This is a genomic window from Cytophaga sp. FL35 (genome assembly GCF_014349235.1).
Taxonomy (GTDB): Bacteria; Bacteroidota; Bacteroidia; order Flavobacteriales; family Flavobacteriaceae; genus Euzebyella.
Map to the genome: position 1 here is coordinate 115,344 of NZ_JACSOH010000010.1, position 51,083 is coordinate 166,426.

At 40.3% G+C, this 51,083-nt stretch carries 35 protein-coding genes (1 of these 35 only partly in view); 15 read left to right on the top strand and 20 right to left on the bottom strand.

The genetic code is table 11. The features are described from left to right. From BIZ36_RS10385 to BIZ36_RS10395, 3 genes are all read right to left on the bottom strand, one after another. Positions 1-1,897, bottom strand: partial view of a glycosyl hydrolase 2 galactose-binding domain-containing protein gene (locus BIZ36_RS10385; RefSeq protein WP_187457832.1) — the 5' portion only. The gene continues 704 nt to the left of window position 1, outside the view; 1,897 of the gene's 2,601 nt are visible here — the first part of the coding sequence; its start codon is at positions 1,895-1,897; the stop codon falls past the left edge of the window. A 1-nt stretch (position 1,898) separates the two neighbouring features. Continuing rightward, a complete protein-coding gene (locus tag BIZ36_RS10390) occupies positions 1,899-2,135 on the bottom strand; it encodes a hypothetical protein (protein ID WP_187457833.1) in 237 nt (78 codons plus the stop codon). 228 nt (positions 2,136-2,363) lie between these two features. Then, the gene (locus BIZ36_RS10395) at positions 2,364-3,872 is read right to left on the bottom strand and encodes a sodium:solute symporter family protein (RefSeq protein WP_187457834.1); all 1,509 of its coding nucleotides are present in this window, start codon (positions 3,870-3,872) and stop codon (positions 2,364-2,366) included. Between the two features lie 498 nt (positions 3,873-4,370). On the opposite strand from BIZ36_RS10395, the gene BIZ36_RS10400 reads away from it, so the two are divergent. From BIZ36_RS10400 to BIZ36_RS10410, 3 genes are all read left to right on the top strand, one after another. Further along, the gene (locus BIZ36_RS10400; protein WP_187457835.1) at positions 4,371-7,784 is read left to right on the top strand and encodes a SusC/RagA family TonB-linked outer membrane protein; all 3,414 of its coding nucleotides are present in this window, start codon (positions 4,371-4,373) and stop codon (positions 7,782-7,784) included. Positions 7,785-7,817: 33 nt separating this feature from the next. Beyond that, positions 7,818-9,524, top strand: a complete 1,707-nt coding sequence (locus tag BIZ36_RS10405) for a SusD/RagB family nutrient-binding outer membrane lipoprotein (protein ID WP_187457836.1) — start codon at positions 7,818-7,820, stop codon at positions 9,522-9,524. A gap of 143 nt (positions 9,525-9,667) precedes the next feature. Then, entirely contained in the window at positions 9,668-11,998 is a 2,331-nt protein-coding gene (locus BIZ36_RS10410; protein ID WP_286174688.1) for a hypothetical protein, read from the top strand. Between the two features lie 2 nt (positions 11,999-12,000). On the opposite strand, the gene BIZ36_RS10415 is transcribed toward BIZ36_RS10410, so the two are convergent. Further along, positions 12,001-13,299, bottom strand: coding sequence for a DUF3748 domain-containing protein (locus tag BIZ36_RS10415; RefSeq protein ID WP_286174689.1), 1,299 nt, complete (start codon positions 13,297-13,299; stop codon positions 12,001-12,003). Between the two features lie 123 nt (positions 13,300-13,422). Then, on the bottom strand, positions 13,423-15,777 hold the full coding sequence (locus BIZ36_RS10420) for a GH92 family glycosyl hydrolase (protein WP_187457838.1): 2,355 nt from the start codon (positions 15,775-15,777) through the stop codon (positions 13,423-13,425). A 175-nt stretch (positions 15,778-15,952) separates the two neighbouring features. Between BIZ36_RS10420 and BIZ36_RS10425 the strand changes: the two genes are divergently transcribed. Continuing rightward, positions 15,953-16,909: a metallophosphoesterase family protein gene (locus BIZ36_RS10425; protein WP_187457839.1), complete on the top strand. Its 957-nt coding sequence runs from the start codon at positions 15,953-15,955 to the stop codon at positions 16,907-16,909. Positions 16,910-16,915: 6 nt separating this feature from the next. Here BIZ36_RS10425 and BIZ36_RS10430 read toward each other — a convergent pair whose 3' ends face one another. Both BIZ36_RS10430 and BIZ36_RS10435 read right to left on the bottom strand, forming a co-directional pair. Further along, positions 16,916-18,088, bottom strand: a complete 1,173-nt coding sequence (locus BIZ36_RS10430) for a dipeptidase (RefSeq protein ID WP_187457840.1) — start codon at positions 18,086-18,088, stop codon at positions 16,916-16,918. An 11-nt stretch (positions 18,089-18,099) separates the two neighbouring features. Beyond that, a complete protein-coding gene (locus BIZ36_RS10435) occupies positions 18,100-19,680 on the bottom strand; it encodes an FG-GAP repeat domain-containing protein (RefSeq protein ID WP_187457841.1) in 1,581 nt (526 codons plus the stop codon). 125 nt (positions 19,681-19,805) lie between these two features. Between BIZ36_RS10435 and BIZ36_RS10440 the strand changes: the two genes are divergently transcribed. After that, on the top strand, positions 19,806-20,474 hold the full coding sequence (locus BIZ36_RS10440) for an HAD family hydrolase (RefSeq protein WP_187457842.1): 669 nt from the start codon (positions 19,806-19,808) through the stop codon (positions 20,472-20,474). Between the two features lie 12 nt (positions 20,475-20,486). Here the strand turns inward: BIZ36_RS10440 and BIZ36_RS10445 are convergent, their stop codons facing one another. Genes BIZ36_RS10445 through BIZ36_RS10455 form a run of 3 tightly spaced genes read right to left on the bottom strand, consistent with a single transcriptional unit; the run spans position 20,487 to position 24,218 of the window. Beyond that, a complete protein-coding gene (locus BIZ36_RS10445; protein WP_187457843.1) occupies positions 20,487-21,506 on the bottom strand; it encodes a polysaccharide deacetylase family protein in 1,020 nt (339 codons plus the stop codon). Positions 21,507-21,516: 10 nt separating this feature from the next. Beyond that, positions 21,517-22,914, bottom strand: coding sequence for a PhoPQ-activated pathogenicity-related family protein (locus BIZ36_RS10450; protein WP_187457844.1), 1,398 nt, complete (start codon positions 22,912-22,914; stop codon positions 21,517-21,519). A gap of 14 nt (positions 22,915-22,928) precedes the next feature. Then, complete coding sequence (locus tag BIZ36_RS10455; protein ID WP_222937346.1) at positions 22,929-24,218, bottom strand: hypothetical protein; 1,290 nt, start codon at positions 24,216-24,218, stop codon at positions 22,929-22,931. A gap of 257 nt (positions 24,219-24,475) precedes the next feature. Here BIZ36_RS10455 and BIZ36_RS10460 point away from each other — a divergent pair, with 257 nt between their 5' ends. From BIZ36_RS10460 to BIZ36_RS10480, 5 genes are all read left to right on the top strand, one after another. After that, positions 24,476-25,423 (top strand): PKD domain-containing protein, encoded by a 948-nt coding sequence (locus tag BIZ36_RS10460; protein WP_187457845.1) that lies wholly within the window; start codon positions 24,476-24,478, stop codon positions 25,421-25,423. A gap of 48 nt (positions 25,424-25,471) precedes the next feature. Further along, positions 25,472-28,879 (top strand): SusC/RagA family TonB-linked outer membrane protein, encoded by a 3,408-nt coding sequence (locus tag BIZ36_RS10465; protein ID WP_187457846.1) that lies wholly within the window; start codon positions 25,472-25,474, stop codon positions 28,877-28,879. Between the two features lie 16 nt (positions 28,880-28,895). Further along, entirely contained in the window at positions 28,896-30,554 is a 1,659-nt protein-coding gene (locus BIZ36_RS10470) for a SusD/RagB family nutrient-binding outer membrane lipoprotein (protein WP_286174690.1), read from the top strand. Positions 30,555-30,695: 141 nt separating this feature from the next. Then, positions 30,696-31,622: a dihydrodipicolinate synthase family protein gene (locus tag BIZ36_RS10475; RefSeq protein WP_187457847.1), complete on the top strand. Its 927-nt coding sequence runs from the start codon at positions 30,696-30,698 to the stop codon at positions 31,620-31,622. Beyond that, positions 31,609-32,868 carry a hypothetical protein gene (locus BIZ36_RS10480; RefSeq protein WP_187457848.1) on the top strand — a complete coding sequence of 420 codons (1,260 nt, stop codon included), beginning with the start codon at positions 31,609-31,611 and terminating at the stop codon, positions 32,866-32,868. The genes BIZ36_RS10475 and BIZ36_RS10480 overlap by 14 nt, the downstream gene beginning before the upstream one ends. A 3-nt stretch (positions 32,869-32,871) precedes the next feature. On the opposite strand, the gene BIZ36_RS10485 is transcribed toward BIZ36_RS10480, so the two are convergent. Next, the gene (locus BIZ36_RS10485; RefSeq protein ID WP_187457849.1) at positions 32,872-33,720 is read right to left on the bottom strand and encodes an AraC family transcriptional regulator; all 849 of its coding nucleotides are present in this window, start codon (positions 33,718-33,720) and stop codon (positions 32,872-32,874) included. A 139-nt stretch (positions 33,721-33,859) separates the two neighbouring features. Between BIZ36_RS10485 and BIZ36_RS10490 the strand changes: the two genes are divergently transcribed. Genes BIZ36_RS10490 through BIZ36_RS10500 form a run of 3 tightly spaced genes read left to right on the top strand, consistent with a single transcriptional unit; the run spans position 33,860 to position 37,280 of the window. Next, complete coding sequence (locus BIZ36_RS10490; protein WP_187457850.1) at positions 33,860-34,771, top strand: dihydrodipicolinate synthase family protein; 912 nt, start codon at positions 33,860-33,862, stop codon at positions 34,769-34,771. Positions 34,772-34,783: 12 nt separating this feature from the next. After that, on the top strand, positions 34,784-36,286 hold the full coding sequence (locus BIZ36_RS10495; protein ID WP_187457851.1) for a sodium:solute symporter family transporter: 1,503 nt from the start codon (positions 34,784-34,786) through the stop codon (positions 36,284-36,286). Position 36,287: 1 nt separating this feature from the next. Then, positions 36,288-37,280, top strand: coding sequence for a Gfo/Idh/MocA family protein (locus BIZ36_RS10500; protein WP_187457852.1), 993 nt, complete (start codon positions 36,288-36,290; stop codon positions 37,278-37,280). Positions 37,281-37,291: 11 nt separating this feature from the next. Here the strand turns inward: BIZ36_RS10500 and BIZ36_RS10505 are convergent, their stop codons facing one another. Continuing rightward, on the bottom strand, positions 37,292-39,262 hold the full coding sequence (locus BIZ36_RS10505; RefSeq protein ID WP_187457853.1) for an FG-GAP repeat domain-containing protein: 1,971 nt from the start codon (positions 39,260-39,262) through the stop codon (positions 37,292-37,294). Positions 39,263-39,570: 308 nt separating this feature from the next. On the opposite strand from BIZ36_RS10505, the gene BIZ36_RS10510 reads away from it, so the two are divergent. After that, positions 39,571-41,778, top strand: a complete 2,208-nt coding sequence (locus tag BIZ36_RS10510; RefSeq protein ID WP_187457854.1) for a hypothetical protein — start codon at positions 39,571-39,573, stop codon at positions 41,776-41,778. Between the two features lie 24 nt (positions 41,779-41,802). After that, positions 41,803-42,558 (top strand): glycerophosphodiester phosphodiesterase family protein, encoded by a 756-nt coding sequence (locus BIZ36_RS10515; protein WP_187457855.1) that lies wholly within the window; start codon positions 41,803-41,805, stop codon positions 42,556-42,558. Positions 42,559-42,901: 343 nt separating this feature from the next. On the opposite strand, the gene BIZ36_RS10520 is transcribed toward BIZ36_RS10515, so the two are convergent. From BIZ36_RS10520 to BIZ36_RS10555, 8 genes are all read right to left on the bottom strand, one after another. Continuing rightward, positions 42,902-43,096, bottom strand: a complete 195-nt coding sequence (locus BIZ36_RS10520; RefSeq protein WP_187457856.1) for a hypothetical protein — start codon at positions 43,094-43,096, stop codon at positions 42,902-42,904. 494 nt (positions 43,097-43,590) lie between these two features. Then, a complete protein-coding gene (locus BIZ36_RS10525) occupies positions 43,591-44,295 on the bottom strand; it encodes a DUF8737 domain-containing protein (protein ID WP_187457857.1) in 705 nt (234 codons plus the stop codon). A gap of 73 nt (positions 44,296-44,368) precedes the next feature. Then, positions 44,369-44,944, bottom strand: coding sequence for a Crp/Fnr family transcriptional regulator (locus BIZ36_RS10530; RefSeq protein ID WP_187457858.1), 576 nt, complete (start codon positions 44,942-44,944; stop codon positions 44,369-44,371). Positions 44,945-45,087: 143 nt separating this feature from the next. Next, positions 45,088-46,263, bottom strand: coding sequence for a DmpA family aminopeptidase (locus BIZ36_RS10535; protein WP_187457859.1), 1,176 nt, complete (start codon positions 46,261-46,263; stop codon positions 45,088-45,090). 167 nt (positions 46,264-46,430) lie between these two features. Then, positions 46,431-47,618 (bottom strand): serine hydrolase domain-containing protein, encoded by a 1,188-nt coding sequence (locus BIZ36_RS10540; protein WP_187457860.1) that lies wholly within the window; start codon positions 47,616-47,618, stop codon positions 46,431-46,433. Between the two features lie 156 nt (positions 47,619-47,774). Continuing rightward, a complete protein-coding gene (locus BIZ36_RS10545; RefSeq protein WP_187457861.1) occupies positions 47,775-48,383 on the bottom strand; it encodes a hypothetical protein in 609 nt (202 codons plus the stop codon). A gap of 224 nt (positions 48,384-48,607) precedes the next feature. Then, complete coding sequence (locus tag BIZ36_RS10550; RefSeq protein WP_187457862.1) at positions 48,608-50,020, bottom strand: KAP family P-loop NTPase fold protein; 1,413 nt, start codon at positions 50,018-50,020, stop codon at positions 48,608-48,610. A gap of 177 nt (positions 50,021-50,197) precedes the next feature. Further along, the gene (locus tag BIZ36_RS10555) at positions 50,198-50,713 is read right to left on the bottom strand and encodes a hypothetical protein (protein ID WP_187457863.1); all 516 of its coding nucleotides are present in this window, start codon (positions 50,711-50,713) and stop codon (positions 50,198-50,200) included. Between the last annotated feature and the right edge of the window lie 370 nt (positions 50,714-51,083).

The window sequence follows — 51,083 nt, forward strand, 5'->3', positions numbered from 1 at the left end:
CCGTTGGCATCAGGTAATAGTCGTATAATTGCCAATACATTTTGGGCCATGCCGCGTTCAGCATCCATTGGATCACACCTGTACTTTTAGTTTTGTTCACCCTAAACGCCTCAAACATGGGGCGCATCAGCTCATAGTTTAATGCTTGGGCTTTTCTATTAAAATCGTCAATATTTTTTGTTTCGCCGTACTTGGCCAACAGGGCCTCTCTAAACCTGTCGAGGTGTGCAAATTCATAAAGTCCGCAATGGTAATTCCACACCTCGTTAATGGGCCAGAGTTTGTCCTCTGGAATAAACTTTTGAATGCTGTTCAGTTCAGGAATTTGAGCACCCGGACCCGTTTCGGTATTAAAACCATAGGCACCGCCAAAATCAGTGTCCGTATACCAGTAGACCGGTGCCGTATAATCATAAGGGCCGAGCATTTTTACACCCGAAGAGCCGCTAATTTCGCTAATGACATCTTCACTGCCAATCACATGCTGGTCACTGCCAACGCCTCCTGTAGAATTCAGGTAAGGTCGCGTATTATCGTACTGATCAAAGATCTTGATATATTGCTCTTCGAGTGCGGTAATAGGTACTTTGTCACTAGCTACCGTCCAAACAAAAATACTGGGGTGATTTCTTAACCAAGTAATTTGGTCTTGCCAAGCCTTGGCTACATGCTCGATGTGTTCAGGCTTATAAACACCTCCAAATCGTTCGTCGACAGGAACTCCCATATGAATTTCATGCTCCCAATGGCAACTCCAACCCGCCATAATCAAAATGCCGTAAGTATCGCAGAGATCGTATAATTTTTGATCTGTTCCCCAAAAACCTTCGAGTCGAACACAATTTAGGTTCATATGGCGCACATATTTAATTTGCGCTTCCAGTTTTTCAGGGGTATCCATGAGCAGCAAATCATCCGTCCAACCGGCACCCTTGATCAATAGTTTTTTACCATTGATCTTAAATCCGCGGTGTTTGCCATCAAGCCAATAATCGGCGACACTTCGTATTCCGAAGTTGGTTTTAACGGTACTATGTATAGAATTCTTAATAGAAAACTGCATGTGAAGTTCATACAAATGAGGTTCTCCCATGTCTGCAGGCCACCAAAGATTCGGGTTTTTAATGTTCAGTTGGTGGAATTCGGTTGGTTTCAGATGAATTATCGTACTGCTATGGGCCTCTAAATGTAGTTTTTTTTCGATTCTAATATCACCAAATGCTGCACTCAGGTTTCCAGCTATTGAAGTGTTTGATTTATTCTCAACTTCCACAGAAATATGAACCACGGCGGAAGAGTCTACAAAATCATTTAAATAGGTCTTAACAAATGTTTTACTGAGAAAGACGCCGCCGTGCAAAAGTAGTTTTACAGGCCTAAAAATTCCCATATTTCCGTCAGGAGGCTTTGGATTCCAGTCAACGAATCCGGTACTAAAATCTCCGGGCTCAGGAGGAATTACTTCTACAGCTAATAGGTTCTCACCTTCTTTTAAGTGTTCGCTGGCTTCTATAGTCGTAATGCGATAGGCTCCATCAATTAAATTGGAATCGGCAATTTTTGTTCCGTTTAACCAGATATTCGCTTTGTAATTAATTCCTTCAAAAACAAGTTCACCAAAAAGGGCAGCCTGCTCTTTGCTGAGTTCAAAAGTTTTGACATACCACCAGGGAACAGTAAAAATTTCTTTAGGAACAGTTTTTAAGTTTTCACCAAAATAGAGGTTCTTGAAGACCTTGTTTTTGACCAATGCCGCTAAAACAGTAGACGGAACATTAACACGCATCCAATCATTTGAGCATTCACCCTGTGACGATAATTCTTTACCGTCATACTTTATGTGTGAAGAGGATTCTAACCTCCAATTATCCGTAAGTTCCCAATTATAAAAGGCCATATTACAGCGTTTTATTCTTAGTACTTAGCTGAACCAAGTTCATTTGTGATTTCCAAAACATACCTCCGCCAATAAGGATCAATACCATGCCAGCTACCAAATCGGTCATTTGTTGCACAAAGGTTTCGGTAAAGGTTATGGCAACTAACACAATAAGGCCAAAAATTAATATAAAGACTCCAAGGGCACGATTTATCTTGGCCGTTTTAATTTTGTTCAATAGCTCTATTTCGGTCATGGTTGAAGTTTTAAAATAAGTAGTAAACGGTAGCCAAAATTCCTAAAACGGTCCATGACCAAATTTTTAGATTATGGTACCAAAATCTTTTTTCTTTTGGAATGCCTTGATAAATATATTCTGTAGGCAAAAGCAATACCAAGGCCCCAATTATTAGATAGAGACCGAAAAATATCATTTTTGCAGTTTCTTGCGATATTCCAGAAGCCCAATCAAAATTCAACATAATTATATAGAGGTATTTTCGGTGACTATTTTCGTATTAAAAACTAAGCCTTGTAAATCTTTTTCCTCATGTTTTTTGGTACAAAGGCTTACGATAACATTGATGATAAAGCCTACTAGAAACGACCACCATGAAATATAGAGAAAAGGATCTTCTATATGAAAAAAGTGTTCTTTAAAAACATTTAAGAAAACGGCAAAGGCAATTCCGATTATCAATGCCGAAAGTCCGCCCCATTGAGTAGTTCTTTTCCAGAAAATACCCAATAGGAGAATGGCGAAGAGGGGCCCTTGAAAATAGGACATAAAGGTCTGTATGGCCACATATATTCCCGGGAAATCACTGCTGATAGGTGAGGTCGCCACCCCGAATATGAGTAGAACCAAGGTGGTTATTTGTCCAACTTTTAAATAATGCTTGTCACTTGCACCTTTTTTAATAAAAGGCTCATAAATATCTTTGGTAAACAGGGTGGCAGTAGAGTTCAAAAGGGAATCGACACTCGACATAAGTCCGGCAAAAAAAGCAGCGAACATAAGACCTACCAATCCTGGAGGCAGAATACTTTTTATCATCATGGGCAATGCCTGGTCACCATCTGACAAATCTGGGTGTACCACCACGGCCATCAACCCCGGAAATAGCACCAAAATAGGAATGAACATTTTTAAGGCCGATCCAAATATCATACTAGCTTTGGCATGCCATTCATTTTTAGCTGTAAGACATCGTTGAACAATAGACTGATTACCGATCATGTAGGCATTTGCCATTACAAAGGTCAAACCGAACAGAATGCCTGTCCACGGAAATGGAGAAGTGGTGTCAGAAGGTTGAATGATATCAAAATGACTTTGGTATTCTGGTCCCATGGTAATTATTTTCTCTACCATGTTTTCCCATCCACCAACGGCGTGCAATCCTAAGAAAACGAGGGCAAATCCACCTACGAACATGATTATCATTTGAACTACATCGGTCATGATAACCGCTGTAATTCCACCGAAATAGGTATAAAGGCCAACCACTCCGGCGGTGGAAAGAATTGAGATCCAAATGGGCCAACCCATGAGCACGTTGAGCAATACGGCACTTGCCCAAAAGAGTACACCAAGATCGAGAGCAAAAAATAGTATCCAAGTAGCGGAAGCAATCGTTCTGACCGATTTGTTGTACCTGCGTCCCAAATATTCGGGAATGGTGTACATGCCACCACGCCAGAAATAGGGTATAAAAATAAAGGCGGCCAATAGCATGGCCGGTACGGAACCAACCCAATCAAAGTTACCTACTGATACACCATATCTATAAGCCTGGCCGGAAACGCCTACAAAATCGAGTGCCCCAATATCAGATACGACTATCGACATACCGATGGCCCAAAAAGGCAAGCTTTTGCCACCTAGAAAATAGTCTTCTGAGGTATTTACAAATTTCTTAAAGTAAAGTCCTAATAGCAGCATTCCTACGATATAGGCGATGACAATAAAATAGTCGATTCCGGCAAGCATAGATGGTATAGTTTGATTGCTTACAAAGTACGCTCAATAGACTTCAATTCATTTCTTATATTTTATACACTTTACGTGAAATTTTAACATAATCGATGATTTATTCTTTTAAATGTGTCGGGATAGGTTAAAATATCTTATAAGGAATTAAGTAGTCTTTAGAGCATTGGACAATTTTCTTTCCGTAGTTTATTCAAAAAGAACTCAAACCATCGATTTCGGTAAAAATGTTGGATTATTATAACTGAATTTGTGTCTTACAATTGGTGGAAATAGCCCCAAATAGTCATGTCACAAATTCATTTTCCTATGATTTTTGACTAAAAATTAATGATATATTAACCATAATTTTTTCTTGTGGTAAAACAGCGAAAATATTGGTCAATATTACATATGTAATTAATAATATACCATATGTTTTGAAAGGCAGAATCGGATAGTTTTGTTAGGAATTAAACATCATTTCATTCAATTTCCTAATTAACTAATTCTACCAAGATGAAAAAACCAATGATTCGTTCGTTACTTTTTCTTTTGTTCGTTCTCTCCGTAACAGGGGTAATGGCACAAAGGGAAATTACCGGAACTGTCAGCAGTACAGATGGAGAACTCTTACCCGGAGTATCCGTGGTTCTTAAAGGAACCACTACAGGGGTAAGCACCGATTTTGACGGTAACTACAGTATTAATGTGCCCGGCAATGATGCCGTACTTTTATTTTCGTATATAGGAATGTCTTCCAAAGAAGTGCCTGTTGGAAGTCAAAATACCTTAAATGTCTCACTTGAACCCAGTTCTGAAGCCTTAGACGAGGTGGTGGTCACTGCACTGGGTATTTCCCGAGAGAAAAAATCCTTGGGGTATTCGGTAAGTGAGGTCGATGGAGATGCACTGGACAATGTACCACAAGAAAATGCTTTGAATGCTCTTTCGGGAAAAGTTTCCGGGGTAGCGATCAATAGTACAGGAGCACCGGGCTCTTCCGTGAGCATGGTTATTAGGGGAGCAACTTCCCTTTCAAGCGATAACCAACCGCTTTTTGTAATTGATGGAGTTCCGGTTTATAACTCCTTGAACAACGTGGGTGGCGTTGGTCGCGATAACCGAGTCGATTATGGTAATGCTATTTCGGATATTAATGCGGACGACATAGAAACCATGACGGTCTTGAAAGGGGCCAGTGCAGCCGCTTTGTACGGTTCTCGTGCCGGTAATGGAGTGGTATTGATTACTACCAAATCAGGAAAGGCCAAAAAGGGGATGGGCGTTACCATTAATTCCAGTACGGTATTTGACATCCCGTACAGATACCTTGATACGCACACAAGATTTGCTGCGGGCTCAAGACCATATACTGAAGATAATTTTCCCTCAAATGAATATGGGGCCATACTCATAGGTGAGACTTCATCGGCTTGGGCCGGTCCTGCTTTGGATCAAGGAATTAATGCCATTCATTGGCCCTACACGGCCGAAGAAATTGCAAGTGGAGTTCCAGTACCTCGAGAATTGAAATCGTACGACAATGCCGCCAACTTTTTTAACACGGCAATTACATCAACCAACAACATTTCCATTCAAGATAATACCGAAAGGCTTAATTATAGGCTTTCTTATACCAATCTGGAGAACAAAGGTTTTATACCTAATTCCGATTTGAGCAAGAACAGTATCAATTTGAACTCTTCTCTCAAATTGGTAGATAACTTTACCGTAAGCTCAAGTCTTAATTATACCAAAACGGCCAGTGACAACAGACCGGCCGGAAATAGGGGAGCCAACCCCATTCAGGCGATGTACGAGCTGGCACCGCACATTGATGTAAGGGACCTTGAAGATTATTGGTTGACAGATTATGAAGGACTTCGTCAAAATTCTCCCTACGCCTTTGGAGATGACCCAACGGAGACAGAATGGAACAATCCTTATTATTTGGCCAACGAGGTCAATAACAGTTTTGAAAGAAACCGATTTTATGGGAATGTAAAGGCAGACTGGCAGATAAATAGTGAATTGTCAGGAATGATCCGTTACAACTTTGATGAGGTTAATGAAGTTCGTGAAACTAAAATCTCGAACGGATATACCAACGAAATGAACGGGGCCTACGGTATCACCGATATTTTTAGAAATGAGACCAATATCGATTTTCTTTTGACCTACGCTAAAAAATTCAATAATTGGGATTTTTCGGCCTCCTTCGGAGGTAACAGAAGGGTAAATAGAACGTCTCAGGTAACCAATTCTACCAAGGATAGGGGGCAAGGGCTACTGACGCCTAATTTGTTTACTTTAAGTAATATCGCTCCTGAAAACTTGAACTATAATTCCTATAATACAGAAAGACAGGTAAACAGTTTATACGGCCTGGCAAGTATCGGTTTTATGGATACTTTCTTTGTGGATGTCACCGGTCGTAATGATTGGTCGAGTACCTTGCCCGAGACTAACAATTCTTATTTCTATCCGTCAGTATCGGCAAGTTTATTATTGAACAACGCCCTCAATTTGGGAAACAAGGTTTCATTGGTAAAATTAAGAGCAGGTTATGCTGAAGTCGGAAATGATACAGACCCCTACAACCTAGTTCCTATTTTGAATAGTGGCGATTCGTGGGATGGTGGTTCTATGTTATCGGTTCCTGGAAACCTTTTAAATCCTGAGTTAAAACCAGAGTCACAAAATTCATGGGAAGCAGGTTTAGACCTAGCTTTTTTCAGTAACAGGTTGCGATTTGATTTTACGTATTATGAAAGCGATAATAAAGACCAGATTTTTCCGGTTAATACGCCCATTTCGTCAGGGTATAACTCTAAGTTCATTAATGCCGGTCTGATTACCAGTGAAGGTATCGAAGCAGGTTTGAACGCGACTATAGTATCCAAAAACGATTGGAACTGGGATATGGGCTTTATTTTTAGCCGTAACCGTACCAAGGTAATGGAGTTGGCGGATGGGATGACTTCCGTTACTCTTTGGACCGATGCTCGTGGTGGCGCCATCACCTGGATCGGTGAAGAAATCGGTAATATTTTTGATGCCGCTATGGTTCGGGTAGAAGACCCTAATTCACCTTATTTTGGATGGCCTATAATCGATGAGGAAGGATTTGAAAGTAGTGACCGTACTAGAGAAGATGAAGATGGAAATAGGGTAGCACCCATCATAGGAAATTTCAATCCAGATTTCAACTTGGGTATGACCACTTCGGCATCCTATAAAAATTGGACGCTCTCTATGAACTTTGACTGGAGAAAAGGTGGTCAGTTTGTTTCCCAAACCCACCGTTATGGTGAGTCTGATATGCACACCCAAAGGTGGTTAGATAAGTTGCACAACTTTAGTGATGTAGGTGATTTGCCCTCATATTTAAAAGAAAATGCGGATCAATATCTTTCCCCTGATGGTGAATTCTATGTACTGGTAGGAGGACCTACTGCTGCTGATGGGGGCTTTCCCATAGAAGAAGGAGGAGTAACTCTTAGTGACGGTGTATTTATGCCTGGTGTACAAGGGGAGTATGACGAAAATGGGAACTTCGTGGCGACCGCCGAAAATTTAGGTGGGCCCGGAACGGTATATACCCGTTACCAAGATCACTATGGATGGGATTTTACAAGAAATGCCACATTTGATGCCGATTATGTAAAGCTTCGGGAAATCTCATTGACCTACAACGTGCCTTCTAAATCTATCAAACAAATCGGATTGCAAAACTTGGCTATTTCCCTGTACAGTAGAAACGTGATTCTCTGGACGAAAGCCGATATTGGTATTGATCCAGAAATGGCATTTCAACCGGAATCTAGCGAGCAGGGAAGAAGTGGCATCCAATTCAAACAAGGTATTGAAAGGTTTAATGTAAATCCGTGGGCAATTCCTGTCGGATTTAAATTAAGTGTAGGATTTTAATCAGGTCAATTCAATAAAAAATTAGATATAGTTATGAAGACTTTAAATAAAATAATGAACCTGGCTCTTTTAGCTGTGCTAGTAGTGCTCGGTTCGTGTGACGATGATATTACGGAGCGTAATATCAATCCGAATGGGGTCAATCTAGAAGAAGGGAATCCTAGCTTTTTGTTGACCGATGTTATGGTAAATACGGCTATGGATGTAGGCAATAAGGGTTATAGCAATCCTTTGGCCGCCTACGTTCAATATATTCAGAAAGATTCTTGGGGCACCAATGATTATGATTGGGAAGGTGACGGTTGGGAAACTTATTATAACAATTTAAGAACCGTAAACCTGGCCTTGGAGCGCTCTCAAGAATCCGGACTGGTTTTTCATGAGGCCATTGCGATGATTTTAAGGGCACACAATTTTGCTCTCTTAACCGACTTTTATGGGGATGTGCCCTATACGGAAGCCTTGCAAGGGGCAGATGCTGATGGGGTCGATTTACCTAAATACGACTCTCAAGAATCGGTTTACAAGGGCTCAATAGCCAATTTTGAAGCTGCATCCCAAATGATTTCATCTAACATGTCCAGTTTGGAAACCATAAGTCCTTCTCAGGATATTTTCTTTGGCGGAGATGCCGAAAAATGGGAGAAATACGCCAACTCTTTGGCTTTGAGATATTACATGCGATTGTCTGAAAAAGACCCTGCATTTGCTAGTACCGGCGTCCAAAATACTTTGGCTAAACCACTTATGGAAAGTGTAGATGATGAGCTTGCTGTTTCCTATTTAGGCATTAGTCCCGGAGATTCGCAGCCTAGTAACGGTTTGTCAGGTACACCTTCTAATTTTACTCGGGTAAAGCCATGTACAACATTGATTTACGCTTTAGAGGAACTAGATGACCCTAGAAGTGATATCTGGTTCGATGCTGTTGAGGTACCTACCCAAGTGGTAGCTCCTGCCGAAATGCCTTCAGGGCCATCCACTTTTCTAGAAATTTCCAACGGATTGCGATATATTAACAACGATTCTCTAGCGAGTAAAAACTTGGCCATTTATGACCCAGCAACTTGGTATGCGGATCGTGAGGCAGGGCTTACTATGATTGATACCAATAGCGTATTTGTGGGCTTACCGGTGTCTAACCAAGGTACAGAACCTTATACCTATAACTTGAATCCGAGTCCGGTACAGGGTGGTGGTAATATTCATGTTTCCCTAATGAACCCTATGTTCAATGAACTTGAAGGTCCTAATCTAAAAGCGCGGGTATTTTCCTATGCTGAATTGTGCTTCTTAAAGGCCGAGGCCGCCTTAAAAGGATGGGGTACCGATGCCGAGGGTAATTATAACAAAGGTGTGGAGGCCTCTTTAGAAACTTGGGGCTTGGCCGATGCCTATGATGATTATATCGACAATGAAGGGGTTGCCTATGATGGAACCTTGGAACAATTGATGGAGCAAAAATGGATAGCCAATTTTAGTTCGGCATCCGAAGCTTATTTGGACTGGAGGAGAACAGGACTTCCAGATTTAAGACCGGGTCCCTTTGCGAAGTCCGATGTGATTCCCGTAAGATTTGTTTATCCGACCGAAAACAGTACCCTCAACCGCGAAAACTATTACAGCGCGTTGAATAGCTTAGAAGAAACAGAACATACGGATGATGTACCTGGTTATATTCAAAATGATACCCCTTGGTCAAAACCTTGGGTATTACAGGGGGTTGACCAACCTTGGTAGTCTCCTAAGCGACGTTTGAGAATTATTAATTGTTGAGTTAGTTTATTGTTTTAATTACCTGGGGTTTCGGCCCTAGGTAATTTTGTAGTATACAAACGATAGACAGTTCTATTATCCTGTTTTAACCATTTTATCAAACTGCATTGAAAATTAGAATTTTTCTTATTGGAATAGTTGTTCTTCTGCTAGGTTGTAAGTCGGAGGTCGAGAATGACCATTTAGATTTATCGAAAGCCGGAGTAATAATATCTAGTGGGGTGGACAAAATAATGCAGGAAACCCTTTTTGATGTTTTGACCGAGGAAATTGCCAAGAGAACCGCTTTGAATTTATACAAAGAAGATGCTACAGATGCAAAAACGGTCATCAAATTGGCATTACAAAGAGAAATGGACCACTTGGAAGCCCCTAAGGTAAACAGTTTCCTCTCGGAGACTAGCCTAAAAAAAGAGGGTTTTCATATTTACCATGAAGTCCTCGAAGACCAAGATGTCCTTTGGATTGTTGGCGCCGATGAACGAGGTCTTTTGTACGGAATTGGCAAATTTCTGCGAATCGCTCAGTTGGAGAAGAATAAATTCACAATAAAAAACGGTATAGACCTGGTTTCTGAACCTGAGTACGCGCTTCGGGGCCACCAGTTCGGATATCGGAATACGGCCAATTCTTGGGATGCATGGACAGTGAAGCAATTTGACCAACATTTTCGGGAACAAATACTATTTGGTGCCAACAGTTTTGAAAATATCCCTTTTCAAGAAGCAGGTTCGAGTCCACATTTTAAGGTGCATCCTCAAGAGATGGAGGTAGCAATGAGTGAAATATGTCAGAAATACGGGGTGGATTATTGGGTGTGGACGCCCGCTCCCAAAGATTTAACGGAAGCTAATGCACACGAAGAAGGGTTAAAACAACAAGAGGCTTTTTATGCTCGAACCCCCAAATTGAACGGCGTTTTTGTTCCTGGTGGTGATCCTGGTGAAAACCATCCGTCGATGTTGATTCCTTATTTAAAGGACTTGGCCACTATCTTACATAAATACCATCCAGAGGCCGGTATCTGGGTTTCTTTGCAGGGCTTTAATGAAGAGAAGACTTCTTATTTTTTTGAATACCTCCAAAAAGAAAAACCGGATTGGTTGGCCGGTTTGGTTAACGGACCTAGTAGTCCACCGCTTGATTTTGAAAGGGAGCAATTACCAGAGAAATACGCTTATCGCTTTTATCCTGATATCACCCATACGGTGAGATGCCATTACCCGGCCGTACGCTGGGATCAGGCCTATGCGCTTACTTTGGGTAGGGAGCCTATCAATCCACAACCGAATTTATATACTAAATATTTTAAAAGAGATGTTTCTAAAACCGATGGATTTATTACCTATTCTGACGGTTCCCATGACGATGTGAACAAAGTGTTATGGAGTCAATTAGGATGGAATTCTAAGGTAAATTCGGAGGATGTTGTTAAAGAATATTGTCAATTTTTCTTTGGATCGGAATTGGCCGATAAGGCTGCGGAGGGCATTTTTGCTCTGGAAGAAAATTGGAAAGGGCCCATTTTAGAAAATCAAGGGATTGATAGTACGCTAGAAAAATGGAAAAGCTTAGAGAAAAATCATCCTGAACTTTCAGAAAACTGGAGGTGGCAGCAGCTGATTTTACGAGCTTATTATGATGCTTATGTAAAAGCAAAACTTGTTTTTGAATCAGGTTTAGAGCAAGAGTCCTATAAAGTGCTGTCAGAAGCGGCGGAAATGGGTGCTGAAGCGGCCATGGAAAAAGCCCTTATTATTTTAAAATCCACCGATTCGGCGCAAACTGGCCGAGACCTTCGAAAGAAAATCGAGTGGTATGCTGAAGAGCTGTTTCAGTCCGTTGGAGCTCAGACAAGTGTAGAAAAATATCAAGCGAGGGGTGCCGAACGGGGCGCTATTTTAGATTTTCTTGACATTCCCTTAAATAACAGGTGGTGGTTAGAAGATGAGTTTGAAAAGATGAAAAAACTATTAACGGAAGAAGAAAAAATAGCGCGATTAGATTTTATAAGAACCTATGAAAGTCCGGGTGAAGGCAGTTTTTATGACAACATTTCAAGTGCGGCGGCAAAGCATGTAACTTCAGAAACGGACGATGCCATTGACTACTTATGGGAGCATGATGGAAAAAGCCGAAAAAGGTTGTCGACCCAACTGTTTCAATTTTCCCCAGTTTTGGAGTATGAGGGCTTAAATTCCGAAACGGACTACCTCATAAGGGTGGCAGGTTACGGCGAGGCGCTCTTACGTGCGAATGGGGAACGATTAGAGCCCTCCAAATATGAAAAAGGATTTGAAGAGTTCAAAGAATTTCCCTTGCCGAAAGAATTGATAGCTGACGGTAATTTGAAAATTACGTTCGACAAGCCTGACGAAGAACAGCTTAATTGGCGAAAGCAGTCACGGGTCACCGATGTTTGGCTAATCAAACAATAGGTCTATACATTGATTAAAAATATCTGTTTGGTTTTTTCTCCCTCGGCATTTTTAACCATTCTATTGTACGCAATGGTTTTGCCATCATGTGACCATACCAAATTGGTGGGGGCGTCATTGGTAGGCTGGGTGAGTACTTCTGACTCTTGCGCATCGATTTTTTTTCGGTGGATGGAGTTATTCTGCACATAGATAATCTCTTGCCTATTAGGATGCCATCGCACCCCACTTAGAACATCGTTTTTATGAAATGTAAGCTGTTGGGGTTCTCCGCCGAGAGGTGATATGGCATAAACCTGTTTTACGTGATTCTTATCATAAGCTAAAAAGGCTAATAGCGAACCATCGTTTGAGGAACGAACAATACCTTCACAGCCTGGTCGTTCACTCTCGGAGGTAAAGGTCAATCTCCGTTGGTTTGCACCCTTTGGTGGTGCTGGTAAATTTGTTGCCGTTCCTTCTAAAAAACTATTTTCATTTGGTTGAGTGATATCTTCCGGAATATCTACAAGAAATACCTCATCTACACTTTCCCCTGTTGAATTTTTAACGGTTCCGATAAAAGCCCGCGCTCTTTGCCTTTTTCCATTTTTTTTCAGGTATCCGTTATGACCGACCCAACTATCTCTTGCCGCCCGGCTTATTTCATCACTTCCGGGGGTGGGTTCTGGTACGACGTTAACAACCAGAACACTGAACCACTCTCCCGAAAAATTTTCAGCATTCTCATTTTCCACAACCACGGGAGAATTGCGTTTAGAGACACCGATAGTTCTGAGATTATGAATGCTTCCGGTAGAATCTTCCAATTGTTTCATGATGGCATCGTTATAGGTAAAGCCGATAAATTTCCCATCACCACTCCATTCGTGTCGGTGCGTACCTCCTCTAAGGGCACCAACGGTAAAAGGAGCTTCCACATCGCGAGCATCCATAAAAATAGGGACTTCGGGACGGTTTTCATCAATGATTACACCACTACGCCGCCATTGTTGGTATGGGCTGGTCTCAGAACAATTCAAAAGTCCGTGGATAAAGGCCACTTGATTTTCAGTGTGAGAGTAACTAACAGCTCCTACACCAGGGCCGTACACCTTGTTTTCGGGAATATGGTAAAGCACCTTTTTTTCACCCGTTACCACATGCACTTTTTCGATGGTCCCATTACCGCCAATACCGCCCAATTCGGTTCTTGTATCATAGACAAGCCACTGGTCATCAGGAGAAAAATTATCGTTGTTGTCCAAATCGTGATTGTAAGTGAGGTCACGTGTCAGTTGAATTTCTTTTTTAAATTCCATTTGATTACAGGAATGGATGCTTGCGCATCCGATGAATATTAAAAACCAAAACTTTTGATAATTCATAAATACACTTCTATTCAGGCTCTCGTAATTTGTTACGTAAAAGCTTTCTCATTTTTTTCAATTGCTCATGGAAGGCGGTGCTTTTTTACTGCCCCAAGACTTATTGGGTTTAGCTCCCATCACGAACTCTAAAGTTCCTCCTTTCGTAATTACGGAATGGTCTATAAAAGTTTGATTAAAAGGCTTTCCGTTGAGTTTCGCCGATTGTATGTATTGATTTTCTAGCGAGTTGTTGATTGTTTTGATGTTGAATGACTTCCCCTCTGGCAGGTTTAGTTCTACTTCTTCAAAAATAGGACTCCCAATGGTGTAGACGGTACTTCCGGGGGTCATGGGATAAATTCCCATGGCACTGAGGACATACCAAGAAGATAACGAACCCATATCTTCATTTCCGCAGAGTCCTCCAGGCCCGGTACGGTAAAATTCGTTCATTACCTGACGTGCTTTTTGTTGTGTTTTCCAGGGTTGTCCTGCATAATTGTAGAGATAGGCCACATGATGTGAGGGCTGGTTTCCATGTACGTATTGTCCTATGGTACCCACCACACCCACGTATTTGGGAGGCGTAATAACGGGCGACATCTCAAAAAAGGTGTCGAGTTTATTTGTAAAGGCTTTCGGTCCGCCAAATAGTTCAATCAGTCCCTGAACATCATGTTGAACAGACCAAACGTATTGCCACGCATTTGATTCTGTATAATGGCGGTTCGGCCTACGGCCCACCAATAAAGGATCGAAATATTGATAATAGCTATGGTTACCTTCAGTTACGATTTGTTGGGATTGGTTTTCCAGGGCTGGTAACCAAAAACCATCCGCTTTTCTTGGTCGCATAAACTGTGTTTTTTTATCCCATACATTTTGATAATTGTAAGCACGCTGGGTAAACAGTTCATAATCTTTTTCCTTGCCGAGCTCTTTTGCCAATTGGGCAATACACCAGTCGTCATAGGCCAATTCTAAGGTGTTGGGTACGGCCTCGGTAACTTTATCAATAGGTGCATATCCTAAATCAAGATAAAATTCGAGGCCAGAACGGCCCGCTTCTTCGGGAATGGGTGGTTTGGGCGATTCCAAGGCTTTCTTTTTCATGGCCTTGTATAAAAGTTCTACATCAAAATCTTGGTAGCCTTTTAAATACGCATCTACAATAACAGGTATTAAATGGTCGCCTACCATAGATTCGCCATAAACATTTAAAAAATGTTGGGCAGGCAACCAACCGTAGTTCTTTACTTTTTTTTCAATGGACTTGATATAATCGTTCACATGCTCAGGTGCCACCAAAGTCATTAGCGGGTGTTGGGTTCTATAAGTATCCCAACACGAAAAAGAACCGTAGAAATCGAATCCGTCGGTATTATGAATTTTACCATCGGAACCAAAGTAGCTACCATCAACATCTTGTGAAATATATTGGGCCAATAAGGATCTATATAGGGCGGTTGTAAAAATTTGTTTTTGCTCTTCAGTACCTCCTTTAATAGTAACCTTGGAAAGCTCTTTGTTCCATATTTTCTCCGCGCGTTCCTTGGTTTGGTCAAAATTCCAATGTGGAATTTCAGCCTTAAGATTCTTTCGGGCGCCTTCAATACTGGTATATGAAATTCCTACCTTAACCAGAATAGCTTCATTTTCTTCCGTATGATATTGTACGAAAGCACCGATTTTATCGCCCACTTCGGCATTTTTATAAGGGAAAATGCTTCCATCGGATTCCGGAGTTTTATAGGCGGCATCAAAGGTTCCGTAGTAAAGAAAAGGCTTGCTGAATTCTGCTACAAAATAAACCTTTCCCAAACCGGCAGCTTTGGCACCTTCAATTTGCTGGTTGTTTACAATCCGTAATTCAGATAGTTCCCCTTGGGTCATATCACCAATTTGATGCCCCACATCTAAAATAATACGTGAAGTTTTTGATTCTGGGAAGGTGTAGCGGTGAAAACCTGCTCTTTCGGTAGAGGTCAATTCGGCCTTAATATTATAATCCTTGAGCATTACGGAATAGTAACCGGGAGAAGCGGATTCTTCCGCATGGTCAAAACGTGAGCGATAACCTGCATCCGGGTTTTCCAAGCTTCCTGGAACCACTTGTAATTTTTGATGGGTTGTGGGCATTAAAAGGATCTCGCCTCCATTGACCATTCCCACCCCGCTCCAATGCGTATGGCTAAAACCCATAATTGAACTTTCGGAATATACATAGCCCGCACAATAGGTCCACCCCTCCGTATGAATATCCGGACTCAAATGTACCAAGGCATTGGGTAAGGCCGCACCGGGGTAGGTGTGCCCGAAAAAGTCGGTTCCAATAAAAGGGTCGACGTGGTCAATCGGATTTTCTTGGGCGTAACCGATCAGGCAAAAGAAAGCTAGATATAACTGGTAAAATCGTGAAGTTTTGAACATGTTGGTTTTCTTGTGGTATGGCAAAAGCAAATATAAGATTCCCTTACAATTGGAAGTGGTAATATACCAGGGGTAAAGGACAAAAAAGCTGAAACAATAGCATCTTCATATTATTACATTTGTGATATGATAGTGTGGAAATTCAAAACCTTCTTTATAGCTAAAAGTTTGCGGTATGAAAAAGAATCAAGGACTAAAATTAAACAGAAGAAGATTTTTGATAAAGTCGGGACTTGCCTCGGCAGCTACTCCCTTTTTGCCGCTTACCATGAATATAAAGGAGTCTTTGGCTTCTAAGGAGGATACCTCTTTTGAGTTCGTTTTTATGACCGATATTCATATCAAGCCAGAAATGAATGCACCTATGGGGTTTCAAATGGCCATAGACAAAACCAATGCAATTAAACCTGATTTTGTGATTACCGGTGGCGATTTGGTCTACGATGTGATGCGGGGCAATTTTGAGAAAGGTGACGGACTTTTTAAACTATATACTGATATGGCCGAGGGTTTTCAAATGCCGGTTTACAATTGCATAGGTAATCATGATCTATTTGCGATTTATGAAGAAAGCCCCGAAGACACCTCCCATCCCGATTATAAATATGGCATGTGGCAGCGTTATTTTGGTGATACCTACTACGCTTTTGATCATAAAGGTTGGCATTTTATCACACTCAATTCATTAGACGTTACCGACAATAAGCGATATAAAGGCTCGTTTCATGCAGAACAGCTATCTTGGTTACAAAAACACCTTCAAACCATTGACACTGAAAAGCCTATTGTGGTCACCACCCATATTCCTATGCTTTGCACTTTTTCCCAACTCAATGGAAAAGAAGGCACCAGAACGGTAAGTAACGCCTATGAGGTCTTCAATATTTTTAAAGACCACAATCTTAAGTTGGTTTTGCAAGGCCATATTCATTGGAAAGAATACGGCTTCGTGAACGATCGTGTCCATTTCTTAACAGGAGGTTCCATCGCCGGTAATGGCTGGAAGGGCCGTAGGCATCATACCAAAGAGGGCTTTATGAAAATAAAGGTCAGTGGTAATGATTTTTCTTGGGAATATATTGACCATGGCTGGGAAGCTCAACGCCTTAAAATGGGAATCGGTACAGAGTAAACGAGGTTACCGCAGGTTTTGAAGCATAAAACGCTTGATGTTTTCGCCCATAATGGCCTTAATTTCATCTTCTGTAAATTTTTGCGCCAACAATTCTTCGACCAGCAAGGGCAGGCCGGTGATATCAAACGGTGTGGTTACACTTCCGTCATAATCGGAACCCAGCGAAATACAATCGATACCGGCAATTTTCTTTACATGTTTCATGGCATCTACAATCCCCTGAATTTCAGGTGAGCTAACGGCTCCTTTAAAAAAAGCAATTCCAATCAAACCACCATTTTTTGCTATCTTCTTCACGTGTTCATCCGAGAGGTTTCTCGAATTATCCATAGTGCCTTTCACTCCCGTATGGGATACAATCAAGGGCTTATCTGTCATCTTAAGAATGTCGTCAATAATGGCAGGGGAGGAGTGTGCTAGGTCTATGAACATACCCAATTCGTTCATTCGCTGTACGACCTGTTTCCCAAAATCCGTTAATCCCTCGCCGGTAATACCGTGTGCGGAACCGCCTAATTCATTATCGAAAAAATGGGTTGGCCCCAACATGCGTAATCCTTCGTTATAAAGCTTGTCTAAACTCTCTAAATTTCCCTCAAGGCAATGCCCGCCTTCCACACCAAGAAAACCACCTATCACTTTTCTATCTACTTTTCTTTTTTCGATTAATTCTTGAAAGTCGGTTTTGCCTTTTACAATGATAAAATCATCATCAAAATCTTCGGCATATTCATGCAACTGTTGGCATTGATATTGAGCTCGTTTAAACAAACTACGCCAGTTACTGATGGGTTTTCCTTGTACGATATTTAGTAGGGTAATATTGTCCATTGCATCGCTTGAATTTTTGGAAAAGTTTTGCCCAACGGGCGACTTCGTCACAATAGTAAAAGCTTGTAAGGCCATATTGGCTTCTTGCATCCTTGGAAAATCTACATGGCCCACTTCATTCTTTTTGGTCAAATCTCGGCGCCATAAAAGGGCATCGCAGTGCAGGTCGGAGATAAACTCAAGGGATTTATATAGTTTCAGCGCCTTATTGGAGACTGTGTAGGGCGGGACTTGCTTAGTCTTGTTGTGCTTGGCGTCTAAAATTTTAGGAACAATGAGTACCGCTAACAAATACAGCACTAGGAGAATGCCTAAGGTTATGAAAAGCCATTTATATTTTTTCATAGCACTATTTTTTAAGGTATCAGGGTATTTTCAAGAATGGCAACAGAAGGACTTTTCTTTAACCAGCGTTTGCTGAGGTCTGTAGCATCATCTTTTGCCAAAAAGTACACAAATGATCCCAAGGCCAAATCTATATCTCCATCTCCATCCACATCACCGGCATCCATAACGAGCCATCTACCGTTACTTGCATTTTTAAAGGATTGAGGCTTAAAGTTGAGGTCTCCCTGATTTTCAAAATATACAAAACTTTCTTCGGGTCGTTCCGCGTAATCAGGGAAAAAGGAAATGGCAGCCATATCCAAATCACCGTCATTGTCAAAATCTAAAGATATGGTTTTGTAGGCACCATTCATTCTAAAGAAATAGGCTTGTTCAAAATTCATTTGCCCATCGTTTAAAAAAAGGTACACTCCGTGATAGTCTTTTAGAATAGGAGTTTTATCGGCATTATCGCCGCAGGTATACAGAATATCTTTAAATCCATCGCCATTAAAATCTACAAATTCAAAGTTTTGACTACCGTTTAATGGTGAGAATTGCATCCACCTTTTTTCTTTAAAATTTCCGAGTCCCAGATTCTCGAAATAAAAAATACCTTCATCGCCCTGCGCCATCAGGCAGATAATATCCAATCGCCCGTCTTGGTTGACGTCGGTTACGACCGATTTTATAGCTCCCGATGCTTGTTTCAGAACTTTTCTATTATACGCTTCGCCTTCTTTTTCGTAAAGGGTCAACTGACCCGTGTGGTCGCCATATTCACAAACAATCAGGTCTTCTTCACCGTTTTCGTTAATATCGCCAAAAGCAATATGAACAGGGCGCTGAAGATTGTCAAGTACAGAGGTCAGTTTTACTTTTTCATGCGTGGCAGAAGGATTGGTATAGGCTTGTAAACGTCCATTTTTTAAATCATTGGGGAAAATATTCTTCCCCACACTTAAAAGATAGCTCATATCCTCTTTTTCTTCCAGATGAATGGGTGTCTGAAAAGTGAGCATGTTTTTTTCCAGCTCCAGGTTTTCATCGAGAAATGTCAGCACATTGCTATTGGGTTTTCCATCGGAGAAAATGAGGCCTTTCCCCTCTTTTCTAATTTTTACCATGGTAGTCATTGACGGACGGTGGGCAACCTTTACTTCTTTATAGTTGAATTGTTCTAAATCTAGCTCGATGTTTTCATTGTAGGTGGTTTTTTGTAGTTCATCTGGAGCGTTTTTTAAATAGAAATTCTCTAGTTTTAGCCAATCTTCCGAAGATATAACAGGGTTTTCAGGGTAAATTTGAGCGGCTTTGACGATCTGGGCGTTTTCTGAACTACCGAATAGGCTGTCGTTTAATGTTCCATTCGAATAGATGCCTAAACGTTCTGCCATAGCGGGTAACACATCTTCTTTCCAAATGGTCTCGCTAAGTTTATCAGGGGATACAAACTGATGACATGATGCACAATGAATATGGGCCAGCGCTTCTCCTGTTAGTTCGGTTGTATGAGGAATAGATTTTGATTCAACCTTTGGAATCATTTCTTTGCAAGAGGTGACAATTAAAATGATAAAAATAGAAAAGGAGAGATATTTCGAACTCATAATTGAAGGTCAGGTAGTGACTACTTACAAATATAATGGCTTCTTAAAGAGGTAAATGCTAAGATTACATCGATTTTAGGTAAAATTTACTTTCCATTGTTTTAAGGTGAAGTATAAATTTGAAAATGAAATTCCAAAAAAAGACAACAACCATTATTTTTGATATGAACGGGGTAATTACCGATGATGAGCACTGTCATGAAATGGCGACCAAGCTAGTTTTTGAAACTTTTGCAGTCGATATTACCCCCGAAATCTATAGAACCTATTGCCTTGGGAGAACCGATAAAGCTGCATTTGCCGATTTATTGGCAGATTTTGGATTACAATATGTAAAGTGTTCTAAATTGATTGCTGACAAAACCAAAATATATCTTGATTTAGTAAGCAATGAATTGAAAATCTATCCTGGGGTAGTGGCTTGCATTGAAAAACTTGCTCAAAATTACACCTTGGCCCTGACGACCAGTTCGACCAAATTGGAGGTTCAAGCTACTATGAAAATTACAGGCCTCAGCGATTTGTTCAAAGTAGTAGTAACTTCAGAAGACGTGAGTCGTGGAAAACCCGACCCAGAACCGTACTTGGTCACCTTGAAAAAACTGGGCCTACCTGCATCACAATGTTTAGTAATCGAAGATTCCGAGAACGGGGTTAAGTCCGCCAAAGCCGCCGGAATTAGGTGTATAGCGATTTCCAATACAGAAATATCTGAAAAGCTTCAACTCGCAGACGCCATTATTAAATCTTACAAAGAATTCGACGATAACTTGATTCAAAGTCTTTGCGAGTAGTTATAGATACTATTATTTCTTCATTTTCTCAAAACGTTCCATGATTTCCATCCAATTGGTAAAAATGATATCCTCTTTCTTAAAGAAATCCAAAAGATTTGGGTCCGCAAACATTTCGGCTTCCCAAACGCGTTGTTGCCAAGAATTGGTAATCTCTTTTAAGTTTTCTGTTTGTACGGAAGGATGAAAAATAATTTCGGTAAGCCCGGGACGTAAAGAATTGACCAAGGTTTTAAAGTTTTCTACCTTTTCCTCATAAGTGCCTCCCTTGGGCGCACTACTAAAAAAGTCCAATTTTGGGAGTTGATAGGTTGCTATCATTTCAACAACAGAATCGTCAAGAGGATACCCTTCTTTTCTAAATCCTTCCAGTACTTTTGGGTTTGAGATATCTATAACATTTGCGGGTATTTTATACTCCTGAGCTACCCTTAAAAAAGCTTCTACGTAACCTGGATCGGCATAGAGCGTACCCATGTGGGTGTCGATATGGTTGGGTCGAAACCCCCAAGCTAGAGATTGTTCAATCTGGGCACGAATCTCTTTTTCAACCTCTTCTGCAGAAGCATTTTGAACCACTTGAATGACCTTGTGCCACATATGGTCAGTTTCATCCAATAAACCCGGTACTTCTTCGTGTGGGGTTACGGTTCCCCAGCGATACGTTTTCCATTCACTCGTGAGGGTCAAATGAAGTCCGATATCGGATTTGGGGTTTTCAATGGCCCAATCGATGAACTCCTTGGCATTCGGACAAGGTATCATGACCGCAGCTGATTGGATATCCCCGTCGGTCAATTGATTCTTTGCGGCTGTATTTGCTTCGGGACACATTCCAATATCATCGGCATGTAGAATGAGTACCTTTTTACCTTTGGGCCATCCCAACTTTTCTGCCCATGTTTTATTTTCCGAGGAAGCTTGAGCATCGTTGTTCATAACAACGTCCTTTTTTCCTTGGTCTTTACAGCCTCCTAAGAGCAGAATGGAAAAGATAGCTGCACTTACAAATGGTATGAATCTATTTTTCATGGCAGGAATTTTAAAGTACTTCGTCGTTATCGGCTAGATACATTCGTGTGCTTTTGGTATAGGTGCCTCCGTTGATATCCTTGTATTCAAAATCGATATAGAATGCCTTGTATCCTGATTTCGGATATTCCACTTTTTGGGAAACTTCACCATTTTCATCCAGTTTAATAGGGGTAGAACTCCATTGGTCATCCCTTAAATCTCGATCGGTAGAACTGGCTGTCCACAAAAATGCATTGGTCAAATTATCGGTAGTAGATGAGACGGTAAGGGTAGCTTCCTCATCAGTGGTGTTGATATTATAATCGAGATTATCATATTTTTCCTTCGCCAAAGTTTGAGCCCAAAATCCACTTAAAGATTTTAAGGCTTCTTCACCACCTCCTAAATTATGGCCTGCATTGGGTGTGTAGTGAATGTAGTTTTCACCTGGAATATCATTAATGTAATGTTTAATAGCGTCCACGGGCCAGTATTCGTCGTTGGTACCTATAAAAATCAATTTAGGCATCGTTAAGTCGGCACGATACGAATAGGGGTCGATCATTTGCGTAAGCGCCTGCCCATCTCCCGTATTTACGGTTTGTGGAATTTCTAATTTGATGTAATCGTTGATTTGTACACTGTACTCGTTCCAAGCCTCGAGGTGATAATCGAGACTGACCGGCATATTCAAGACATCAATGACCATAGGCGCAATCGCCTCTACGCGCTTATCGGAGGCACCGGTTAACCAGGTTGTCCAACCTCGTTTAGAAGCTCCTGAAACGGTGAACCTCGATAAATCTTTGTTTAGGTTTTCTTTACTGAATTCTTGCACGGCATCCATGGCGCGCACCGCACTTTTTACCATGGGAAAGAGTAGGGGCCATGTGTAATCTTTGTCGTTTTTAAAATTATGTAGTGTAAACGAAATAAGTTGGTCTTCCACCAAGTCGCCGTCGTACAAGGGTTGCATGGGCACTTGACGAATGATGGAGGTGATGGCTTTGTTTTTTAGGGCCATCAATGCCATAGGTTCAATTTCATCCCCGCCTTTTTTTATGGATTTCCATTTGGGTTCGCCATTATCGAGATGTCCACCCGTAATAAAAAGTAGCGAACCATCAAAGGCTATCTCTTGAGGTACAAAAATGGTCAGCTGATGTTTCCAAGTATGTTCACGCCATTTTTGCGAGGTTAGCAATAGGTCATAGGCTTTTACACCTTGCAGCTCAAAACTATCTTTTACAACCCAAGAAAAAGTTTGGTCCCCATTCTCAAGATAACTTTTAAGTGCGTTTTCTGGAGTAACCTCCGCAATTTTCGGTTCTGGGGCTTGAGCAGTTTCTTTTTTCTTCTCTTTGCAAGAAAAGGTCAGGCTTAAAAGAGTAAGACAAAATATCCAGTAATGAGATTTTGAATTCATTTTCATTGCTTTTATTATTTCTTAGGTTGATGGTTTTTGTTAATTAGAGTAAGAGCCTCGTTCACAAAGATTTCACCCGTCTTTTCGCCTAGGCTCGTACGGCTGATGTATTGATAGCGATCAAAGCTGTTGAAGTCTTCCTTGGTCAAAATGTATCCGAAAGCATCGTTGGTAAGCCCTAATAAAAACGGATGCTCCCCGGGCATTTTCCTTTTTAGGTAATAACCGATATTGGGCAAGGCTTCTCCAGGAATTGTAATCATTTGGGCGGTGCCTAGCTGAATATAGTTCAAAGTGGTGGAAATTGATGTTCCATCCTTTGATCCCATGCCTAGCGGAGAATTTTTTAGTATATGCTGCATCATGACCGAAGCCACCGGAAACGTAACCTTGGTGGAAGCCACCCTTAAATCAGGGTTGTTTTGTATGGCCGCCTTATCGATTATTCGCAAAGCTTCATCTGCTAATAAAAACCCGATACGCTGGCACTCTTCCCAATCATTGGCTTCTTTTCCGTTTTCTAGTCGATTATCTGCAGTAACCATACCTCCCAATGCTCCATTCATAAAAATGGATAGGCCCCCAGTTTCTTTTTCAATTCGTTCGTGAAGTGGCCCTACCAAATCAGGACTTAAAATACCTCTTTTGTTTCCTATAACCTCAGGATGAACAGCGTAATTCGTAAGGGTGGCTTGAATAGTTCCTTTCCTTTTGCCGCTGGCATTGATAGTTTGTAGCACTGCGCATCTAGGGTCATATAGTTGGGGGGCATAATAATTATAAGCTATTTTGCCTTCTACTTTTTCATGGGCAATTTTTAAATGAACCGGTTTTAACCGGTCCATGGCTTCATTGATGGCCTCGGCCATTTGCACTGTACACCAATTGAGGTAATCCATATTTGCTGCGTGATTACCGTTTTCATCGGCAAAGGCATAGGCGTCAGGGGCACTATGGGTATGGGTAGCTCCAATAAGAATGTTCTCGGGGGCAATTCTATTTACCAAAGCCCTTGTTTTGTCGCCCCAAGCCGCAGGCCAACCTAGGTTATCTATAGAAACAATCGCGGTTTTGATGCTTCCTTTTGCAAATACCATGGCCCTTATATAAAGGTCACCTTCTTTTTTTTTGGCCGCTTGGGGTAGACCAACGCCTCCGGAAACGGCAATCAAAGGTTCAGGGGTAATCTTACGCTTGGCGACACCTGCCATTAAATCCTGAGATAAAGAAATAAGCGGTGAAAGTAGAATGAATAGGACCAAAAGCCGTAATTCACCTAATCTTAAATATTGCTTAACCTTCATTTAAATGTCAACATGATTTGGAATTTGTTAAAATTTATTATGGAATGCATATTTCTCATTTTGTAAAAATATATGTAATGAAATAAATGAATAGTTAAGATATTATCAAAAATCAATAAAATAATTGAAATTGTTTCAGTGCTAAAAAACTAGTTTTGAGGTGTTGTTTTAGATATTATTAACATAAATAACAGCCTTTTTTTAGACCTCCCTAACTGCCCTACCAAAATCCTACTAGTCTTGATCGAAAACTATTGATGATGAAAAATCTCTCCATTAAATCTACACTCTTCGCGGTAATTGCCCTGTTTTTAACTGCATGTCAAACGGACGATAATACAAGCGATGGACCCATTCCCTTTACAGCCGATGTTTTTAATTCCATAAATGGAAAAAAAGTCGCTTTTCAGGGTTTGACGAATAATGCGGTAAGCTGGAATTGGGATTTTGGTGATGGCAGCACTAGCAACCAACAAAACCCGGTGCATACGTATGCAGATTCAGGCTACTATACCGCCACGTTGACGGCTACCGATGCTACTGGCGCCACCTTAAGTAAAGAAGTACAATTGGCCCTTGATATCACTCCCTATGTATTATTGACGGGGGGTGCTACCGATGACGATGGAAAAACCTGGAGACTTTCTAGTGCCCATTCTGATAGTGACTATTTCGGAAATACCGATGCGGCTTTAAGTCCGTTTGATGGGGCTCCCAATCCTTTACCTGCGGGTATTTTTGGTGCTGGGCTCGGTATGGCAGAGGTTTATGAAGATGAGTTCACCTTCTATTTTGATGGTAGGTATGAAATGGATTTGAAGGCCGATAATGCCGCTTTTAGTGGCTTGGTCTATCAAATTGTGAATGATGGTGGTGCCAGCGTGATTAATAACGGTGGTGCGGACTTTGGTTTGTGTACGGCCAGTTTTACCCCAGATTCGGATGCTACCTTCAGTTATGCCGAGAATGCTGCTTTGACCGTTTCTTCGGTCTACGGAGCAGGAGGAAGCTTAACGTTTGAAGATGTGACCTACCTAGATTTTGAGGGGATGGCCTATCTCGGACTTTTAGACTTTGAGCGCCGGGTAATCATTCAAGAAATTAATGACACCAGCATGCGTATGGTGATGTTTTTAGCAGCCTCGCCAGACTTTATTGGTGTGGGCACCAATGTGGTTATTCTAACATTTGAAGCCGTCCTATAAAAATTTCCAATCCAGCAGAGATATACAACCAATTTCCAAAGCACTATTATGAAAGAAATTAATCAAAAGAATAGGTCACCATATACGAAAAGCCTACTAGGTTTATTTCGGGTATGTTCGATAGCGGTTTTTTTATGGGGTAGTCCGTTGGTGGCTCAGACGGTTTCAGGTACGGTTTCTTCTGAGGAAGATGGTATGCCCTTACCGGGCGTGACCATTATGGAAAAAGGAACCAATAATGGAGTAACCACAGATTTTGACGGTCTCTACAATATTAATCTACAATCTGAAAATCCAGTATTGGAATTTTCCTATTTAGGATTTATTTCACAAGAAATTGCGGTTTCCGGTAGGGCAAATATCAATGTAGCTTTAGAAACCAATACCCAAGCTTTGGACGAGGTGGTTGTTACTGCTCTGGGAATCAAAAGAGAGGATAAATCGTTAGGATATTCCGTAGAAAACGTCGCTGGGGAAGAGCTTACTCGTGTTGCCCAAGAAAATGTTTTAAACTCCCTATCCGGTAAAGTGGCCGGGGTTACCTTAAATAATACAGGAGGCACCGGGTCTTCCGTAAGTATGGTCATCAGGGGAGCCATTTCCTTAAGTTCCGATAACCAACCTTTATTTGTAATCGATGGGGTTCCTGTTGCCAATTCACTGAACAATATCGGGGGCTTTGGCGATAGAAACCCTGTTGATTATGGTAACGCCATCTCGGATCTAGACCCACAGAGTATTGAAGATGTTTCTATTCTAAAAGGTCCCAGTGCGGCGGCACTTTACGGATCTAGGGCGGGAAACGGCGTGGTTTTGATTACGACCAAAAAAGCGGACAAAGGCCAGCGGATGAAGGTAAATTTTACTTCGAATACCGTTTTTGATATTCCCTATCGCTATATCGATACCCAATCGCGTTTTGCTTCCGGATATTTCTCTTATTCCCCAGAATCGGAAGGCGGTTACATTATGCCTGATGTACTGAATTCAGGGGGAAATGGTGGTCCTGAATTAGACCGAGGTTATTTCGCGGTACAATGGGATTCTCCCCTTGATGCCAATGGCGCTCCTATTCCTACCGAATTAAAATCGTACCCAAACAACATTAAAGAATTTGTACGTAACGGTATTACTACCACCAATAGTTTGACGGTGAGCAGTAGTAATGAAGTGTTAAATTACCGCTTGGGGGTTACGGCTATGGATAATACCGGGGTAGTTCCTAATTCCGATTTACAGCGGAATAGTTTTTCGCTTTCAGCCTCCTCCAATATGAGCCAGAAATTGACGGTGAGTACCAATGTAAATGTGGTTCATAGTTATGCCGATAATCGACCGGCTTCTAACCGTGGTACCAATCCTTTGCAGGCGGCTTATAGCATTCCGGCCAACGTAAATATTCTGGATATTAAGGATTATAAACTTCCCGGAACGGATATTTATAATTTCTCCGATAATTATGAAAATCCATGGTTTTTGGCCAATGAGGTCAACAATAGCTATTCAAGGTTTCGGGTGTACGGTAATATGGCCTTGGATTGGAATCCTCTGCCGGGATTAAATCTGAGAACCAGTTACAACTTAAACAGTTTTAGTCAAACTCAAGAAACCAAAATGGCGCCCGGCTATACCCGTGAACCCAATAATGGTACCTATGGTATCGCGGAAACGGAAGGTATTGAGACCAATGTTGACTTTTTGGCGAGTTACTCCAAAGACTGGGAAAAGTTTGATGTTACGGTCTCGGGGGGAGGCAACTTGATGTATCAACGAAACCGTGGTTTGAGCAATTCGGCCTTTTCTAGGGCGGGTTTAATCGTTCCGAACCTATTTACGGTCGATAATATTGCGCCAACTTCTTTGAACTACTCCAGTTTTACCTCTGAAAGGGCCATTAACAGTGTATATGCCTTGGCGAATTTTGGGGCATATGATATGCTTTATTTGGATGTCACGGTCCGTAACGATTGGTCTAGTACCTTACCGGTAGATAATAGGTCTTATTTCTACCCTTCGGCTTCACTTAGTTTTCTGGTCAGCGAATTGGTTGATATTCCAAAAGTGGATTTATTAAAATTACGAGGGGGATGGGCCCGTGTAGGTAACGATACCAGCCCCTACCAATTGGGTGCTTATTTCAATAATTCAGGACAGTGGGAAAATGCGGTTCTCTATAGTGCGCAGGGAAGTTTAAATACACCTGATTTGGAACCCGAGGAAGCTACCTCACAAGAATTTGGTATCGATTTGACCATGTTCGGTAACAGGTTGCGATTTGAAGGAACCTACTATACCGTTGAAAATAGAAATCAGATTGTTCCCAATATTCCTATCCCAGGTTCATCGGGTTACAATAGTGTAAGTATCAACGCCGGGGTTTTAGAGAGCAAAGGTTTTGAACTGGCCTTGGGCTTTACCCCTATACAGTCCGAAGATTGGAATTGGGACTTAAACCTTAACTATACCACGAACGAATCAAAAATTTTAGAACTGGCCGATGGTGTTGATTATATTGAATTTTGGAGCGAAAACAAAAGTGTTTCCCGCGGCTATGTGGCCAACCCTGCCACCGGCGAAGATGGCTTGGTCGGTGATATTTATTCGCCCAAGATTAGAAGGGTAACTGATGAGAGCTCTCCCTACTATAACTACCCACTTTTAGGTCAAGGGGAAGATGCGGAATGGCTGGCAACCGAGGAAAGGGTAAAAGTGGGAAATTACAATCCTGATTTTGTCATGGGCCTTCAATCGAGTCTATCCTATAAAAATTTCACCTTAAACTTGACATTCGATTGGCGCTCTGGCGGGCAATACATGTCGCAAACCTCGCGCTATTTGGTAGAAGACGGTTACGGACAAACTATCATTGACAATTTGGTCAACCCGGGAATAACCGAACTTGGTCCTGAGATGAAACAATGGGTGTTGGACAATGCCGATAGATTTATTTATGGCGAGAATTTCTTATCTATAGGTGGCCCACCAGGTGATGGCGGATTTCCGGAAAGTTTAGGGGGCAGAGTGGTGTATGATGGTATTTTCAATGCCGGTGTTGTGGGTACCCATGATGCAGAGGGTAATTTCATCTTAGACTATGAAAATCTGGGAGATGTCGGAACGAACTTAATTCCGTTTTCAGTCGCCAACCCATGGGAGTTTGGTACTCCGCACATGTTCGATGCGGATTATATAAAATTGAGAGAAGTAGCGCTAGGTTATAGTATTCCTTCCAAACATTTGGATAGAATAGGTCTTACAGATTTGAACTTCTCAATCTATAGTAGAAATATCATGCTTTGGACAAAAGACTCCGATTTCGGAATTGATCCAGAACGGGCATTTCAAGCGGAAACAAGTTCAGGAAATAGGGGAACCCAGTTCAAACAGGGTATTGAAAGATATAATGTGGAGCCATGGTTGGTTCCCATAGGAATTAAGATTGGCCTAACTTTTTAATTGATAAAACTTCACGATGATGTACAGAATAGCGAATAAGATTGTCATAGGAATGGTAGGCATATTTGTTCTTGTTTCATGCCACGGTCTTGAAGAGTTGAACGAAAACCCCAATCAAATAGGATCCGAAAATGTAGACCCGAATTTGTTGTTACCAACGATTATTAATGGGGTAGGTAAAAATGTGGTCGATCTTGGTTTTGGTAATATGGCAGGAGTTATGCAACATACTCAGAAAGATGGTTGGTCTAGCGGTCACAATGCTTATGATTGGAGTAATGATTCTCATAGTTGGAACGGCTATTACAGTTTATTGACCAATAACAAGGCCATGATTGAAAAGGCAGAAGAAGAAAGCCTTGATTTTCATCATGGGGTGGGTTTGATTTTGAAATCATATCTCTTTGGCATGATTGCGGACTTGTGGGGAGATGCTCCCTATACGAATGCTTTAAGGGGCGATGAGGGTTCTGAATTCTTTGATGCCGAGTTCGATGCCCAACAGAGCATTTACGAAGGTATTCATACCGATTTAAAAAAGGCGAATTTATTATTGAGCAATAGTCAAGACAGCTATTTCAGTATTCAGGCCAACCAAGATATTCTTTTTGCTGGGGCTGTTGCCAAATGGCGAAAATTCGGTAACTCGCTACTATTGCGCTACTACATGCGCCTATCTGAAAAAGAACCTGGTATTGCCCGACAAGGTATACAGACCATTGTCTCACAACCTCAAACCTACCCTTTGATCTTACAAGCCGAAGACGATGCAAATATGCCCTATATCGGAAATACTACCAGTGATTCTTGGCCAACGAATACTAAATTTGATGCAGACCCTCAAGGAGCTTATTTCAGAATAAAACTGGCCAAAACTTTCGTAGACAAGTTGCAAGAATTGAACGATCCTCGTTTAGCGGTGTGGGCAAATAAAATTGATGTTCCCTTGGTTTTGGAAGAAGGGGCACCTGAAGGAACCGATTATGTAGATGAAGAAGGGAAACGACATATTTCACAAGATATTGTCGATGCCTATGAAAATACAGTAGGTTTTCCAGTAGATTTTGACAGCTTGTACGTTGGGCTTCCTACGGCTCTGACCTTTGGTACTTCCTATAATTTAAGTGAAGACGTGAATCAAGGTACGCGCAACCTACACGTTTCTCAATTGAACGAAATCTACAAAGAAGCGAGTGGACCATTATTACAGTCTAGGCTAATGTCGGCTTCGGAGGTTAATTTTATTTTGGCCGAGGCCGCGGCCAAGGGCTGGATAAGTGGTAGTGCCGAGAATTATTACAATGAAGCGATTAAACAATCCCTTTCCGCTTGGGGTGTTAGTGGTGACTACGATGACTATATTGCTAACGGCGGGGCGTATTCAACGGAAGAAGATATCATCATTCAAAAGTGGATTGCCAGTTGGTCCTCAGCTTCCGAGGCCTGGTTTGACTATAGAAGAACGGGGCTTCCGGAATTGGAAACGGGTCCGGCGTCGAAAAGAGCGGCCTTGCCCTTGCGGTTCTATTACCATATTGATGAGATAGATAATAATCAAAATTCTGCGGAAGCAATCGACCGATTGGAGCCTACACAGTATAAGGGCGATGATGCCAGCAACAATAGTGCATGGTCAAAGTTTTGGTTGTTGCAAGGAACTAGTCAACCTTATTGATAATTAGTTGTCTAGATGCTTTTTAGGCATTTAGTGTAGAATTGCCCTTTATGGTTAAAATTTAATGTGTTTCCCGTAAAATTATGGTAGTATGCCAACTAACTAAGGGTTTACTTTGGTCTAACACTAATCAACCCAACTATGAAATCGCCATTGAAAGGGGTCATTCCGCCCATGGTTACTCCCTTATTGCAAAATCTACGACTTGATGTTAACGGACTCGAAAATTTAATAGCCCATTTATTACAGGGCGGGGTACACGGTATCTTTATTTTGGGCACCAATGGTGAAGGCCCAAGTTTGGGATATGATGTACGAAAACAACTTATTACAGAATCGTGCCGGATAATTAAAGGAAGAGTTCCTGTACTTGTTGGAATAACTGATACTTCCTTTTCATCTGTGCTTGAAATGGCACAACACGCTGAGCAGGCCGGAGCTGATTATCTAGTTCTGGCACCGCCTTATTACTTTCCTATCACCCAAGATGAAATGATTGGGTATCTTGAAAAGTTGATTCCTGAATTGCCTTTACCCGTCGTAATATATGATATTCCAGGATGTACAAAATTGCACTTAAATTTGAAGACCATTAAATCTGCAAGAAGTTTAGGGGTTCAGGCTTTTAAGGACAGTTCAGGGGATTTGGGCGCTTTATATACCATTATGGAAGCGTTTAAAGAGGACCCTGAATTTTCAATTATAGCCGGAGCGGAATTGTTCATGTCCGATGTTTTAATGAATGGTGGTCACGGAGTTGTTGCTGGTGGGGCCAATATTTTTCCAAGTTTGTTTGTACAGCTGTATGAGGCGTCCTTAAATAAAGATTTTGAGCAAATAACAGAGCTGAGGAAGAAAGTATTGCTCTTGCAAAATGAAATCTATGACTTGGTAGATTCTCCCACAAAAAGCATGAGGTCCATAAAAAGTTCACTTTCTATAATGGGAATTTGTTCGGACCAGATGGTACCTCCCTTAGAGAGTTTTCGGGAGAAGGAGAAAAAGATTCTTGCTCATCGTTTATCTCAATTAGGTATAAAAGCGAATGTCGGTTATGAAAATCAATAATCTGCTACGAATACTGTTCGTAGCCCTTTGCCTCGCAACCGCCTGGGCCATTCGAGGTCAGTTCGGTCATGAGCAGGGAGCCGCATGGGCAGGTGCTATAGGCGGTACCGCCTTGGTGATTGCTTCAGGTAGGGAAGATTGGTATCAAAAAATGCTCTTGGTGACATTGGCTTCCGCCATAGGTTGGGGTGCCGGAGGAATGATTAGCTATGGACAGGTCGTAGGTTATGGTCGTTCTGACGACTTTTTAAATGCTTATTACGGATTGGGAATGCTCTTTGTCATTGGAGGGTTGTTCGGATTACTAGGAGGTGGTTTAGTCGGTTTGGTCTTGGACTCCACGGAGGAAAAGAAAGTGAAATGGGGAAATTTAATGGCCGAAATGACCGCAGGAGGTCTCTTAAGTTATTATTTTCTCATCGAACAGATTGGTTTCAAAATGACCCCACCTAGATCTGAAGCATGGGCGGTAATACTAGGTGCGGGTATGGCCATGATTTGGTATATGGCTCGAGAAAATAGAATAGCCCCGATAAGGGTTGCTATGTTCGCTACCCTTGGAGGCGGATTGGGCTTCGCTTTTGGCAATTTTCTACAGATAGTCGGTAATGTACTGGAAATACCTTTTAATATGTGGAACGTAATGGAGTATTGCATTGGTTTTATGGGAGGTACGGGAATGGCTTACGGGGTGCTTTCTTCTAAATGGCCCCATAACCCCACACCTACAAAACCTTGGTGCAATAAAGCGGCACTGGTACTTTTGATCGTTTTTATTCCTTTGATAGTATTTAGGGAGTCATTGGCGTACGGCCACATGCTTCGTCGATTGGGCACATCCTTTGAAGTTGAAAAAATAGCAACTGCCAGTACTGCCTTGGCTGCGGTATTACTATTGGCAATGGCGCTATTTTTATGGGTGAAACTAAATAATCAGGAATTAGGGAGAAGTCAGTATGCATGGCTTCTTTTTGGTTTGTTAGGTACGTATACTGCCGTTAGCTATTTGGTCTCCGGGCTTTTGATAGGCAATTCACCCATTAATCACCACTTATATGTAATTAATATTTTGGTTGTGGCTTACTTATATCGAAAAGTTGAATTACCTATTATATGGCAAGAAGTAAAAACCCTACCCAAAAATTGGATTTGGGTCATTCCCATAGTGTTGGTTGTAGTTGCTATTTTAACTCTAATCGCCATTGGTATCCATGGAGAACTTCCGGGGGCCAATGAACGTTTTTAATATTTAGCGAAAGTTTTTACGATAATCGGAAGGCGTCTTGCCCATACTTGATTTAAAATAATGGTTGAAATTAGCTAGGTTGTTATAGCCGCTTTCAAAACATATTTGGGTAATTTGTTTATCGGTCTCCGCCAGTAACTTAGCAGCAATTCCTACACGAACATTTTTTACATATTCCATAAAGGTTAGTCCAGTTTTTTTCTTGAAAAAGCGACAAAAAGAACTGGGAGCCATGTTCAGAACATCGGCGGCATCTTCAAGTTTAATGCCTTCTTGTATATTTTGAAAAACATACTCGTACACCTTATTTACTTTTTCAATGTTCTTTGAAAATACCGATGATTTGTTCATCGGATTGGCCAAAATTTCTCTTTCTTCCACTTTCAATAGGTAACTGAATACCTTTAAAAGTCCAATAAAATAGTCCAAACCATCGCTATGGGAAAGTTCTCTTAGGGCTTCACAGATTTCACGGTCGTTTTCTGTTTTAAACCGAACTCCTCTATTGGCCTCTTTGAGTAGGTTGACTACCTTCTCAAGTTCGGGAATCTTGAAGAAATTAGAGTCGGCCACATTTTCTGAAAAATGAGTGACAATACACGTAGCTTCTTGGTCTTTCTCCGTGTCGAGCAATTCCCAACAGTGAGGTAACTCCGGACCTAGTAATACAAGGTCGCCCTTTTCAAAATTGGAAATATTATCTCCCACAATCCTTCTACCTTCTCCAGAAGTAATATAATTCAGCTCGAAATTTTTATGCGAATGTATTCTGGCATTTGAAGATAGGGGGAGCTCTCTTGAAATGAAGGAATGGTTATTAGGAACGTAAATTTTTTCGAAAACAAATTCCATATATAAACATATTTAACACTTATCTCAATATTACGTATTTAATTTCTATTTAAAGGTTAAGATTCTATGTGTTTTGTGTAAAATAATTGTGGTGAATAGAATCGTTATCGGTTTACTTTGTCGGATGTAAATTGAAAATATGAAATTAAATTTGAGGGGTATTATACCTCCTATGGTCACCCCCTTAAAGGCGGATGGAAGCCTAGATGAAGAGGGATTGAAAAACTTGATTGAGCATTTGATTTCGGGCGGTGTTCACGGAATATTTTTATTGGGAACGAACGGAGAGGCTACTAGCCTTACGCATGAAAATCGGAAAAAACTGGTTTCCAAAGCTTGTCATTTTATCAATAAAAGGGTTCCTGTTCTAGTTGGTATTTCCGATACTGTTTTAGAGGATTCCGTTGCTATGTGCGATCATGCCAAATCTTGTGGGGCCGATGCCGTGGTGATAGCTCCACCATACTATTTACCCATCTCCGAAGACGAGTTTTTAGATTTTATGCAGGCCTTGGTTCCTCAATTATCTTTGCCATTTGTACTTTACAACATGCCCAGCTGCACCAAATTACATTTATCTGTACCCACGGTTAAAAAAATTAAGGATTTAGGAGCTATCGGTATAAAAGACAGTTCTGGAGATTTAGATTATCTTTTAAAGTTGATAAGCGAATTTAAATCAAGTCCAGACTTTGCTATTATCGCAGGAACAGAATCATTTCTGTCTACCACCATTTTACATGGGGGACATGGGGCAGTGGCCGGAGGTGCTAATTTCTTCCCGAAACTCTTTGTTGAGCTATACAATGCTTCCCTCATCGGGGAATTGCTAAAGGTGGAGCAATTAAATGAAGAAGTCAATAAATTATATCATACTATCTATAATGTAGGATCTTTTAGTTCAAAAATTACCAAGGGAACTAAATGCGCTTTGGCAGTGCTGAATATTTGTGAAGACCACATGGCCCTTCCTTTAAAAAAGTTTAGCGATATTGAACGCCATAAAATAGCGACCTATGTCCAAAGTTTTCAACAGACTTTGGCCCTTTAAAAACCAAAACAAATGAATTATCAGCTGGGAACGGTAGACACCATTATTCTTGTGGTCTATGGATTGATTATGGTGGCCATGGGTGTTTATTTTTTGAGAAAAACCAAGACCTCTGAGGAATTTATGGTGGCTGGCATGGGCATACCTTCGTGGGCGGCGGGTATTGCCGTGATGAGTGCTTATACGAGCAGTATATCGTATATAGCCGTTCCCGGAAAGGCATTTGACGATAATTGGCACCCCTTAATATTTGCGCTTACCGCTTTGCCGGTCGCCTGGTTCGTCACTAAATATGTTATTCCCCATTACAGAAAACACAAAATTATATCGGTATATAAATACTTGGAAGAAAAAATTGGGAATTGGGGCCGAATCTATGCCTCTTTTTCTTTTGTACTCTTTATGATTGGTAGAACGGCGGTCATACTTTACTTATCATCATTATTACTTACTTCGTTTATTGATTTGGATATACGAACCCTTATAGTGATCATTGGGGTACTAACCATAGCCTATACCTTAATGGGAGGTATGGAAGCCGTTATTTGGACAGACGTTCTACAATCCATTATTATGATTGGCGGATTGCTTTTTAGTGCCTACGTTTTGACCACTGAGGTCTTCTCTCAACCCGATTATTTGATTCAAAAAGCTTTTGATGCGGACAAGTTCAGTTTGGGGGATAGTTCTTTTTCATTTGAAAGCAGAACTATTTGGGTGATGATTATTTATGGGGTTACCGAAAATATAAGAAACCTGATGGCTGACCAGAATTACACGCAGAAATACAGTGCAGTCGCTACTGAGGGAAAAGCAAAACGCTCTGTGTGGATAGCCATGTTGATTTACCTACCGCTCACCGCTATTTTTCTCTACATAGGCACCACAATGTTCGCCTTTTATTCCGGAGCCGGAAATGTATTGGATGCCGCTATTACCAAAGGGGACGAGGTATTTCCGTTTTTTATAGCTACCGAATTGCCCGTTGGGTTAAAAGGTTTAATTATCGCCGCAATTTTGGCGGCATCTATGAGTACGGTCGATTCGGCCCTGAACTCGTCGGCAACAGTCTTGTATTTAGATTATTTCAAACGCTATTTCAAACCCAATGCTTCCGAAAAGACTAGTATTGGCTTCTTAAGGTGGACAACCGTAATTTGGGGAGTACTTGGCATAGCATTTAGCCTGTTATTGATCAACGCCGAAAGTGCCTTGGATATTTGGTGGCAGATTTCGGGCATTTTTGGCGGTGGAATTCTAGGCCTTTTTCTATTGGCCATTTTCAATGTGAAACCCAAGTTTTGGCAAGGAGTTACCTCTGTTCTATTTAGCGTTCTTATTATCGTTTGGGGAACTTTTTTTAGGGAGATGCCAGATTCATTCCAATGGTTGCAATGTACCATCGACCCCATTATTATTGGTGCTATTGCCACGGCGGGACTCATTGCACTAGCCCTAGTTTTCGTGGGTCTGAACAAGTGGGGCGGTCATACTCCTGATATTAAAAGTGTTTAATATGAAAATACTTAAATGGGGCATATTGGGTACAGCCACCATTGCTGTGGAGCAGCTAATTCCTGCACTTTTAATGAGTGAATTTAATTCCGTGATTGCCATTGCTTCCCGTAACAAATCGAAAGCGAAGCTTATAGGAGAACGTTTCCGAATTCCAACTTGTTTTGGAGCATACGAGAAGGTGCTGGATATGGATGAAATTGAAGCGGTTTACATTCCTTTACCCAATCACTTACACGTAGAATGGGCTATAAAAGCTCTGCAAAAAGGAAAACATGTATTGCTGGAAAAACCGGTGGGAATGAATGCTCAAGAAGCAAATGCGCTGATGGAAGCGTCGGTACAATTTCCTCAATTGAAAATTATGGAAGCCTTTATGTACCGCTTTCACCCACAATGGATAAAAGTACGGCAGCTCATCAATAATGGATTTATTGGAAAAGTCACTTTGGTAGAATCTTCTTTTTCGTTTTTTGAGGATAACCCTAAAAGCATAGTCAACAGTAAAGAGTGTGGAGGAGGGAGTTTGATGGATGTAGGTTGTTACCCCATTTCTGTGGCACGTCTAATTTTTAGAGAAGAACCCATCAGTGTTATGGCACAAATGGAGGTGGATCCAAAATTACAGATTGATGCTAGTACCAGTGGCATTTTAGAGTTTAAAACCGGAAGGGCACTTATTCATTCTTCTATCCGACAATTTGAAAAGCAAAGTCTAACAATCAGTGGAGAAAAAGGGAGCATTGAAGTAGCTGTCCCATTTAATCCGGAAGCGGATTGGGAAAGCAACCTTATATTAAAAAATCATGAGGGAGTGACCGACTTTACGATAGAGAGATGCAATCAATATGTGTTGCAAGTGGATTCCTTTGCACTGTCCGTCCGTAACAAAAGTGTACTTCCTATTGGCTTAAAGGAGTCTGTGGCTAATATGAAAGTAATTGATGCATTGAAAGAGAGCCACCAGAAGCAGCGAAAAATATACCTTAGCTGATTAAAGTTTTCCTAATCATTTTTCCAGTAATATAAATAACCATCTTCGGCACCCAAAAGCAGATCAGGCTTCCCATTATTATCCCAATTAACAAGGGTGGGGTCAGTGGAGTGACCGGCTAATTTCAAATCGGATAAATCTCCACGGAATTTGAGGTTCACCCTGTCTTTTTCTTGGCCAACGTTTTCCCAAAGTGCGGCATTGATGCCATTTACAAGTATATCAATATCTCCGTCATTGTCCCAATCCCCGAAAGCCAATTTTCTGCGTCCGCTACTTCCATACTTCTTTTCGTTTAATTGAATTGGACCGTTTTTTTGGTCAATCAACTTATTTTTTCTGTCATACGTTCCGTTTACGGAGTGGAATATTTTTTTTCCCGGTTTTAAAATTAACTCGCCATCTTTTGTGTACCGTTCGTAAAAGCTCAAATAACCTTCGTGGTCTAGCATAATCAGGTCGGTCAATCCATCTTGGTTCCAATCAATTGCGGTGGGCGTGGTACGCCATTGGGTTGCCAAGGAGTTGGGTTCTGGATCCCACCAGTACCAATCGGGTTTTGGAGTTGTAGTTTCCCAATTGACCGTAACTAATTGTTCTTCGCCTAGCTTTGGCTGTGTTTTGCTGCCTATATTTTTGTACCAAATGACCTTGCCCCAAATAGAATTGACGATGAGGTCTTTTAATCCGTCATTATCCCAATCTTCTACCGATAAGGTAGTATAGCCCCATTTGGCTTCACATGGCCCCTGAATAGAACCATTTTCCCCGGCTTGAATTCGAATTATTTTATTGTCTGATTTCAACAGTTTTGGAGCGGCCCATTGAGGGGTGTTTCCACCATCTAAGTTTTCGATGAAAGCTATATAACCGGCGGAGTTGCCGCAAATAAGGTCTTCATCGCCATCATTGTCCCAATCGATGCTAAAAGGCGAGACTAGCGCTCCAAATTTCACATGCTCCGCCTTTTGCCGGAAGTATCTCGGATTCTCAAAAACGGGCATGTTGTTTCTGATCGCACCGGTATTTTCTACCCAAGCAACTCTACCATCTTCATCACCTACCACGAGGTCAATGTCCCCATCTTTATCCCAATCAATGGAAACGGGAAGTATCATTTCCAAATCCATTTTAAGGGTTCCTTCCTTATTCTCTAAAAATCTACCTGTTGCGTACTTAGGTTTTTCACGGGTACCTACATTCTCGAACCACGTAAAACGGTCTAAAAATTCGCCGCAAATAATATCGAGGTCCCCATCGTTGTCGTAATCGTCAAAATTGGGCGATGGGGCCCCGTAGACATCAATAGGCTGGCCTCCGGCCAAAATCTTATCTTTTAGCTCGTAGGTACCGTTGATGTTTTCAATAAGATATACATAACCGTGCAAGGGACCATTGGTCCATTTGCCTTGATCGTTAAAGGCATTGTCCCATCCATAATCCTCTCCGTCTTGTATTCCAACGACTATGTCGAGGTCTCCGTCATTTTCATAATCGACATATTTCCATTGGTTGAATCGTATTTTATTGTGGAATTTGGAAAAAATATCACTGGGAAAAAGGGAGTCCGGTTGCCGGGTAAATTGTTTTTTAAAATTCGTAAATTCTCTACCCGGCTCTAAAAATCGAGGTTCACCATTTACGTAGGAAACCTGAATATGTCTTATGGGTTCGCTCACCTTTACTGGAGGTTCAAAAATAGGGAATGCATCTCCGCTGCTGTTCTCAAAAAAGAAAAGGCCATTGAAAGGGACATCATTGCAGGAAACCAACAAATCCATATCTCCGTCATTATCATAATCCATCGGAAGCGGACTTGCCCAAAGTCCCACTCCTAAATCTACTTCCAAGCCAGGATGATTGAATGATAGGCGTTCAAATTTTGGAGAGGTTTCAGCTAATTCGCTTTTAGACCTTGTTTTGGCTGCATAGAGTAGAAATAGAAAGGTGCCCAAAAGCACAAGAGAACGGGTTAGTTGCATTGTTTAAAATGATAATGAAGGCTAAATATAAATAAATAAGAAGGTTACAGCCTATAGATTTTTAACACTCTTACATGGAAACTTAACACATGAATTCCGCCATTCATAAAAAGGGTAAAAAATTTCTACTCTCGCAGTTTGCGGTTTGGCATTCGAATGAGGTTATAATCTTTAATTCATGGGTGACAAGATGTTATAACGAGGAGTTTTTTTGTAGGGCAATATTCCATTTGTTTTAATCAAAAATAGAGAAGCAAATAATAGGGTATACCTGTATTTTTAACCTCCATCAAACTAGATTCAAAACCATGAAAAAACTCTTTTTACTTTCAACGCTGTTAATGGCACATTTTGCAACTTCCCAAACCTATAAAGACCAGCCATTTCTACAAGATTATGCAGTAAAATATTCACTGGTCGATTCTTTAAAAAATGAAACCCTACAAGAGGTGCAATGCGATAGAAACGGCTTGATTCAGGTACTTGGTAGTTCAGGATTATTTTTGCCGTTTGAAAAAGAACTGGTGCAAGACCAAAGGTACCGACCTTTAATGGAGATGAAGATTATAGATGTAGAAGACTCTAATGGACAACACTTTTATTTAACTGATAAAGAGGTTTTTAGTAATTCGTCTGGTGGTACTTTTTACTTTAATCATGAAATGGCATCCCCGCTTCAAGTTTCGATTTCTGATGACCAAACGGTTTTAGTTGCTTCCCAGACTCAGTTAAAACTTTTCAAGAACAAACAACTTTTTTGGGAACATTCTTTAAATGACATGGCAGTCAAGCAATTGCTTTTTGACGCTGATCAAAATCGTTTTCTTTTTTTGACGAAAACGACTATTTACCAGGTCTCTTTAGCAAACCCAGGTTTCGATAGGATTTTTAGTGGTGAAGCGATGCAGGCAATGGCCTTTGACGGAACACAATTGGTGGTCGGAACCAGCAATGGTGTTTTGAAACTTTCGGGAAACCCACTAAAACAAGAAGAGGTTTTAACCAACTTGCCCCATAATCAAATTACCGTGCTTAAAAATGTCAAGGGAGAATTATGGTGCGGTTCTTCAAAAGGGGCCTTTAAGCTTAAGTCAGACGGTAAATTTGATTACTATGCTTCTAAAAGATGGTTGATAGATGATGCAGTGGTCGATATAGCGGAAGGACCAGACAATAGCGTTTTAATTTTAACCCGGAAGGGACTTTCTCAAATAGAGTTCAAACCGATGACACTCGCGGAAAAAGCGGTCTATTTTCAAAAAATACAGAGAGAGAGGCATTTACGCTATGGATTAACCGCTAATCTTTCATTGAGGGAACCGGGCAATTTAGCTACGGGTTATTATAAGGATAGTGACAATGATGGTTTATGGACTTCGATGTATTTAGCGGGTGAGCTTTTTCGTTATGCGGTCACCAAAAGTGAAGATGCGAAGTTGAATGCTTATGATGCCTTTGCCGCTATGGAAAGGCTGACCGACATCACCCCGATGCATGGTTTTCCAGCGCGATCGTACGAGCGTGATGGGTATGAGCTTGGTTTTCATGCAAATGGCTTTTCAAAAGAGTGGTATGATAAACAAATTAAGCAAAATGGACGTATCTGGCGTTTGACAGAGGATGAAAAATGGCGATGGAAATCTACCACCAGTAGTGATGAGTCGTGCGGCCATTTCTTTGTGTATGCCTTATTTGCAGAATTGGCACCGGATAAAGAATGGAGGGATCGGGCCGTTCATCAAATCAAAATTCAAACGGATCATATAATGGAGAATGATTGGTATTTGGTGGATTGGAACGGGGAGCCTACGGCTTGGGGAAGATGGAACCCGAAGTATGTGAATAAGTTTCCAATCAACGTGGGTGATAGACGCTTAAATTCAACACTGATTCTCGCATTTTTACAAACGGCCTATCATTTTACAAAGGACGAGAAATATAAAAAAGCAGCGCGTAAACTGATCAAAAAGCACGGTTACGATGAAAATGCCAATCGCCCGGCCACTATTATAGGTTATGTAGAAGGGGAAGATTTAAGTAGTGGATGGAACCATTCCGACGATGAGATGTACTTTTTGACGATACCGGCGTTTGTGAATTATTCTTTTGATGCGGAACAGAAAGCAAAACACTTTGAAACGGTCAAAAGCCATTGGGAAATTGAGCGTTCGGAGAAAAACCCATTGTGGAATTATTTATTCGCGCTTTCCGGTGGTACCAACATTGATTTTGAAGAGTCCGCTTGGTGGCTTCGTGAGTTTCCCATGGATTTAATGGATTGGTCCGTTGATAACAGTCACCGAAAAGATTTGACCACTATCGAACCCAATTTTAGGGGCCAAACTTATTCCGAAGTGCTCCCCCCAGATGAAAGACCCCTTCATTTTCACAATGGAGCCTATCGTAATAATGGAAAAGGCGGCGGAAATAGAGAGTATGCACCTTATATTTACTTATTGCCGTATTGGGCTGGTCGCTATGTGGAAGCCATTAGCGCACCTGAAGTAAAAAACTAAAAGTCCATCCTAAACACAAAAAGCATGTCCCATACCTTGACTCGATATTTTGTTTTCTTGGCCATGATTTTTTTCTTGGCTCGCAAGAGTACCTATGATGTAAATTCATTATCGAGCATACAAACGGAGTTTCATGATGCATCTTCTAAAAAGGTATTGGTCGCGGCCCATAGAGGGGCTCACAAAGGCAATTTTGAAAATTCCATTGCATCTACCCTCAAATGTATTGAACTAGGTGTCGATATCGTAGAAGTAGATGTTCGTACCACCAAAGACCGGCATTTAGTTTTAATGCACGACTCCAGTGTTGACAGAACGACCAATGGTTCTGGAAAAGTGGCAGATTTAACTCTTGCTGAAATCCGTAGCCTGCGTTTAAAAGACCCTGATGGAAACCTAAGTCAGGAGACGGTGCCTACTTTCAGAGAATTTTTAAGAGTAATAAAGGGAAATATTATGGTCGATATTGATATGAAGACCAACAATGTAGAAGGTATTGTAAAAGATTTAAAAGCGACTCGTACATTGGGGGAAGTCTTTTATTTTGATAATGATTATGTTCAGTTGAATAGGGTGAAAGAGTTACACCCAGAGGCCCAGCTAATGCCTCGAGCTTATGATTTACAGATGGTAGATTCGGCGCTTACACGATTTGCACCTCCCGTGGTCCATATCGATCATAAATTTTATTCCCAAGAAGTGGTAAACGTCATCAAAAGAAACCGAGCTAGAATCTGGATTAATACTTTGGGTGATTTAGATAAGGACATTGCCTCGTGAAATGGCCAAAAAGCGTTGGAACAGGCAATTGAATTTGGCGCCAATATTATACAGACCGATGAGCCTGGTATAGTGTTGCAACTTCTGAAAGAAAACGGATGGAGGTAAAATTGCGTTAATTCCATTTCATGCGTTGTAGTCGAAGCATTTTTACTAAATCACAATTGACATACTGAGTCTTAAAACTATCATCCGCGGTTTCAATTTTGCATCGCTATTTTGGTCACATTTTAGTAAGCCTTATCACAGAAACTTCAAGTTAAGAAAGATGTTTAGTGTATATGTTGTAATTACTGTTCTCCATGCAAAATCCATATTTATTAATACCCGTGCCATCGTCAATTTAGTGTACGACCGAATTCTCCTCAAAAGTTTTTAAGGTACGGTATAAAGTGGTTCTATCGGCCTTTTCAAAAGAGTTTTCAACGTCAGTTAGGGCCACGGCGGCTTTTTGATTTGCCAAATACCGAAAGACCAACATACGAATAGCTGTAGGCCTAATTCCTTTACTTTCTAAAAAATCTTCTATCTGTGCCATGTTCTTAAAAGAACTTTAGTCGTTTAACTATAATAAAGATAACATTTGTTGACGCGGGAAGGTAGTTTTGGAAATTGAAAAAGAAAAGACGGGAAAAGAAAAAACCCTTTCTAAAAAGAAAGGGTTTTGCGGTGGTGACTTGGCTGGGGCTCGAACCCTCAGCTTTCAGCTCCCTATATATCAGCATCCTGCAAAAATTCGCGTCTCATGTTGACGATTTGTGAACTTTTTATGGTTGACCTTTCCTTCGCTCAATCAAATATAGATAAAGTGAGAAAAATGTGAAATCTTATTTCCTAATCATTTCTTTTACTTACAAAAATAACAAAGGTTGCAAGGAAATCTACCAACGTATAACTGACGTGGAAAAAAGAAAAAAACTGGCTTTGGTTTCTGTATCGAACAAGTTGTTGAAACGGGCGTTTGCAATTGCAAAATCAAGGCCGCACAATGATGAGATTTATATATCAAAAATGACCTAGAGAATTTGTCTATTAACTCAGTCCATTGTTAGCTTCAGTTTGAATGTTTCGTGAATTCAGCAATATTCTTATGCTTACTAAGTGCGAATAAAGTACGATAGGTACAATTACAGCAGGAAGCCAAACAAAAGGAAAGTAAGTTACACCAATATTGGGTTGGTCAAATGCTAATTGTTGAATTGGGGTGAGGGCACTCAAAACTGCTATTGTCAAAACATTAATTAACAGTCCTAAACAAATCAAATTCCAGATTAAAAGGCCTCTTGTTCCTATCCATTTCTTCACAAATACTGTATAATAAATTATTGGTGCTGAAATACCAGAAAGAATATCATAGTTATACCCCTCAAATGTCATTAAACCAGGTATAAGACCTTCTATAAAAATACAGTACAAAACGATTTCTACAGGAATTCTAATCGTATGTAACAAAGTCAGCCATCTTAAATTTTGCGCATTGCCAATCCTATTGTTTTTTGTGGATAAAAAATATACAATAGCGAATAGGATACCCGGAGCCAAAAGAAAAATAAATCGTGGTGGTATGGTGTTTTGAACCCGGTAAAACCCCAAATATCCCAAGACTCCTACTACAGCCATCCAAATGAGGATTGCTGAAAGATGCTTTCTACTTCTATGGGTTTGGTATAAACACCATAAAGTAATTAAGGTTGTACAAGTGAAGAATAGTGCGATTGAAGTAGAAATCTCTGCCATGTCAATTAAACTTTAATACAAAGTTCTATAGGTGAGATTCAAATCTACTTGACAAAAGGCAAGAATTAAAAATCTACATTTTTTTTCGCAGTCTGCTCAAAGTGCTATCGGTAACCCCTAAATAAGAAGCAATGAACTTTAGAGGCGCATATTGCAGTATTTGGGGTTTTGTCCTTAAAAGATTTTGATATCTCTCTTTAGCTGTTCGATTTATCATTCCATAATTTCTGATTTGAGAAGCCATGAATTCTTTCACCAAAATGGCTCTGCCGAAATCCCTGAATGCCGGTTTATCGTGAAATAACCTATTTAATTCTGCGTACGAAATTCTAAACCCTTTACAATTTGTTATAGCTTGAATATAAGCTTCTGATCGAACCCGATTAAAGAATGAAGTGATTTCAAATACAATATTGTTTTCTGTAAAGAAGTCTATGGTAATTTCTTCACCTTTCAGATTAAAGAGAAAAGTTCGCATTAATCCACTTTCCAGGTAGAAGTAATCATCACTAACTTCATTTTCCCTTAGCAAATAGTCTTTAACCTCTATTTCAATTGGATGGAATGTGTTTGCAATTTGGTCAGCATCATCTTTTGAAATTTCGACTACACTTAAAATGAAGTTTACTAGCGACTCTCTATTGTTCATTTGTCAAATTGCAGGTAAAGGTATCGACTACGAGTATTTGCTTGGGTTAGCACTAACTTTTGAAAGTACACACCAACTGAAAATCCACAGGAATTTCTAAATAGCGATTAATGTACCATTACTAATAGTAATTGTTTACCACGTTATTTTTTTATTCGATTGTACTTTTTTAGTGTTTCAATCAGCAATTCGTGAGGAATAGCATAAGCTTTATTTCCATTGATTCCTTCCATTGTTTCGGCAGCTACCATTGCATTTATAATTGCTTCTTCAACTGCTTGGACCGTAGCTTCAAAAACTGGCATCAATAAATCATTTGACATAGTTTCGACCGACGTCATTTCATCGCGATTAAATGCTTTTTCATTTGCAGTTGAAAATGCTAAAAATATGTCTCCAGAACCATTACTTCCTCGTCCACCAACAATACCAACGCCAAAAGGTATTCTTTGAGCGATTCTTTTTAATTGATGTGGTAATAAAGGAACATCGGTTGCAACAATTACTATGATAGAACCATCACCTTCTTGTCTTCTAGATTTTGGTGGTGCATTATATTCATAATTCAAAGTATCTTTTAGCTCAATACCTACCGGTACACCAGCTATTGACAAGTTTCTTTTAGCTCCAAAATTCGATTGAACAATTGCTCCGACAGTAAAAGTTGAATCCTTGATCTTGAAAACTCTTGATGATGTTCCTGTACCGCCTTTAAAACCCAAGCACATCATACCTGTTGCTCCACCAACATTTCCTTCAGCTATTTTTCCACTTGAGGAGTTCTCTATAGCCTCTAAAACGTGCTTTTCTTTTACGTGAAAACCATAAATATCATTCAGAAATCCATCGTATGTTTCAGCTACGACTGGATAGGTATACCACCAGTTCTCTCCGCTATACCAATCTGTATCAACAAACCATTTCAATACGGCTTGTCTAACTTCACCAACACTATTGGTGTTGGTTATCATTATTGGCGTTTCAAGAAAACCTGATTCAGTCACCCAAGTTGTACCTGTCATCTCCCCATTTCCGTTTAGACTATACCAGTTGGCGTAAACTGGACTAAATTTTTTGGCTTTTCCTCTTGGAAATATAGCAGTAACTCCAGTTCTTATAGGCCCCTTGCCTAAAACATTTTCTCCTTTTCCAGAAATAATTGTGCTGTATCCAACCTCTACACCTTTAACATCCGTTATAGCATTAAATTCGCCAGTAGAACCAACAAATGGAACTCCTAAATCTCTAGCTCTTGGTTTTTGGGAATAAGATTGTAAACAAACAAGCGACAACAATGAAACTATAAATACCCTTTTCATTTTGGTTGGTTTTTATGGTGGCACAACGGTTTAACTATGAGCAGGCGGTCTTTAAAAACATTTTCCCGTCGGATTTTACCGAATTCAGTTAAGGGCTCTAAATTTTGTTTTATAACTGTCCACCCGCTTGCTTATAGTTTATGTTATAGGCTGTTTAGTTAATAGTATTAATTGGCTATTTTCTGAGCGTATTTTTCTAAGATCTTAAGAAAGCTACTCCTATCATCAAGGTATATGTTAGCCATGAAAATAATTCCAGTATTCTCATTAAAAAGTATATTTGTGCTTACTCCAGGGTCATCACCATCATGCCCGATATATCCACTGGGATAAATATTCCAGAATACTCCCTTATTTCTGTAAGCTAAATTTGAGTTATCCGGTGTATTTTCAGTAGAAAATTTAGGGCTAATCATTTCCTCAAAAGATTCTTTGCTCAATAAGTTAGACTGCCCATTTACTCCATGAATCATTTCAGAAATATACTTGCTTAAATCTGATGCAGAAGCTCTTAGTCCTCCATCTGGATAAGTGGTAAGGGAATAAAATGGAAATGACACCTCTCTGCTATGATATGGAATTGCATGGTGACCGCTAGGAATTTCATTTAAGAACCATGAGGAATTATCCATTTTAAGCGGCTTTAATACATATTTTTGAGTGAAATCCGAAAATGATAAGCCAGACTTTATTTCAATTAGGTAAGCTGCCAATGCAGAAGCAATATTGCTGTAGTTATATCTTTTACCAGGTTTGCTATCAAAAAAATTGTCTTCACGGTATGAAAGCCCTTCTTTACTTAAATAGCTTTTCAAAAATGTAGAAAGTGTTGAGTCACGTAACCCCCCAGTATATCCTAATTCGTTCAACACCGCTATAGCTTTATTGTCTGTAGAATCAGTTTTAATGAATCTATATGATTTATGATATATACTGTCATTGTCAATGATACTAGAAGTGTGAGTAGTTAAGTCTTTTACTTTGATAATTTCATTAGGGAAAAATGGATTTACAACTTTAAAAGGCAGTATATCATTGATATTTGATTCCAAGGTAAAGTACTTCAAATCTATTGCTTTCATTAATGCAACTGCAACGAATGTTTTACTGACAGAACCAATATTTTCAATTGTTTCTGCTGTAAAGGGTTGATGCCTTTCAATATTTGAATATCCAAATCCCTTCTGGTATAAAATATTATCATTACCAAGTATCATTACGTACATCCCCGGAATGTTGAATTGCTCATATAAATTAGTTAATTCCATATCCAAACTGTCTTTATAATTTTGTGCAAAGATTTTAGATATGGAAATAAATCCAATTAGGATGGTTATTAAAAAAAGCTTTTTCATATTCCGTATTTCAATAGCCTATAACGGTCTATGTATGAGCAGTTTCGGTTTTTAGTACGGGATTTGTCTTTGGGTATTGCCGATAATCGATTGCGGGATTTTCCGGCAGGGAAGTCCGCCAGCAATTGATTATACATTTTGTTAGGCACAGTTATTTTAATTCAGATTTGTCCGTTTTATCAATTGTTCAAAATCCTCGTTCTGTTGGTTTACTACTAAGAAGTCGAACGTTTTTAACTTTGATGAAATCAGGAATTGAGTTTGAAAGCCGACAATTCCATCTATTTCGCTACGATATTTTATTTTTACGATGTCGGCTTTGTTAGTTTGCATAAACTTGTTTTCAAGTCGTTTATAGTCCGCTCCGATTGCTCCCCATTCCTGTCCGATTCTCTCGCTCAACATTCCCATATATTGGTTTGCGATTTCTTTGTCTAGCGGAACATATTCACCTTTTCTAATCCAAATGTAGTTTGCGTAATTACCTTTTTCTGCAAACACGGCAAATCCGTATGGTGCCGTTTTTAAATTGTCGATTCCCTTATTGATTTGGTCTTTCAATTTTGGAACTTGAACTGTCTTCAACAAATTTTCCCTAAGTCCTTCTGGTGTTGTCCTTTCGTACGTTTTAGGGAGAAGAATGTACCCATCAAGAAAGTCTATATGATGCTCGTTAAAATTTTTGGCTTCAAAACCGTCCGAACTTTTTTTTGGGTTATTGCAACAAATAAAAACTAAAAGGGTGAGAATTAATGTGTACTTCATTGATTGGTTGTAGTTGTGCCTAACGGTTGGGCTATGCGCAGTGCGGGGCTGGCAAGCAACTGCCTTTCCGTCACGCGAAAGCAAAAATCTTTTTGTTTTGGTTTTATCTTGTCCCGCGTAAAAGCAAAATCCAAAAGATTTTGCGGTGCTCGAAAACACGCTCAAGCCCTTCAAATAGGCACTTACGCCCGCATTGCGTATAGCCGTTGTTACCTGCTGGCTTTTTAAGTTCTCAAATCCTCTAACAATTCAATTCTATTGATAAAATGCGACAGTTCCAAATCTCCTATTCCACGCCCTCTGTTAATACTCCCTAAGATGTGCATAAAATCATTTTTAGAATCTTCCTTGAATATTGAATCAATTAATGATTTGTTCTCGCCGGTCTCCTTATCTCTCTCATAAAGGGGTTTCCGATGATATCTCTCCTGATAATAATTGTTATAAGCATTTAATAAGTATACTTCAAGATACATTAGTAGTCTTTCGGTTTGTTCATTGATTTGAACTTTAATAATTTTCAGTAATTCTTCCTGAACCTCTTTAATACTTAAGCTTTTGCTTTTCATGTTTTCATAGAAGCTGTTATGTCTCACTTTAATAAAAGTTAAAAGCAAAAAGATATGCGGAACAACATAACTGTTGAAATCGAAACTACGAAGGGCTAGACGGGAATGGGCAAAAATTTTTTCTTGTTGTCTTAACGAAACTTTTGAGTTAGTAAAAAGTAATTTACAAGTCTCCAAAAAGTCAGATCTGTCCGCTTGTACTTCTCGATATTTGAGCCTTTCTGATGATTTGAAGAAATCGTCAAATTTGAAATATTCGTAAAGGTACTTGTAGAATGTTTCTTCATTCGGTTCTGGTATTGAATATTCTATATCAAGAAACCTTCTCAAATATTCATCAGCGTCTAGGTCGGCACTACCATATACTCCTTTCACCGCGTTCCCAAGCTGCTCTTTATCAATAGACAGGATAAAAATGATATTTGGAACCGAAAAGAAATGTTTTATTTGCTCCAATATCGAAACTGCATAATTAGGTCTGCATCTATCGAGTTCGTCGATAATAAAAATAAGAGGTTTCCCCTCATTAGTGTTGGCTATAAATTCTGATAGGCTATTTTTAAAATCCGAAATACTCTTTTTCTTTTTTTCGTATTCGTTAACCTCATTCTCGAATACAGCTGATAGGCCCTCTGTTACTCCAACAATTGCCTCTTTAACACCATCTGTATTAATGTATCTGTCGGCAATAGCTTTGGCAATTATAGGCGCAATATGTTTGGTTAGAGTGGATGCTTTTCTTAAGGTTTTTTTGAATTCAGGTTTAGTCTCTTTTGTTGTCAGCGTTTTTAGTTCGCCCATTAGCGCGGTTAATGGATTATTTTCAAAATCATTTTCCCATGCATTAAAGTATAGTGTTTCATATTCTCTATTTCTTAAGTCCTGTTCCCACATTTTTACAAAGGTGGTTTTTCCTGTTCCCCATTTATTATTAATCGCAAGAACAAAACCGTAAGGGTAAGACTTAATAATGTTGGTTAGAACATTCGAGTATTTTTGCCTGTCTAGCTTGCAATTAGCAAAAGGATTGTCTTCATCTATTTCTAGTTCGTAGTGCTTAAGATTCATCAAAAAAATTTGAATTAATGTATTTTGTTCAGCTTGCAGGTAACGGCTCGTGTATGATTAATTGCGGACTTTTCCAACGGAAAATGTCCGCCTGGTAATAAAGATAATTGATTGCAGGAATTTCCAATTGGAAATTCCGACCGCAATTAATTATACAATTTGTTAGCGGTTCGGTTTTTAGTTTTCAACCCCAAAAATATTATCGATGATAAGTCCAACAGCGACTTTTGTTCTTGGAACGCTATCTTTTTTTAAATAGTCCTGAAGTCCGTTTGCAATTTTGTCCAGTTTTGGATTGTCCGTTAGTCTAGGGTTTAATTCACGCATCCAAGGTGATTGGTTCAATCTTTCTCCAGAAGTCGTGCAAAATTTCACAGCATCGAGTGCAATAAGGCTCCACGGACGTCCCAAGTTCAGCCATTTTTGGGCTCTTTCCCAAGTAAAATTTGAGCTAGCTGCTAGATGTCCCCACGACTCTGTGATATTTTCGTTTCTTTCTGCATTTTTTTCAATCCAGTCCAAAGTCGGTTCGTACTTTAAAAAATTTAGAGTTGCCATGAATTCCGAAAGGTATTTGTCCTCACATTTTTCCAGTTCTGAGGTGATTAGTTCAAAAGCTTTTTCTTTTTCAAACTTTTCCGTTATTTTCTCCATCCGAATATGGAAGTCATTCATTTTTTCTCTGTCGTACATTTAGGATTTTTAAATTGACTGCTAACGGTTAGTATATGAAAAGTAGGCGATTTAAAGCAATTAACATTCGGTTTAGCATAGAGTTTCAAACAAGCTAAAAGACCTGAATTTATAATTGATTCGCCTCTTTTTTATAGCATCTATGTAAAAGCAGCGTGTCCTTTATCTTTAAAGTTCTCTAAAACAAAAAGATATGAAAACGGAACACACTGCAAGTCCCAAGTTATTCATTGGTATCGACATACACAAGCGCAGCTGGAAGGTCCACTGTGCCACGGACCTGTCCATGGGACGGACCTTTTCGATGCCCCCTCTGCCCGAAAGACTCAGAGACTATGTGCTGCGCCACTTTCCGGGCCATGAGGTCTCC

What these genes read in the sequence shown, in the direction of transcription:
- BIZ36_RS10390 (WP_187457833.1), bottom strand. Translation starts at nt 2,135, where the DNA reads ATGACCGAAATAGAGCTATTGAACAAAATTAAAACGGCCAAGATAAAT.
- BIZ36_RS10395 (WP_187457834.1), bottom strand. Translation starts at nt 3,872, where the DNA reads ATGCTTGCCGGAATCGACTATTTTATTGTCATCGCCTATATCGTAGGA.
- BIZ36_RS10400 (WP_187457835.1), top strand. Translation starts at nt 4,371, where the DNA reads ATGAAAAAACCAATGATTCGTTCGTTACTTTTTCTTTTGTTCGTTCTC.
- BIZ36_RS10405 (WP_187457836.1), top strand. Translation starts at nt 7,818, where the DNA reads ATGAAGACTTTAAATAAAATAATGAACCTGGCTCTTTTAGCTGTGCTA.
- BIZ36_RS10415 (WP_286174689.1), bottom strand. Translation starts at nt 13,299, where the DNA reads ATGGAATTTAAAAAAGAAATTCAACTGACACGTGACCTCACTTACAAT.
- BIZ36_RS10420 (WP_187457838.1), bottom strand. Translation starts at nt 15,777, where the DNA reads ATGTTCAAAACTTCACGATTTTACCAGTTATATCTAGCTTTCTTTTGC.
- BIZ36_RS10425 (WP_187457839.1), top strand. Translation starts at nt 15,953, where the DNA reads ATGAAAAAGAATCAAGGACTAAAATTAAACAGAAGAAGATTTTTGATA.
- BIZ36_RS10430 (WP_187457840.1), bottom strand. Translation starts at nt 18,088, where the DNA reads ATGAAAAAATATAAATGGCTTTTCATAACCTTAGGCATTCTCCTAGTG.
- BIZ36_RS10435 (WP_187457841.1), bottom strand. Translation starts at nt 19,680, where the DNA reads ATGAGTTCGAAATATCTCTCCTTTTCTATTTTTATCATTTTAATTGTC.
- BIZ36_RS10440 (WP_187457842.1), top strand. Translation starts at nt 19,806, where the DNA reads ATGAAATTCCAAAAAAAGACAACAACCATTATTTTTGATATGAACGGG.
- BIZ36_RS10445 (WP_187457843.1), bottom strand. Translation starts at nt 21,506, where the DNA reads ATGAAAAATAGATTCATACCATTTGTAAGTGCAGCTATCTTTTCCATT.
- BIZ36_RS10450 (WP_187457844.1), bottom strand. Translation starts at nt 22,914, where the DNA reads ATGAATTCAAAATCTCATTACTGGATATTTTGTCTTACTCTTTTAAGC.
- BIZ36_RS10455 (WP_222937346.1), bottom strand. Translation starts at nt 24,218, where the DNA reads ATGAAGGTTAAGCAATATTTAAGATTAGGTGAATTACGGCTTTTGGTC.
- BIZ36_RS10460 (WP_187457845.1), top strand. Translation starts at nt 24,476, where the DNA reads ATGATGAAAAATCTCTCCATTAAATCTACACTCTTCGCGGTAATTGCC.
- BIZ36_RS10465 (WP_187457846.1), top strand. Translation starts at nt 25,472, where the DNA reads ATGAAAGAAATTAATCAAAAGAATAGGTCACCATATACGAAAAGCCTA.
- BIZ36_RS10470 (WP_286174690.1), top strand. Translation starts at nt 28,896, where the DNA reads ATGATGTACAGAATAGCGAATAAGATTGTCATAGGAATGGTAGGCATA.
- BIZ36_RS10475 (WP_187457847.1), top strand. Translation starts at nt 30,696, where the DNA reads ATGAAATCGCCATTGAAAGGGGTCATTCCGCCCATGGTTACTCCCTTA.
- BIZ36_RS10480 (WP_187457848.1), top strand. Translation starts at nt 31,609, where the DNA reads ATGAAAATCAATAATCTGCTACGAATACTGTTCGTAGCCCTTTGCCTC.
- BIZ36_RS10485 (WP_187457849.1), bottom strand. Translation starts at nt 33,720, where the DNA reads ATGGAATTTGTTTTCGAAAAAATTTACGTTCCTAATAACCATTCCTTC.
- BIZ36_RS10490 (WP_187457850.1), top strand. Translation starts at nt 33,860, where the DNA reads ATGAAATTAAATTTGAGGGGTATTATACCTCCTATGGTCACCCCCTTA.
- BIZ36_RS10495 (WP_187457851.1), top strand. Translation starts at nt 34,784, where the DNA reads ATGAATTATCAGCTGGGAACGGTAGACACCATTATTCTTGTGGTCTAT.
- BIZ36_RS10500 (WP_187457852.1), top strand. Translation starts at nt 36,288, where the DNA reads ATGAAAATACTTAAATGGGGCATATTGGGTACAGCCACCATTGCTGTG.
- BIZ36_RS10505 (WP_187457853.1), bottom strand. Translation starts at nt 39,262, where the DNA reads ATGCAACTAACCCGTTCTCTTGTGCTTTTGGGCACCTTTCTATTTCTA.
- BIZ36_RS10510 (WP_187457854.1), top strand. Translation starts at nt 39,571, where the DNA reads ATGAAAAAACTCTTTTTACTTTCAACGCTGTTAATGGCACATTTTGCA.
- BIZ36_RS10515 (WP_187457855.1), top strand. Translation starts at nt 41,803, where the DNA reads ATGTCCCATACCTTGACTCGATATTTTGTTTTCTTGGCCATGATTTTT.
- BIZ36_RS10520 (WP_187457856.1), bottom strand. Translation starts at nt 43,096, where the DNA reads ATGGCACAGATAGAAGATTTTTTAGAAAGTAAAGGAATTAGGCCTACA.
- BIZ36_RS10525 (WP_187457857.1), bottom strand. Translation starts at nt 44,295, where the DNA reads ATGGCAGAGATTTCTACTTCAATCGCACTATTCTTCACTTGTACAACC.
- BIZ36_RS10530 (WP_187457858.1), bottom strand. Translation starts at nt 44,944, where the DNA reads ATGAACAATAGAGAGTCGCTAGTAAACTTCATTTTAAGTGTAGTCGAA.
- BIZ36_RS10535 (WP_187457859.1), bottom strand. Translation starts at nt 46,263, where the DNA reads ATGAAAAGGGTATTTATAGTTTCATTGTTGTCGCTTGTTTGTTTACAA.
- BIZ36_RS10540 (WP_187457860.1), bottom strand. Translation starts at nt 47,618, where the DNA reads ATGAAAAAGCTTTTTTTAATAACCATCCTAATTGGATTTATTTCCATA.
- BIZ36_RS10545 (WP_187457861.1), bottom strand. Translation starts at nt 48,383, where the DNA reads ATGAAGTACACATTAATTCTCACCCTTTTAGTTTTTATTTGTTGCAAT.
- BIZ36_RS10550 (WP_187457862.1), bottom strand. Translation starts at nt 50,020, where the DNA reads ATGAATCTTAAGCACTACGAACTAGAAATAGATGAAGACAATCCTTTT.
- BIZ36_RS10555 (WP_187457863.1), bottom strand. Translation starts at nt 50,713, where the DNA reads ATGTACGACAGAGAAAAAATGAATGACTTCCATATTCGGATGGAGAAA.